Consider the following 49205-nt stretch of genomic DNA (forward strand, 5'->3'; position numbering starts at 1 on the left):
CAAGCACCGGGCCAGGCACCACAACGTCGGCAAGACAGTCAAACGTGCCGAGTCGATCAAGGAACACCAAGCCCAGCAACGTTAAACGTCAAGCTCAGAAGCCGTCTCTCAACCGATCTTGGAACGTGCAGGTCGAACAGGCGTCCTGGTTGAGTGGTCTTCCGACGGTGGGCAAGGCGCCCTCACCCTGGAGCAGCACCGGTGAAGAGACTCATTCGGCTATTCAGCCTCGCCGGCGCCGTCGCCTTGGTCCACGAAGGCGACGCCACGCCAGGGCGACGGGCCGCCGAGTGTCTGGTCGAGACGTTCCTGCGAGGGATGGAGTGAGCGTCGGGCCGCATTGACGAACTTCAAGTGCCCCTGGTCCAAGGCGGCGTGGATCGGTCGCAGCTCCTCAAGATCTGCTGGCTGACGATCGTGGAAGAGAATGCTGAAATCCTCGATGACATCGCAGAGCTGCAGAGCTGCTGCGGCCGCCTCGGGATTCGCCACCAAGCTCAGCGACTGGATCGCGGCATTGAACGGCCCCCATGCGACTGCAGGTCTGCGCCGTTCGAGGAACGCCTCACGCAGCTCCATCTCGACCGAGCCGAAGGCCTGCAGGAACCTCTCGTAGGCGGAGGTCTGTGTCTCCTGAAGCCACTTTCGATTCTCGCTGTGCCGCCCAACGACCCCTCCTGCAACGACGCCCACGATGGTGGCGGTGACAGCACCGGCGGTGGATATCAAGAGCTCCCATGGAACAGCCATTTAAAACCCCTTGGGTGGTTGTCAGAAGCCGTCTCGACCGATCGTGGAACGTGTGGGGCGAACGGGGTCTTGGTCGAGTGAACTTCCGGCGGTAGGTGCATGGAGGCAGGGCCTCCTGGTAGCTCAGGAACGCGACCCCGTTCCGAGCGGTTCCCGGAGGCCCTGTTGTCGTTGTTGTACGCGCCCGCGCCCGTCCGCTTCAACTCGCCTGCCGTCTCGTGCGATTGTCTCGCGCATGTGTACGGCAACGCGGCCGATCATCCCGATCGGGTGCGCCGGTATCCGTCGGACATGACGGACGCGGAGTGGGCGGCCGTGCGGCTGTTGCTTCCGGTGCCGGCCTGGCTGGAGGGGCGGGCGGAAGGCCGGAGGGCTACTGCCACCGGCAGATACTCGACGCGGTGCGTTACGTCGTCGACAACGGCGTCAAGTGGCGTGCGATGCCCGCCGACTTCCCGCCGTGGGACCGGGTCTACGCATTCTTCCGCCGCTGGCGCCGCCAGGGCCTGGATGTGGAGTTCCACGACCGGCTACGGGGCAGGGTCCGCATCAGCGAGGGACGGGCGGCCGAGCCCACCGCTGGCATCATCGACTCGCAGTCGGTGCGGGCCGCCGCCGCGGTGCCCGCCGCTTCACGTGGTTACGACGGCGGCAAGAAGGTACCGGGCCGCAAGCGGCATGTGATCACGGACTGTCTCGGCCTGCTGCTGGTGGTCGCGGTCACCGCCGCGAACGTGGGCGACCGCGAAGCCGCGGTGCCTCTCCTGGAACGGGTGCGGGCCGCGCACCGCTCGCTCCGTCTGGTCTGGGCGGACGGCGGCTACACCGGCATGCTCGTCGACTGGGCGAAGGAGAAACTCCACCTCACCCTGGAGATCGTCAAGCGCAGTGACGAGCCGCGATTCGTGGTCCTGCCCAGGCGGTGGGTGGTCGAGAGGGCGCTCAGCTGGCTGATGCGCTCGCGCCGGCTGGCCCGCGACTACGAGACCCTGCCCGCCACCAGCGAGTCCATGATCCTGTGGTCGATGACCATGCTCATGAGCCGCCGCCTCGCCCGCCGCACCCACACGACCACGACGGCGATGTCCCTGGCAGCCTGACCACACCGTCACGGCGTCACGGCGCTGAACTCCCCGGACTGATGCCCGGTGATCCACCCGCGCTCAGCCAGGCGTTTCGCCCGCGAACGCACCCCCTCGATCTTCGCGGGCACCGCTTCCAGTCCCAGTGCCACCGCGAGGTCCTTGGCCCGCACCCTGTCCCGGCCCGCCGCTGCCGCGGTCTCCAGCACCGAGATGATCCGCTGGTAGTCCGGCGCGAGGACCGCCCTGGCCAGTTGCCCGCTCTGGCGGGGAACCGGTGATCCCGCCATCGCGGCGGCCACCGCCTTGTCCTTCACCACGTCCAGGGCCCGGCCGGCCGGCTCGGACAGCACCTCCACCACCGCTTCCCGGGCGATGACCAGCCGTTCGAGAACCCGCTCGGCCTCTTCGAGCACGGCCGCGATCCTCGCGACTTCATCCCGCACCCGCTCGACCACCTCCCGCGCGGCCGACTCCTTCGCCTCCAGTAGACCCAGCACCGATGCCACCAGCCACCCCCACCGATCAAGAAGCAACCCAACGCCCCAACGCTTCCACGCCGATGCAGAGCCCACTCCTGACCAGCAGAAACTCAACGGTCACGACCGGAAAGACAACGGCCTCTCAAGGGGAGCATGCACTGGACAGGTGAGCACAGGCGAAGCGAGGGGCCGCCGTTACTCGACATGCTTCTACCCTCCCACAGTGCTGCTCGGCCCGGGATATGGAACGGCTCTAGGGCGCCCGTGGTGGGCGAGGCGCGGTCACCCAGTGGTCGAGGTCGAAGTCGTCGTCGGCGGTCAGCACCCGCCACCAGCAGGATGCGGTTGGACCGCTCCGGCCGACCGGTTGCTCGATCACGGGCCCCGGTGACCACCCGGCAACGGCCGGGAGCGTTCACGCTCCCGGCCGTTGCCACACATGTACCGCCACTCTCACCGCGAGTCCGGCCCTCGTCAGCTCCAGGGCGACGCGGTGAGCCAACTGGTGTCCTGGGCCCACGAGGACGTGGAGTCCCAGGCGTTGGAGCCGCCATTGCCGGCCAGGTAGGCCGCGAAGTTGTAATGGCGGATGTATTTCGTCGGGTAGTTGACGGACCGGAAGGAGTTGCCGACCCCGCTGTTGCCCGGGGTGGGGCAGAAGGTGGCGTCCTGTGCGAACGCGCCGCCGCCGTCATCGGCGCTCACGTTGAGCTCGTAGGCGTAGTGGCGCAGGAAGCGGCCGGGAACATTGGCGGACTCGAAGGTCAGGCACGAGGTGTTGGCCAGGCCGGCCCGCACGATCCAGGTGGCGTCGGCCTTGTCGGTGGCCGGGCTGGAGGAGTTGACGGCGGAGATGACGACCTTGTTGTCGGCGTCGTCGTGGCGCAGGTAGTGGGAGGTGCAGCACCCCGTCGTGGCCTGCAGGGAGACCCGGGAGCCGGGGGTGAGGGTCCCGGTGCCTGTCGGGGCGCTGCTGTAACCGACGGCGGTGATGTCGGCCTGCACGGCGTTCTCGGTGGCGTCCGAGGGATAGCCCGAGGTCATGACTCCTTCATAGAAGGTGCCGGCGCCGGAGATGCTGTTGTCACCGCCGATGCCGAGGATGATCGCGCCCTGCTTCTTCATCGGGTTGTAGCCTGAGACGTTGGGGCGTACGCCGCTGTAGTAGGTGGACAGGCTGCCCGACTGGGCGTTGCCGCCGCGGATGGCCCACTGGTTGGAGCCACCCTTGACCATGGCGGTCAGGAACCGGTTGTCGACGCTCGGGTCGTTGGCGTTGAAGTGCTGGTTCACTCCTGAGAACAGGCCGTTCTCCAGGTCGGCCATGATCCAAGGGCCGTTGCCGCTGCCGTAGCCCCAGCCCTTGTTGTTGCCGAAGTAGATGGCCTCCATGGTGCCGTTGCCATCGTCGTTGCCGGTCGTCTCGGCGTTTCCGTAGTCGAAGCAGCAGCCGCCGTTGAAGTGCGTGCCGTCGAGGATCGCGTACATCCCCTCCGGTTGGTCGCCGGTCGCGATGCCCGAGGTGTGGTTGTTCCGGTAGCCGGTGCCGGGGGCCACGTAGACGCCGTATGCCTTGTGCCCGCCGGCGGTGACAGGCGCCTCGAAGGCGTTGGCGAGGTTGTCGCTCCCACCCGCCGCCGGCCCCGGAAAGTGGCCCCTCGGCGCCTGGGCAAGGTGATTGCCCTTGCCGGACTCGTCATAGATGACGGTGATGACGCAGCTGGTACCGGCGCAGAAGGAGTCCTGCGCGGCGGCGTTGGCGTATCCGCCGGTGCTCAGTACGCCGATGTCCTTGACCGTGTTGTCCGAGGCGCGCCTGACCTGGTACAGCGGGCCGTCGTACGCCGCGTACAGGGCGCGCGTGGTGCTGTGCGCGGCAACGCAGGGAGTGCCGCCCGCGGCGTAGATGTCGCACGGCCGCTGGCCTGCGGCCTGCGAGGCGGTGGCCGTGGCGGTGAGCAGGCCGGCGGCGAGCGCGACGGTGCCACCGGCCGCGAAGAGCGCGCGCCTGACGCGGCGGATCCACGGTTGCTCGATCATGAATGACTCCTTCGCTGGGGTGGAGCTGGATGTGAGCGTCGACGAGCCAGCCGCGCCACGGCGGCCGGACGGTGTGGGTTGATTCGACGCCTCCGGGTTCGGTGTGGCTTCGGCCGCCTCCGGCCGGCCTGCTGGTCAGCTCCAGGGGCGGCGGGGCTGCTGTCCTGACGCCACGGCGCGGTGGAGTCCGAGGCGTTGGTGCCGCACCACACTTGTTAGCGCTAACAATTCTGGTGAACCACCGCTCATCGCGAGGCCGTTCGGATGAGACCATCACTTTCGACGAACTCCGGAATGACGTCAAGACATCGAACCGATTCGCTTTCGTCAACTACGTCCCGGGCGCCGGCACCCGCGGCCTTGCCGTCTTCGAACGTCAAGTCGGCGGCCACGAGATTCCGGGCGCGTCAGCGGCAATATGCGCCGGCCCCGCCGCTACCACCGTGGCCTGCTGCGGGCCTTCTACCTCTCCTCCATGGCCGGCATCAGGACATGCCCCGCATCGCGGACGTACTACCAACGCAAGCGCGACGAGGGGAAGGGCCACAAACAAGCAGTGCTCTCTCTCGCACGCCGCCGGGCCAACGTTCTCTGGGCCATGCTCCGCGACGGAGCGCGCTACCAGCCCGCACCATCAGTCACGCTGGCGGCTTGACATCCCTATTGGGAAGTTCTTTTAGCCCTCGCAGGGTCAGAGCACGGGCGGCACCATTGGGTCGCCGCGTCCAGGATCCGCCGGCGCCCGCATCGCTGACACGGGCCGAGCGCTGGCCTTCCCGCGGCCCGGCGCCGGCAAGCCGCGCACATTTCCTCCGCCGAGCGTCTGCCACCCCCGCAACCAGGACACGTCTGCAGGCACCAGGCGCACACGCCCGATCCTGGGCGCAGCCAGCGCGACTTCGCACAGCCGGGACAGCGGCCCTGCACGGCGCCAGGAACGGACGCTGACATGGATCTTGAACCCGCCAGGTAGGTGGAGGACGACCAACGAAGAGCCGCGGCGGTCATAGGGGAGGCAGTGACCGTCCCCCTGCGACCCGCGACGGATCGGGCGATGGCCTCCCGGCTGCTGCCAGCGCGGGTCCCGCGGCCGGTTCCAGTGCTGCGGGACCGAGCACAAGGAGATCTCCAGGAGCACAGTCCAGGGCCGTGCACAACGCAGCCAGGGTGGACAGCGGGCGGTGGGGCAGTGGCTGACCAACGTCCGCCGGATGCTGCTCTACATGGCCGTGCGCTACGACGGCGGCGACGCTTCCCGGACCTGGAGATGAACGACAAGGTCAACAACGGCACCGCCCCCCCTGTTCAGCCGCATCAGCCTGCTGAAGCAGTGGAACCAGATGGACCTGCCGGACGCCTTCGAGCAGCGCCGCAACCAGGTCATATTCGACACCTACCAGCACAACCGCAACCCGTTCATCGACCACCCGGAGTGGGTCGACTCCATCTGGTAGCAGCCCGGGGGCGCTCGGCGCGCTACTTGACGTAGATCTCGTCGAGGGTGTCGATGACCCCCGCCGCGTTCAGGTGGTAGCGGAAGGGCAGGCCCTTGTCCGGGTGGGTCTCCAGCCACCCGGTCAGCTCGCTGGTGGAGATGGGCTTGCCCATCACCTCCGGGGGGAGGATCGGTGCCGTCGCGGTGATCTTGGCCTTCTCCGAGATCGGGATGTACGTCCACGCGCCCGACGGTTCGAAGCGCCCGGGGCAACCGTACGTGCCGTGCTGGACGATGAGAGTGGTCATACCACCCTCGGGCGTGTAGCGGTGCACGGCGATCGTGTCGGGCGAGACCGGCATCCTGTGGTCGGCGCCGCAGGTCGGCGCGGGGGGCGGGGCCGGGGCGGGTGGATTCTTCCCCGCCGGGGTGGCGGTCGCCGAGGGCTTGGGCGCCGCGCCGGTCTTCGAGGGGGCGGGCACGGCGACCGTGGCGCTGGCGGTGGGCGGGGCCGGTACGGTGGGCGGGGCCGGTGCGGCCGCGGTGGGCTTCGCGTCCGGCGCGGCCAGGTCGTCGCCGGTCTGACAGGCGGTGAGCGCCAGCACGCCGCACACCGCCAGGGCGGCCATGGCCGCCTGCCTCCGAACCGCTCTCATGGTCTTCTCCCTCTCCCGGATTCCGGCGTCACCGCACCGTAACCCCCGGGATCCAGCCGGGGCGACGGCCGGACGCGGTTCGTCACCGGGCCGGGATCCCGTTGTTGCGGAGTGCGGACCTCCGCCCCCGCCCCGCGGATGCCCGTGACCGCCCACCGGTCGGGGGCCAGGGGGCCAGGCGGCCGGCGAGGGCCTGGAACTGCGGCCAGGCGGCCTGCGGCGGGCAGGGGTCCCAGAGCTTCTGGGAGAACGCGGCCAGCGGCATCCGGATGCCGGCGGCCACCTGGGCCGAGGTCTGGGAGGCGGCCAGGTCAGCCGCCTCCTTAGCTACGAAGACCTGGCCTCCGCACCCCCCGTTACCTTTAACTTCTGGCACTCCTGAAGTGGTGCGGGCAGAGTGGGCGGCATGACAGACAGTTCCGGCCCTGTTCCTCCTGACGTAGATGATCGCCCGGCGGTAGAGCACATCCTCGGCCGTCCCTTGAGCCAGGCATGGCCGACGGGTGCACTGGCACCAGGCAGCCGGGTCACGGTCCTTCGCGACCAGGACTGGGACGGTCCTTGGCAGGTCGAGTTCGCTGGAACGATCGATGCCATGGGCGCACCCGAACCCAACGAACATGCCCAGTCGCTCAGCGGCGAGCTGCGGTACTGGGTGATCTTTGACGCACCGCAGTACGACTGCGACGGGGCCGGCCCCTATCGCAAGGCCCAGATCTGGGGTCGGTACCTCAGGGCCGATCCAGAGCCCGAAGCGTAAGAGCCGCGCCTCACGTGCCGCTCGAATCGTCCGTCGAACTTCCGGGGCGAGTTCTACGAGTGTCTGACCGCCCGGCGCGATGAGTTGTTCGAGCTCGTAGACGCGGCGCTTGGACGGGGCGGAGAAGTCCCTGGTGGACCTGACGCTGCTGCCCGGGCACCGTCGCGGGCACGGAGCGATGTACGGCGGCCTGAACCGCGGCCGGATCGACGTCGACCGGCTGCGGAAGCTGCTGGCCGGGCTGCCGCTGCCGCGGTTCGACGGCGGACGCCTGGCCCTGGCGGTCGATGTGTCACCGTGGCTCCGCTCGGACGCGCCGTGCTCAGCCGACCGGCTGTTCTGCCACGTCTACGGCCGTGCGAAGACGGCCTCCCAGTTCATCCCGGGCTGGCCCTACTCCTTCGTGGCCGTGCTGGAGCCAGGCGCCACGTCCTGGACCGCGATCCTGGACGCGGTCCGGCTCGGCCCGATCGACGACGCGCACCGCCGACCGGCGATGACATCGGACGATGGCTCCAGCAGCAGCGCAAGCCGGGCGCCTGGGAACAGCTGTCGACCGAGCAGCAGGAACGACTCACCAGACTGGGCGTCAAGCCCACTGAGGCCACCTTCCGCTCCGGCGGCACCGCGCGCGGCGAAGGACACGGGCAAGGCACAGCAGGCGTTCCGACGCGGCCTGACAGCCCTCGCGCAGTGGATCGAGCGGGAAGGCCAGCGGCCTGTACCGCGCGGCCACAGCGAGAAGATCACCGTCGAGGGCGAAGCGGAGCCGGTGCTCGTCAAGCTGGGCGTATGGGTCTCGAACACCGCGCGAGGCGAGACAAGCTCACCCAGGAGCAGCTGGACGCACTGCGCGTGCCGGGCGGGCTCGCCGCCGACCGTCAGGATGCGGACGAACGGCCCATTTCAGCCAATCTGATAGCTGATAGTAGCGACCCGGAATCAATGAGTGATCGATTGGCTAGGGTCTCCACAGCGGAAGTGTCAGATCCTCGCCGGCCGAGGTCTCGTTGTGAGGACCCGCACGACCTGCCGCTGGCCGCCGAGATCCGCTCCGGCTTCCTCACCCTCGGCAACGCCGTCACCCACAGCCTCACCGACCACTGACACCCCACCCGGTGCCGCTCCACCCAGGCGGTGTCGGCCCGAACGCCCGAAGGAGCAGATTCATGAGTGTGGTCGTGCAGACCCAGGTCGTGGAGACGGATACCGCAGCGGATGACCCGCTGCTGTCGTACACCGTCACCACCACCCCCAGCCCGCTGAAAGCCTCACCCGAGAACCCGCAGGCCCCGGAGGAGACCGGGGAGGTGGTGATCTCGGGGGCCCGGCAGAGCGGCACCCCGGCCGACGTCGAATGGATCAAAGTGAAGGTCCCGGCCGGGACGATGGCACCGGACCTCGCGACCGACCTGGCGAAGATCAGCCCCCGGGTCAGCCTGAACGGCTGGACCGTGCGGCTGGACGCCGACGCCAAGGAGTTCGTCTTCCAGCCCGACGCCAGTCACGCGCCGATCGGCCCCGACACCGGCTTCACCCTCCAACTGTCCGACATCCCGATCAGCCGCAAGGTCGGCACCGCGCCGATCACGGTCACCGAACGCTCCCGCACCGGGACCTCCGCCTTCCAGGACCGGACCACTGTCTTCCACCTCGGCAAGTTCCCCGCCGACTTCTACCTGCGCAACTTCCTGTGCGAACCCTCCATCATCGCCAACGGCGGCGATGTCAAGCTCACCTGGGAACGCTCTGCCAACGCCACCTACGAACTCCTCTACGGCGACATCAACCGCGACGTCACCAACCGCACCAGCCTCGACATCGAAGGCATCAAATCCGACACCACCTTCTACCTCCGCGCCACCACCGGTGACCCCACCAACCCCGTCGTGCGGATCCTCTCCGCCCAGGTCAGCGTCCTCAAACCCGACCTTGAGATCGGCAGCCTCATCGTCAACGGCACCGTCGACCTCAAAAGCACCCTCAAGGTCGCAGGCGAAACGGACTTCAACGCGAACATCCGAGCCAACGCGCACGTCACGGTCACGAATGGCAACACTCTAAGGACCCGGCACATCCGCGGCCTCGTCAACGAGCAGCTAACCATCGACGCCGACAAGAACGGGGTCAGCATCGGGGATCCCCTCACCGCCCCGCGAGTGGATGCCCTCGATGCCCTGAGTGCCGGCATTACCACCGCGAGCACGAACATGGAGGCCAAACCGGGCCACGGAGTGGAACGTGCACTGGACGGCAGGGACGATACCTACTTCCTCTCATCCAACAGGCCGAAGACCGGGGACTGGTTCATGGTCGACCTGAAAGAAAGCAGGCGTATCACCAAGATCGAGATTCACTTCAAGTCGGGCGATAACACCGGCGGTTATCTCTTGGAGGGAGAAGTGCAGACCTCGACCGACGGGCGCCAATGGGACCCGCAGGGGACATGCAGCATGGTCCCCGCATACAGTCTCACTCCCTCTCACGAACTCAGGGCCAGGTATGTCCGCGTGCTGGCCACCAAAGACAACCGGCTGGTCCTCCTCGTCGTCGGGAAATTCGCCGTGACTCCTGACAGCCCTGCCTTCACCGCCCCGGCGGGCGCCTACTGACGCGCTCTCCCGGTCCGGGTAGATCCACCCTGTTCGTCAGGAGGACGATCACGTCGTGGGCGTCGAGGGCGCCGGCCACCGCCGCCGCGAGCGGGCTGCGGTCCGTGCAGGGGAAGCCGCGGTCGCTCTCCCGTGAGGGTGGCGGACCTCCCACATGCAGGTGTGGTGCACCAGACGCCGGAGCCGTCCGGCGAGGCCCCACAGGGTGCTTGTGGTCGGCTCCGGCGGGGCGGCCGGCTCGGTCTCCTTCTTGCGGCGGTGCCAGGGGTGCCAGGGGTGGCGCTCCAGCACGTCGCTCATGGTCCAGCGCCAGTAGTCCTCGGCTTCCTCGAGGAGCAGGACCCACTGTCCGCTGTGTGCCCAGGCCGCCGCGATCCCGCCGACCAGGCCGACACGACGGAACGCAGAACGGTAGGGAGCGGGCCCCGCGGGACCTTGACCTCCGCGTCCGGCGGCGTGGCTCCGGAGGCGGGTGGTGATCGGCAGTACGCACCAGCCGGGCAGGATGCTAACCGGCGCAGCTGTACCGGCCGAAGCCACAAGCCGCCGGTTCCCTTGATCGGGCAAGATCTCCGGCGGCTAGCCGGTACTTGTACCCCTTCATCAGGGCCGCCGGCGGAACCAGCTGCGGCCCCGATCCGGTTCTTGGTCGTCCTCCGCCTCCGGCGGCGCAGCGGTCTGGAGGCGGGCGGCTTCGGCGGCGGCTTCCTCGCGGGCGACGTCGTCGGCGTGGCAGGTGCCGCACACGGATACTGGGACGAACACACCCAGTCCTACCTGCAGCGACGCACCACCGAGGGCATGTCCAGGCGCGAAATCATCCGCTGCCTCAAACGCTACGTCGCCCTAGAGCTCTACCGGTACATCCAGCCCCTGGCGCCAGCAATGACGGCTCCCGCTGCTTGACGAACCATAGGGGCATCCTGAATACGCACGTCAGCCGCACCATGCACGAGCTGATCGCCGCCCGATTATGGCTGACCGTCTGCCAACTGGCGCTGTACGCTCCCGAACTCAACCCCGTCGAGGGCGTGTGGTCACACCTGAAGAGGTCGCTGGCCAACCTCACGAAACACAGCCTCGACCAGCTCACCACGCTGGTGAAGACGCGGCTGAAACGGATGCAGTACCGCCCCCGCCTCATCGAGGGTCTCATCGCCAAGACCGGGCTCGACCTCCAACCGCACAAACCTCAGCCGTTAAAGATCTCTAGACTCGCGGCCTTTAGCTCGCTGAGATTGAGCGATGAGGCGTAGAGAATCTAAACGCCGACCTGTATCAAGATTCCCAAATCGTGTCAAGTCACGACTTTCAGTGCCATGACATGGCTCTCCGCTCCATGCTCCCCTGAAACAGGCGTCCCTTTCCGGAGGCAGAGTTTCACCACTGCCACCCGGTCATGGGGAAAGGAATTATCATCGGATTTTAAGGAGATTCCCATGAGAACTTGGACTCGTCGCATCGCGATCGCAGCCACCTCGATCACGATTGCCGCAAGTGGTGGCATGCTAGCGGTCACTACCGCCTCAGCAGTGTCAATTCCGAACCCTGGCAACGGGTCGAGGAATTACATCCAGACTGCGCAAAATTGGAACTTCTCAGATCCCGGCAAGTACCAATGCAACTACATCACTGTATGCGGAGAAAAAAACTACTCGACTCCAGACGATCCTGCGGATGTCTGCGATTGGGACTGCTCTTCCCAGGAGTGGTAGTTCGCGTGGCTGAGATTCGCCGCAACGACAGAAGCCCACGGCGTCTGAGCCGGTCAGAGCCGCGGGCTTCTTCTGTCCCGATTAACAGACCGGCTTGTACGGTTTGATCTGGTTGACCCAGCCGATCACGCCCGCGCCTCATCGAGGGTCTCATCGCCAAGATCGGGCTCGATCTCAAACCGCCGTAACCTCAACTGTTACTGATCGATTCAGAATGAGGTTCGTAGGCGGCGGAGACAGCTGAGGCTGCCAGCTGTTTCGAGCGGGACCGTGGACGCCTGGGGTCTAACGCAGCGCGGCGGCGACCAGCCCTTCGAGGGCCTCGCGCGGTACTTCGCCGCCGTTCACCAGTCGATCGAAGACCAGTCCGTCGATGCAGGTCAGCAGAGTGTGAGTGCGGTTCTCGACGTCGCTTACGCCATGCTTGGCGAGGAACAGCCGGACGGCCTTGCGGCCGGCGTTCTCGCGGGGCGCGAGGATCTCGCGCAGTTCTTTGTCGCGCACGCTCTCCACGGCGCAAGCGTGGCGGGCGAGCGAGCGTCGGCGGCCCTCGCCGGTGAGCCGCTGTCGGGTGAGCGTCACCATGCCGTCCACCAGTTCCTCGACGGTACGCAGGGGTGGAAGCTCGTCGGCCGTCGTGTGCAGTTCCGCCTGGTCGAGTTGGACCAGGCGGGCGACGAGTCCGGTCAGCAGGGCGGCGCGGGTGCGGAAGTAGGCCGAGGTGGTGCCGGGCGGCATGGCTGCTCTGCGGTCGACCGCGCGGTGGGTCAGGCCGCGCATCCCTTCTTCGGCGAGGACGTCGAGAGCTGCGTCTGCGAGGAGGGTGCGCCGGTCGGAAGCCATGCCCCCTTTCTACACCCGTAGAGACGCACGATAGAGTCCGCTTCTACGGATGTAGAAGAAGGGGGGTTCGTCATGGGCAACACGGCAGTGGTGGTCGGAGGGGGAATAGGCGGGCTGGCCGCCGCAATCGGCCTGCACCGCATTGGCTGGGACGTGACGGTCCTTGAGCGGTCGTCACTGGTTGAGGACGCGGGGGCAGGCATTTCATTGGCTGCCAACGGCCTGCGGGCATTGGACGAGCTCGGGGTCGGCGGGGCGGTTCGGGACGCGTCGCGAGGCCAGTACAGCGGCGGCACCCGGACACCCCGGGGCGGCTGGCTGGCCCGGATGGACGGATCAGCACTGGAGAAGGCGGTGGGCACACCGATCATGGGCATCCCCCGCTCCACCTTGCACCGACTGCTACGCGAAGCCTTGCCCGCCGGGTCACTGGCGATCGGCTCCGAGGCGGCAACGGTCGAGCAGGCCGGTCCGGGGCCGGTTCGCGTCGGCTGCAGCACCACGACCCTGCAGGCCGATCTGGTGGTGGCGGCCGACGGTATCGGCAGCACAGTCCGCAACCAACTCTTCCCAGACCACCCCGGCCCGGTCCACAGCGGCTCGACGGTGCTGCGCGGGATCACCGAGCACGCCGTCGATCTGCGTACCGACTTCGAGCTGACCTGGGGCCGAGGCGCGGAGTTCGGACACATCGCATTCCTGGACGGGAGGGCCGAGTGGCACGCCGTCCTCAGCCTCCCCGCCGGAACGCGGTTCGCCGACCCCCTGACCGAACTGCGCCGACGATTCCACACCTGGCACGCCCCGATCCCCGCTCTACTCCACGCGACCCGACCCGAGGCCGTGCTGCATCACGACGTGAACGAACTCCGCATGCCTCTCCCCTCATACGCGGTCGGGCGGATCGCGCTGCTCGGCGACGCGGCCCATGCGATGACCCCCAACCTGGGACAGGGCGCCTGCCAGGCATTGGAGGACGCGGTCACTCTGGCTGCCGCCCTGGATGCCGAGTCCACCGTCGAGGCCGCGCTCGCCCGCTACGACGCCGAGCGCCGGCCGCGGAGCCAGGCCGTCGCGGTGGCCGCCCGGCAGGCCGGGAAAATGGGCCAGCAACTGTCCCACCCGCTGGCCGTCACCCTGCGGAACACGGCGATGCGACTGACACCGTCCCGGGTCGCCATACATATGATCCTGCGTCACCACGCCTGGGTCCCGCCGTCGCTGAACTGATCTGGCTCCCGTCCGCCACCTCACAGGCACCTTCTGAGCCAAGTCAAGCTGCGGGTCTTGCCGTTGGCGGTCACGGTGGGCAAGGTTTCCGGATGCGTACTGATCTTGTTCCGGACGACCTGTGGGAGCGCGTGGCCCCGCTGCTGCCGCCCGCTCCCGAACGACGCCGTCGCCACCCCGGCCGCCTGCGCGTTCCCAACCGAGTGGCACTCGCTGGCGTGATGTACGTGCTGCGAACCGGTGTCGCCTGGCGCGACGTTCCGAGAGAATCCGTGGGCTGCTCCGATGTGACGGCCTGGCGTCGGCTGCGGGACTGGACCGAGGCGGGTGTCTGGTCACGCCTGCACGCCGCGCTGCTGACCGAGCTTCGACGCGGGGGCCTACTGGAGCTGGACGACTGCTCCGTGGACGGATCGCACATCCGGGCTCTCAAAGACATCTCAGGGGGTTATGAAGTCAAGCCGTCTGTTCGGTTGGGGGTGACAGGATCGGCGCGAAGGCATGCTGTTCGTCGAACTGCTGTCGGGTTTTGAGGCAGTGGTGGAGCTGGCCGAGGAAGCGGTTCAGCAAGTGCCTTTGGGCGGCGGCATGCCAGTCACCATGCTCGCGTCGGCGCCGGTAGTGCGCGTTCGCTCCCGGTGAGGCGGTGAGGGCGGCGAAGGCCCAGAGGAAGCCGGCATTGATGAGGCGGTTGTTCTTGACGAACCGGCGCCCGACGAAACGCTTCTTGCCGGAAGCCCGGGTGATAGGGGCAGATCCGGCGTACGACTTCAGCGCCCTGGCGTCGGCGAACCGTGCCCGGTCGTCGCCCAGCTCGGCGAACACGCGGGCACCGAGCATGGGCCCCAGGCCGGGGAAGCTGAGCAGGATCTCGCTGTCGGCGTGCTGGTGAAAGGCGGCTGTGGCCGCGTCGGCGAGATCGTCCGCGGCCTGGCAGGTGGCGTCCAGCTGCTTGAGCAGGGCCAGGAGCTGGTGGCCGAAGGCGTCCTCGACGCCGGGCAGCTGGTGGGCGTACTCGGCGCGGAAGACGTCCCGCAGCCGCTCAGCTTCCGCATCGCAGCCGCGGAGGCGGCCACTGCGTTTCAAGGCAGCCCGCAGCTGGGCGAGGGTGAGCTTCGCGGCCTTGGCCGGAGTCGGCGCTAGAGTGAGGATCACGCGGGCGTCAGCCCTGGTCAGACCGCCTTGCTTGCTCTGGAAGGCCAGCAGAGCAGCAGGGTAGTACTCGCGCAGGAGTGAGCGGACCTGGTTGGCGACCTGCTGCCGAGTCCAGACGGCATCCTGCTGTGCTCGGGCCAGGACCGTGATGGCCTGGGCGAGTTCGGAGTCGGCCGGCAGAGGCCGGTGGGCGTGCATGTCGGTGCGCAGGATGTTCGCCAGGACCAAGGCGTCGCCCGGGTCGGACTTCTTTCGGCTGACGCCGTGGCGGTCGCGGTAGCGGGCGGCGGCGAGCGGGTTGATCGCGAATACCCGACGACTGCCGGTGCGCAGGCTCGCGACCAAGAGGCCGTGGCTGGTCTCGATGGCCACCGATATCGGATCGTCTGGGCTGTCGCCGTGCTCGGCCAAGAGGTCCAGGAGCTTGTGGTAGCCGGCTATGTCGTCGGTGATACGGGCTTTGGCGAGCAGAGTGCCGGCTTCGTCGACGAGGGCGATGTCGTGGTGACGCTCTGCCCAGTCGATGCCGCAGAACACGGTCAAGCTGTCCTCCTAGGTCCGTCCGTTCATGCAGGTCACGAGCACATGCGGGTCACGCGGCGCCCTAATCCAAGGACTCGTTGGTCCGCCATCTCAGTAGCCGTTCGCGACACCAGCGAACTCCGGGGGCTCGATCTTTCGGCAGAGCTCACAGCTCGCGGATGAACAAGAGGTCGACCCCGGAGAGGGCTCGCGCCGTGACGATTAACGTCCGAGCAGCCCCTGCGAGTTTCGCGGTGACCACGGAGGCGCCGGGCTGCGCCGCTCTTGACAGAGGCCTCAAAGGCCCGGAGAAACGGAGGCATCAGCCCGGCGCCCGCGTCATCACCGCGGACCCGTAACGGACAGCGATGCCGCTCTTTGAGGAGGCCTTGACGGCCAGGGGGGATCCAGGCATTCGCTGTCCTATGCGAGCAAGCGCCACGGGGCGTTGCATGGTCCCAGGCCGTCTGCTTACGCACTGGATTAGGGGGGATCTTGTTGGCCCCTCACCGGTCGACCGCGCCCGTCCTGGCTCCAAGCACCATCTGATCGTCGACCGCCAGGGAACCCCGCTCGCCGTTACGCTCACGGGCGGCAACCGACACGACGTCACCCAGCTCCTGCCGCTCCTGGATGCCATTCCACCGATTCGGGGACTCCGCGGACGCCCCCGCCACAAACCCCGACGGTTGTATGCCGACCGGGGCTACGACTTCGACAAGTACCGCCGCTTGCTGTGGAAGCGCGGCATCAAACCAATGATCGCCCGACGCGGCGTCGCCCACGGTTCCGGTTTGGGCAAAGTGCGCTGGGTGGTCGAGCGCGCCTTCGCCTGGCTGCACCAGTTCAAGCGACTACGCATCCGCTACGAACGACGCGCCGACCTCCACCAGGGCCTACTTGAACTGGCCTGCAGCCTCATATGTCACCGCCGCCTACGAAGGGCATTCTGAAACGATCAGTTAAAGATCTCTAGAGGGTGTCTGAAAAGCCTGTCAGCGGGCTGGTCTTGCGAGGCGGCGCACGAGGAGCATGGCCATGGTGAGGGTCCCGGTCACTCCAGTCCCCTCACGAGCAATGCTCATGACCTGTGGATCGGCCTCGGGTTGGACGCGAAAGGCGTACCTTCCCGAGTGATCGACTTCTGGTCATCGAGTAGGCCGACGTTTGCACCGTCGGTCGGGAAGGCACGCCCGTGCTGAGGGTAGTGAATGCCGATGGAACGACCGAGACCGGCTCCCTGATCGACGACATCGTCCGCGAGGGCGCGAGGCGGATGCTGGCCGCCGCACTGGAGGCTGAAGTCAACTCCTACATCAGCGAGTTGGCCGACCAGCGAGACGAGAGAGGGCGCCGCCTGGTGGTCCGCAACGGCCATCACCAGCCCAGGAAGGTCACGACCGCGGCCGGGGTGATCGAGGTGAAGGCCCCACGCGTCAACGACAAGCGCATCAACGAGGCAACCGGCGAGCGCAAGCGGTTCTCCTCGGTGATCCTTCCGCCGTGGTGCCGCAAGTCCCCGAAGATCAGCGAGGTGCTGCCGCTCCTCTACCTCCACGGCCTGTCCAGCGGGGACTTCGTACCCGCCCTCGAGCAGTTCCTCGGCTCCTCGGCCGGCCTGTCCCCGGCCACCGTCACCCGGCTGACCACCCAGTGGCAGGCCGACCACAAGGCATTCAGCGAGCGCGACCTGTCCGCCACGGACTACGTCTACGTCTGGGCCGACGGTATCCACCTGCGCATACGGCTGGAGGAGGCAAAGGCCGCGGTCCTGGTCGTCATGGGCGTGCGCGCGGACGGAACCAAGGAGCTGATCGCGATGGCCGACGGCTACCGCGAGTCCTCGGAGTCATGGGCGAGCCTGCTGCGGGACTGCCAGCGGCGCGGCATGCGCGCTCCCGTCCTTGCCGTCGCCGACGGAGCCCTGGGCTTCTGGAACGCGTTGAACGAGGTCTTCCCCGAAACCCGCCACCAAAGGTGCTGGGTTCACAAAACGGCCAACTGCCTCGACAGCCTCCCGAAGTCAGCTCAGCCCGCGGCGAAGAAGGCCATCCAGGACGTCTACAACGCAGAGGACAAGGAGCACGCAGCCGCCGCGGTCAAGGCGTTCGCCAAGCAGTACGGCGCGAAGTTCCCCAAGGCCGTAAAGAAGATCGTCGATGACGAGGATGAACTGCTGGCGTTCTACGACTTCCCCGCCGAGCACTGGATCCACCTGCGGACAACCAACCCCATCGAGTCGACCTTCGCGACCGTCCGTCTGCGGACCAAGGTCACCAAGGGCGCCGGATCCCGGGCCGCCGCCCTGGCGATGGTGTTCAAGCTCGTCGAGTCAGCCCAGGCCCGCTGGCGAGCCGTGAATGCACCCCACCTCGTTGCCCTCGTCCGCGCCGGGGCCCGCATTGAACGCGGCCAGCTCGTTGAACGGCCGCAGTCGACCGTGGCGTGAATAGGGTGGCGGACCTGCCTCGAAGTTCGAGACCATCCGGTCATGTCGGATGGCATGGCAGGACAGGACCTTCCGGTCGGCTTCGGGTTCCGGCCGTATCGCGGCGACGAAGACCACGGCGCCATGGCCGCAGTGCGGCTGGGTTGTGCTGAACAGGATCGAGTCGATGCCCATTCGGTTGTGGAAGGGCTCCCGACAGCGGCCGAGATCGCCGAAGCCTCCGCCAAGCTGGAGGAGCCGTCCAAGAACCAGATCCTGGTGCTGCTCGACGGGGTCGTAGTCGGCTACTCGACGATCCGGTGGTGGCAAGAGCGGGACGATGCGTGGCTATACCTGCACCGAGGTCACCTTTTGCCCGAGCATCGCGGTCAGGGCATCGGCTCAGCCATGCTGTGCTGGGCCGAAGAACGGATCCGCCAGCTCGTCAAACAGCATGGAACGGCGCGGACGGCAGTGGTCGGAGCGAACGCCATGGTCTCTGAGCAGGACGCCACGGCACTTCTGCGCGCAGCCGGCTATCGACGTGTCTTCAGCCTGGTTGAGCTGGAGCTGGGCGATCTGCAGCAGGTGCCCGAGCCGGGCGGCGAACTGCCAGCCGGGATACGGACAGGGCCGATCGGGACGAGCCATTACCGTGCAGCCTGGAGGATGGTCGTCGATTCGTACGCGGACACCAGCTTCGCTCAGAGATGGCCTTTCCAGGACTTCGTCGACACCGCCGATCCGGCATGCTGGAGGGCTGCCTGGAACGGGCAGGACATGGTCGGTGTCGCCCTCTGCTCCATCCGTCGTCACGACCCTGCGGTGGGCGAGGTGGAAGAGCTGAGTGTCCGGACGGACCAGCGACGCCTCGGAATCGGCCGGGTCCTGCTGCTGGACGGGCTGCGGAGCCTTCGCGAGCAGGGTGCAACGACCGCCCGGCTGTTCACGGGCACGGCAAATCCGCACCGGTCCTACGACCTTTACGAGAGTATGGGGTTCCGGCGGCAGAACGAGTACGTCCGTTACCGTAAGTCGCTTGCTTGATCGACCCGTCATTGGACTGCCAGGTCAGTCCACAGGATTTGACAATGCCTCGTCCCTCACCAAGGCCGAGTTGTACGCGAAAGCCGCCAAGGCCGGCATCCGGGGCCGGTCCGGCATGACTCACGACCAGCTGGCTGACGCCCTCGCCGCTGCCGGGCGGGGTTGAGATGGTCAGCCAGGGAGCCAGATGCCCGGAGGCGCGGTGTCGTCCTCATCGGCGGGAAGGCCGCCTTCTTCTGGGGCTCGGTTGGTATCGGCGTGCACGGCGGCCCGGGCCCCCGTTCCGGGTAAGGCGCGTGGTCCGACGGTGCTGGACAGCCAGAGTCCGGCGATGCGTTCTGCGGCGGCCCGCGCAGCGGGAGGTCATCAGCGGTGATCTCGATCCGGACCAGGCCCGGAGGGTTCTCCATGTCATCCACGTGGTGAACAACGCGCGTATCCGTCGGCCGTTGCCCCCGTGCGCCGTTCCCCCCCTCGTGCCGGCCATTACAGGTCGAGCAGGCCCAGCTCGCGATCCGGGCGGCACAGCGGGCACGCGATCACGGACGGCACCGTGCGCAGCACCTCCACGGCCATGTCCCGGGTGGCGGCGCGAGCGAGATCCCTTGAGCCACCTCGCCGGGATCCGCGACGCCGCCGTCCGCGCCCACGCCGCCAGGGCTCCGGCGATCACCACGGCCAGTGCGACGCCCAGGACGCGGACCGGGCCGATGCGGTCGGGCAGCCTGCCGCCGACCGGGCGCATCGCCACCGCCTCAGCGGGCGAACGTTTCAGCCCTCGGCGTGGGCCAGCCAGAGGTCCGGGCCGAAGACCTCGTAGCGGATGCGGCGCGCGGGGATACCGGTCTGGAGCAGTTGGCTGCGGACGGCGCGCATGAAAGGAAGCGAGCCGCACAGGTACACGTCGGCGTCGGCGGGAAGGTCCAGTCCGTCCAGGTCCACCAGGCCTGCGCGTGAACCGGGTTCCTCGGTTGCGTCCTGTTCGTACCAGAACTCGGCCCGTGCATCGGGCAGTTGCGCTACGAGACGGCGGGTGTCGGTGCGCAGGGCGTGGTCTGCAGGGGTGCGGTCGGCGTGCAGGACACGGACCGGACGAGTCGAGCCGGTGGCAGCGAGGTGTTCGAGCATGGCGACCATGGGGGTGCAGCCGATGCCGGCGGACACCAGCACGAGGGGGGTGTCGGCGTCGTCGAGCACGACGTCTCCGAACGGGGCCGACAGGGTAAGTTCGCCGCCGGTCAGAACGGTACGGTGCAGTTGGTTGGAGACCTCGCCCTCCGGGGCCTCGGCAACGCTCGCCACCCGCTTGACGGTGATACGCCGCAGCCGGTCGTCCGGAGCGTTGGACAGGCTGTACTGGCGGGTCTGGTGGATGCCGTCGGGCATGAGCACGCGGACGCTGACGTACTGGCCGGCGCGGGCCGGCGGCACGGGGCCGGCGTCTGCCGGGCGCAGCAGGAAGGATGCAACGTCCGCGGTCTCCTCCCGCCGCTCCACCACGGTCCACTGCCGCCACGGGTGCCGGGGATCGACCTGGGCTTCCTGGTAGAGCCGCGCCTCCTGGGCGATGAGAGCACCGGCCATCAGCCAGTACACCTCGTCCCAGGCACCGGCCACCTCCGGTGCGACCGCCTCCCCGAGCACATCGCCGATCGCACGGAACAGGTACTTGTGGACGATCGTGTACTGGTCCTCGGTGACGCCGAGCGCGGCGTGCTTGTGGGCGATCCGGGCAAGCAGCGCGTCGGGGCGGGTGTCGGGGTCGGCCAGCAGCGCCTGGGCGAAGGACGCGATGGACCCGGCCAGGGCCCGTCGCTGCTCGCCACTGGCTTGGTTGCCGCGGTTGAACAGCCCGTCCAGCAGCTCGGGCTGCTCAGCGAACATGGTGCCGTAGAAACGTGCCGTGATCTCGTCCAGCGCCCCGCCGACGGCGGGCAGGGTGGCGCGAATGACAGCGGCCGATTCGGGCGAAAGCATGGCTCTCCTTTGGAACGCGGGCACATATAGGGACGGCGCTCACCGTCACCGCCGGGGTCCGTGAGGCGGATCCGACCGGCACATCGATCGTGTCGGTGAGGCCGTGGTCTCACATAGGGCCGAACTTCCCTGAGGACGGGGCCCGTCGGGCCGATCCGGCGTGAAGCCTGTCACTGCTTCCAGGTGGGCCGACACTGAGCCCGGCTTCAGGGAAGCCGGGCCCGGCTTCCCCGAGCGGGGTCACCCGAGACGGGAGGGAGTAAACCCTTGCAGTCCCGTACGCGCGGGCGACGGAAGGCTGTCGCACCGGGGTATCACCCATGGGGCGGCGTCACAGGAATTGCAGTGCAGCTCAGGACAGTGCGGCCTTGAGTGCGGCGAAGGCCGTCTTCGGGTCGGCGAGGGCGTGGTAGATGCCGGGGATCTCGCGCTCGTTGAGGCCGAGCAGTCCGTAGACGGCGTGCATGGCGCCGCGGACGGAGTATTCAACGGTGAAGACCACGTCCTCCGGAATCTCGGTGAACTGGCCGAGGAAGGCGAAGTTCGCCGCTCCCCGCGGAATGACCTGCGGTCGGTCATGCGTGGTACGCGGGGCGAACTGGCTGGTGATGTACGGCATCATCACCGGGATCACCGTCGTGGACGCCGCGAGCTGATCCTCGAGGTCGGACATGCCGAGATGGCCGAGGAGTTCGGTGAGGATCTCCCGACCGGTTGCCCGGGCCATCGGCTTGCCGATGAAGTCGCCCTCCTTGTCGACGAACAGGCCATAGCCCCACAGGGTGTAGACGTCCTCCGGCTGGCCGTCGAAGTGCGGGGGGTGGGGCACCACGATCGACATCAGCCAGTTGGAGTCCTTGAACGTCATCAACGCGCCCGTGCCGGGGAGGTTGCCGGACAGCTCCTCGATGCGGTGCAGGAGCAGGGGGCTGCGCATAGTGAGGGTGAAGGACTCCCACTTGGCCTCGTCCACATTGCCGTTGAAGGCAGTGGGACGTCCGAAGTCGTCGGCCTTGGACGCGATGGTCTCCCACAGTCGCCAGCCGCCGTCCTGCTTGCTGCGGTACAGCTCGGGCACGGTGTCGTCGCTGCCGTAGGCGGCGTCGGCAGTCATCGATCCCAGCGTGAGGAACGCGTAGTCCTCGTCGGTGAGCTCGAATGTGTCGCCTTCCCCAGCACGGTCGAGGTGCAGGCGCCGCACGCGCCGAGTGCCGTCGTCCTCGGTGATGAAGTCCACATCGGTGACCCGTACACCGTGCTCAATGTGGACGCCGAGGTTCTCCAGCCAGGCCCGCAGCGGGCGGATGATCGAGTCGTACTGGTTGAGCCGGGTGCGGCGCACCCCCGCCAGGGTGTGCATGCGCGGGAACTCCTGCATGAAGCGCAGGAAGTAGCGCTTGAGCTCGATGGCACTGTGCCAGTTCTGGAAGGCGAACGTGGTGCGCCACATCGCCCAGAAGTTGGTCTCGAAGAAGTGCGGGGAGAAGAAGTCCTCGATGCGGCGGGCGCCGATCACCGCTTCGGGCAGCACCAGCAGGCGGGTCAGCTCCAGGCGGTCCCGGGCATCCAGGCCGTAGTCGGCGGCGTCCAGGATAGTGGCGCCCTTGCCGATCAGGCGGGCTTTGGCGTCGGTGGGCCACTTGGCGTTGAACGTCTGGATCTCCTCGCGTACCGTCACCGTCTCGTCGGTCAGGGTGGGAATGGTTTCCAGGAGGTTCCACAGGCAGGTGTACGCCTCCTCCTCCAGCATCCGCCCACCCCGGGTGACGTAGCCGGCGGGCTCGCCGCTGCCGTCCATCGAGCCGCCGGCAACGGGGAGCTCCTCCAGGATGCGGATGTTCTCGCCAGAGAAGTGGCCATCGCGGATGAGGAAGGCGGCCGCCGCGAGCGAGGCGATGCCGCCGCCGACGAGGTAGGCGCGGGACTGCTGGGCGTCTGTCATGACGTCCTCCGTTTCTGCCGCCCAGGCCCCCGGGCGGCCGACAGTGGTCAAGGCCCGTGCGGCGGGGCGCCATCTGTGATGAGGCTGCGTTGTGCGCACGGCGCGGCGTCGGCGGGATGGCGACCGGCGCCTGTAACCGTCAGTCAACTCGGGGGGAAGCAGTGCGGGCAGGGGCCGGATGTCCCTGATCAGGCGCCGATGGGCCCAGCCCGGGCACCGTGCCACACGCAGGCATACGACTCACCCGACGCACGCACCTAGGCATCGACCGCCCGGCGTGGGCCCTGCCATCAGCCCTCGCCCAGGCCTGTGTCGCAGAGACCTCGGCGGTAAGGACCTCGGCCGTCTCCTCTCCTGCTGAACGATGTCCAGAACATCGCGAACCGGACGGCGGGGCGTGGAGACCCTGGGGCCCGTAGCCCAGGCGCAGCACCATCTGGACGTGGCCGCTGCCCTCCGCCGGATCACGGGCCAGCAGGCAGGTCCGGATTCTACAAAGCGTGGGAGGTCAGCGAGGGGCAAGCCCGGCGAGGGTCGCCTCCAACAGGACGCGTTCCAGTGCCCGGCCCGCGCGCAGCCAGTCGATGGGGGTGTCGCCCGGTGTGCTGAGCAGGGCCAGGTGCTGGTTCTCCTCGAAGGCGGTGGTGCCACGGTCGATCACCGGACGGCGGCCGGCGAAGTCACGCAGCGGGGTCTTGCCGTCTCTCATCCGCGGCCCGAACGCGTACTCGGGGACGCCGTCGGTGGCGATATCCGCCTCCGGACCGAGTCGGGTCCAGTGTTGATGCCACGCATGGAGGCGCGCATCGCCGCTAAGGCGGCGCAGCACCGCATCCACGGGGGTCGGGTCGCCCGCGGTGAACAGCTGGGGCGAGGTAGTCGACGGGGATGCGCAGCGCGTCGACGGCGGCGAACAGGTTGCGGTGGTCCTCGGCGTCCTCGCCGGTGTCGCGCACGGCGTCGACGACCGGGGACAGCGGCGGGATGTACCGGACCATGGGCAGGGTGCGGTACTCCGGGTGCAGCGGCAGCGCCACCTTGAACGTGTTGATCAGCGCATGGACCGGGGAGCGCTGGGCGGCCTCGATCCAGTCCCTCGGGATGCCCGCCTTCTCCGTCTCCCGCACGACCGGGGGGTCGTTGGGGTCGAGGAAGACGCCACGCTGGGCTTCGTACAGATCGGTCGTTCGGGGTGGAGGCGGCCTCCAGCACCTTGTCGGCGTCGTAGAGGACGAGCCCGATGTAGCGCAGCCGGCCCACGCAGGTCTCGGAGCAGACGATGGGCGGGCCGACCTCGACGCGGGGGAAGCAGAAGGTGCACTTCTCGGGGTGGTCGCCGCCCGCTCGACCCGTCCCGCGGCGGGCCGATCGGCTGCCACACCTGAGTCGTCGTCCTGCACGCTGACCTTGGCCGCGTGGTGGTGCCGGACATCGCGAGGATCGCCTCGCAGGCGTGCACGTCGCGGGCGATCGACGGCCGTCCTTCGGCGGCCCCGCCATGCACGGTGCCGTTCTTGTGCCGCAGGTACTCCAGCTCGCGCTCCAGCCCCAGGCTGTCCAGCACCGGGCCGAGGGCGCCCATCTTGTCGGCGATCGCGCCATAGTCACGCTCGACCGTGATCAGCTTGGGCATGGTGCGGCCGGGCACCGGCTCGCACTCCCCCGCCTTCCAGTCGCGGACCTGGCCGGGCGGATTGGCCAGCTCGTCCTGCGTGTCATGCAGCAGCGGCGCGGCCACCACGTCCTTGCGCACCCCGAGATGATCGGCGGCCTGGCGGCTGAACTCCTTCGCGATCGCGCGGAAGTCCCAGTCGGTGCGGGTCTGCCACGGCAATGAGCGGTCAGGCAGCGGGCGGGGGCAGGGCACTGCCCGCCTCTACGCGCACCTTCTCGACCGCTTCCCACTCCTCGGTGCCGAGGCCAGCGAGCGCGGCCGGGAAGACGCCGTCCTGCTCCTTGAGGATGTGGTTGCGCAGCATCGCCATCGCCTCCATCAGGCGGTCCGGCCGGGTGGGATCCGAGGGCGTGACGCCGTCGGCGGCCTCGGCCAGGACCGACTCGATGCGGCGGTGCTCGGCCTCCAAGGCGGCGATCTGCTCGGGGAAGTCGGCGGCCATCGGGGAACAGGCCGTGCTCCTCGACGCGGGTGTGAGGGTCGAGCACGGTGGTGATCTCGTGGGCGATGTCGCCATCCGGGCCACGTCACCGTTGTCGTGGGCGGGGCGGAGCTGGCTTATCAGGCGGACGACCTCGTCGTGCTCGCGGGTCAGCTCGTCGATGGATGCCAGGGACTGGCAGCCGCAGTACTCGCACATCGAGGTTTCTCCTTGCCTGTTCGTTGCTCGTTGTCAGCCGCGTGGTCTCACGCCTCACGCCGTGGTGTGCGCCCTGTGGTGCCGCTGTCCAGGGCCTGTGCGCGGAGCCCGGTCGCCGCCCTGGACGGCGGAGCGGACACCGGTGAGGGTGAAGCCCAGCGCTGCGGCGGCCACGATCGCCAGGAGTACGAGGCCGGTCGCGTACGTCCCGTACTCGCCGTAGAGCGAGCCCATCACCAGGGGCGGTACGAAGCCGCCCAGTCCGCCCGCGGCGCCGACGACTCCGGCAACGGAGCCGACTTTGTTCGCCGGGGTCAGCAGGGCCACCAGGGCGAAGGTCGCACCGCTGCCCGCGCCGAGCGCGCCGGCCATGGCCAGCAACGCGATGGTGCCAACCGGGGCCAGCGACGGGGTGAAGGATTGCACCACCGCTCCCACAGCCACCACGGCCAGCGATGCGGCCAGCACCCGGACCGGGCCGATGCGGTCCGACAGCCAGCCGCCGACCGGGCGCATCGCCACCGCCAGCAGCACGAAGCCGGCCATGCGGTTCGCGGCGTCCGCCTGGGCGAGGCCGTAGCCGGTCTTGAGGTAGGTGGGCAGGTAGACGGAGAAGGCGACGTAGCCGCCGAAAGCCACCGCGTACAGGGCGGACGCCTGCCAGGTGATGCCCAGCTTGAACGTGGCCGCCAGGCGGCGGGGCAGGGGCTCGGTCGGCGTCGTGCGGCCGGGGGCGTCGCGCAGCAGGAGGCCGGCGGCCACGGCGTAGCCGGCGAGCACTACGGCGGTGATCAGGAAGGTGGTGGACATGCTGTGCGCGTTGACCAGCTTCACGGTGGTCAGGGCGCTGATCGCGGTGCCGCCCATACCGGCACCGAAGATGCCGATGGCCAGCCCGCGTCGTGCGGGCGGGAACCAGGCGTTCACGAACGGCACGCCGACGGCGAAGGCGGTGCCGCCGATGCCGAGGAAGAACCCGCCGACCAGGAGCGCGGCGAGCGAGGAATGCCCGGCCAGACCCAGATAGAGGACCGGCACGATGGTGGCCGCGGACACGATCGGGAACATGATCCGGCCGCCGAACCGGTCGGTCAGCGCGCCCACCGGGATGCGACCGAGGGAGCCGACCACGACCGGTACCGCCACCAGCAGCGACTGCTGGAACGAAGACAAGTCGAGGGAGTCCTTGAACCGCGGACCGAGCGGGCTCAGCAGCGCCCACGCCCAGAAGTTGACGGCGAACCCGATGGTGGCCAGGGCCAGCATCAGCCAGGCCCGGCCTGGCACCGGCGCACCCGAGACCGGCCTCTCGTTCTCCGTTGCCGTCGGCTGGACCATGGTGTCCGTCCCTTCACTCTCACGTTGGTTCGGCGCCGTGGGGTCGTATGGGAACCGCACGTTCCTTGCCCCAGATCGAACGCCTCGCAGCCACTGTTCGCATCCGGGCGCCCGGGCGACATGGGCCAAGAGTCCCGATGGCCAGGTAAACGGTCCTCAAGGTCAGATCCGCCTCCGCACCCTCTTGAAACCGTGCCCTGGCGCTCTCGCGACTCCTTCGACTGCGCGGCTGCACAAGAGAGGGCCAACCGGCCCTGCCCCTGTCCCGGCGCTCACAGGGACGCTGACCCGATGTCCCCGAATGAGCGTTGCGGTGTTGACGCCGGCCAGCCGGGCGTTGCTCCACCGCCGGTCGGGCAGTTGGGCGTGGAGCATGGCGATGGCGAAGTGCTCGCTCCACACCACGATGGCGGTGGTGGCGGTGCCAAGCAGGAACAGGTGGATGGCCAGCCAGCGGGCGACCGGCAGTGTCTGCTGGATGCTCGCCGCCAGCAGTGCGGGCACCACCCAGGCCGCTACCAGGACGTGGGCGGCCAGGTGCCGACTGCGCAGGCCGGACGCCTTGAACCTGCCGGGTGGACGGCCACCGCCCACGGCCGGGTCATCGGCCTTGCTGTACACGGTGCTCCTTGCCGCTCGGGGCAGCGGTGGGACGGGGGCGAGCGGCTGGTTCCTCGTGTCGCCGTCGGACAGCAGCGTGGCCAGTTCCCGCTGGTGCGGGAAGGAAGGAAGGTCGTCAGCGGGGCGGCGGGCCGGGCGACGCCGTGAGCGGCATCGCCTGTGAGGGCGAGCAGGAGGGCCCGGTCGACTTCGAGGTCGATGCCCAGGGCGGCCTGCAGGGCGGCCGTCCATTCCTTCAGTACGTCGTCCGTGGTCCTCGTTCTTCTTCATCCGTATGACCGGTGATCGGCCTTGTGCGGAGTGCGGTGGCCGATCACAGCAGGCTGCTCCAGTACGGCCAGAAGCGGGTGAGGACGAGCAGCGCGATCACCCCGTACCAGGCGACCAGCAGCATCCAGTGCGTGTCCCGGATGACCTCCAGTACTGCCCGGGGCACGGGGACGAGCCCCCTGTCCAGGCTGTGCAGGGTGAGGAACCAGAACAGAGCGATGGTGACGGTCCATACGACAGCGCAGTAGGGGCAGATCTTGCCCAGCTCGTAGAGCGACTGTCCGATCAGCCAGTGGACGAAAACCACCCCGACCAGTGCCCCGGCGTCGAGCGCGAGCCACAGCCGGCGGTGCAGATGGGCGCCGCAGAGCACAGCGGCGCCCAGTGCGGTCACGGCGGCGAAGGCGCCCAGTCCGAGCAGCATGTTGGGGAAGCCGAACAGGTGTCCCTCGAGGCTGGACATGACGCTGCCGCAACTCACGACGGGACTGATGTTGCACGGCGGTTGATAGGAGGGGTCGCGAAGGAGCCGCCAGTCGTCCACAGTCAGCTCAAAGGAGGCGAGCCAGCCGACAATCCCGGTCAGGAGCATGACCAGGCCCGTTCGGCGGCTCGCGCCCACGGCGTGCGTGCGCCGGGCGCTCGTGGCGTCCGGAGCGAGCGCGGGTCCGTGACTCATGCCGCTCGCCGGGGTCCAGAGGCCGACCTTGGCCGGCCCCCTGCCGTCGGGGCTTCGGCCGGTGTGGCCCGTCGCCGGTAGACCAGATCCGGCCGGGCCAGGTAGCCGACCGGGGCGCTCCACACGTGGACGAGGCGGGTGAAGGGCCAGGCGGCGAAGAGCAGGCAGGCGCTGAGGGCGTGCAGTTGGAACAGCAGCGGTGCCCCGGCGATCGCCTCGGGGTGCGGATGGAGGGCGAAGATGCCGCGGAACCAGACGGAGACGGTCTCGCGGTAGTCGTAGCCGCCGCCGAAGATGTTGTGCACAGCGGTGGCGCTGAAGCCCAGCAGGACCGTGAGGGACAGGAGGGGGAAGAGCACCTTGTCGCTGCGGTCGGTGGTGAGGCGGATCCGGCGGGCGAGCAGGCGACGGGCGCACAGCATGCCCAGGCCGGTGACCATGGCGACCCCGGCGACGGAGCCCAGGGCGACGGCTGTGGTGTGGTACGCGTGCTCGCTGATGCCGGCTGCCTCGGTCCAGGACGCGGGCACCGCCAGGCCCACCACGTGTCCGGCGATCACGGCGAAGGCGCCCAAGTGGAACAGCGGACTGCCCCAGCGCAGCCACCGGTGCTCCAGCAGTTGACTGGTGCGGGATGTCCAGCCGAACTGGTTCTGCCGGTAGCGCCAGACGTGCCCGACCACGAACACGGCGAGGCAGATGTAGGGGAAGGCGACCCACAGCAGCAGATCGGCGCCGCTCGCCGGGGCGGCGGCCAAGAGGGAGAGCGGGGCGTTCATCGGGGACTCTCCGTACGGCTGGTCGGGGCGGGTGACACACAGGTCGGCGGGGCGGGCGCCGGCGGCACGAAGGTGCCCGGTGGGGCGAACTCGCCGTCCCCGTAGGACCCGTAGGGGTCGAGGCCGACGTCCTCGTTCGGCGGCCCCTCGGCCACGAGCTGGGCGACTGCCGCGCGGTCGGCCTCGGTGGGTGGTGGCAGCAAGGTGAGCAGCGTGGCCAGGACGTGCCGGTAGGGGGATTCGGCGTCGGTCAGGGCGCGGTGGATCAGTTCCAGTCCGCGCCGGTGCTGGCGCAGCGGTGCCTCGCCTCCTCCCGGACCCGCCAGGGCGGCGAACTCCAGCACGACCGGGAGGTGGTCCGGCAGTTCTCCGCCGTCGGTGTCCCAGCCGACCGCCCGGTAGCGCTGGTTCAGAGTGAGCAGGGCCATCCCCCGGCGGCGGGTGTCGCCGTGCAGGTAGTAGGTGAGGTACAGGCTGCTCTTGCGGCGCAGATCGAACATCTCGACGTAGTGCCGCTCCAGCTCCTCGGGATCCTGCGCGGCGAACCAGTCGGTGAACCGTGCCAGGTGTTGCGCCGCGGGCGTGACCGGCAGCGCCTCCACCACAGTGGTCAGCTCCGTCCGGGCAGCGGTCAGTTCTGCGTCCGGGTACTGCAGGAGCAGCGACACGAGCCGCAGTATCAGCGCTCGGCCCGCCGTCTCCTCGGGGGTGAGCCGGGCCGGGCGGCGTACGGCCGCCCGGACACGGGTGCGGACGAGAGCGGGAATCGTTGCGGGCAGCGGGCTCACGGACGTCCTCCGGCAGTGGTGGTGCGGCGCAGGGTGGGAATGCCGAGCATGACCTTGCGGGGCTCGGCGTCGCCCGAGGATTCGACCGGGCAGCGGTTCTCTGTCGCAGTCAACGCGGCGGCGTCCTCCTTGTGCGCGGCCGGGACGACGTAGCGGTCCTTGTACTTGGCGACGGCCAGCAGCCGGTGCAGATCCTCCGCCTCACGGGCGGTCAGGCCGACGGCCTTCAGCACCGCCTCGTCGCCGTCCTCACCGAGGGTGCGCTCCCGCATGAACGAGCGCAGCGCGGTGAGTTTCATCAGCACACCGGCGACGACGTCGGCGTCCCCGGCGGTGAACAGCTCTGCCAGGTACTCCAACGGGATGCGCAGCCGGGTGACGGCGGCGAACACGTGGTCGGGGTCGTCCTGGTTACCGCCGGCCGCGTCGACGGCGTCGAGGACGGGGGACAGCGGCGGCACGTACCAGACCATGGGCATCGTCCGGTACTCCGGGTGCAGCGGCAGCGCCACCTTGTAGCGCATGGCCAGGTCGTACACCGGTGAGCGGCGGGCGGCGTCCAGCCAGTCCTCGGGGATGCAGGAGGCGCGGGCGGCAGCGATCACCTCGGGGTCGTGCGGGTCCAGGAAGACGCCGCGCTGGGCGTCCAGCAGGTGCTGCTCGTTGGGGGTGGCCGCGGCCTCGCCCACTTTGTCGGCGTCGTAGAGCAGCAGTCCGAGGTAGCGCAGGCGGCCGACGCAGGTCTCCGAGCAGACGGTGGGCTGTCCGGCTTCGATGCGCGGGAAGCAGAAGGTGCACTTCTCGGCCTTGCCGGTGGCGTGGTTGACGTACACCTTCTTGTACGGGCATGCCGTCACGCACATCCGCCAGCCGCGGCAGCGGTCCTGGTCGACCAGGACGATGCCGTCCTCGACCCGCTTGTACATCGCCCCGGACGGGCAGGCGGATACACAGGCGGGATTGAGGCAGTGCTCGCAAAGCCTCGGCAGGTGGAAGAGGAAGGTCTGCTCGAACTCGAACTTGACCTTCTGTGCCCACTCACCGGTGAGGTTGGGGTCACCGCCGGCGTTCTCGGGCGCGCCGCCGAGGCCGTCCTCCCAGTTGGCGCCCCAGGTGATGGCGGTGGGCTTGCCGGTCAGGACCGAGCGCGGGCGGGCGACGGGGATGTCCTTCTGGGCGGGGGCGTTGACGAGGTTGTCGTAGTCGTAGGTGACCGGCTCGTAGTAGTCCTCGATGGAGGGGAGGTCCGGGTTGGAGAAGAGGGACAGCAGGCGCTTGATGCGGCCGCCCGAGCGCAGGACGAGACGTCCGCGCTTGTCGAGCATCCAGCCGCCCTTCCACTGCTCCTGGTCCTCGTAGCGGCGGGGGTAGCCGACGCCGGGCTTGGTCTCGACGTTGTTGAACCAGGCGTACTCGACGCCGGTGCGGTTGGTCCACGTCTGCTTGCAGGTGACCGAGCAGGTGTGGCAGCCGATGCACTTGTCGAGGTTCATCACCATCGCGATCTGTGCCATGACGCGCATGTCAGTACTCCACTTGCTGGCTGCGGCGGCGGATGACGGTGACTTCGTCGCGCTGGTTGCCGGTGGGGCCGTAGTAGTTGAAGGCGTAGGTGAACTGGGCGTAGCCGCCGGCGAGGTGGGTGGGCTTGAGCAGCAGCCGGGTCAGCGAGTTGTGGATGCCGCCCCGCTTGCCGCTGACCTCGGTCTTCGGCACGTTCACGTTGCGGTCCTGGGCGTGGTACATGTACACCGTGCCCTCGGGCATGCGGTGGGTGACCACGGCGCGGGCGGCGACGACGCCGTTGCGGTTGTAGGCCTCGATCCACTCGTTGTCCTTCACACCGATCTTCTCGGCGTCGGCGGTGGACATCCAGATCGTGGGTCCGCCGCGGGACAGGTCGAGCATGTACTTGTTGTCCTGGTAGTTCGAGTGGATGGACCACTTCGAGTGCGGCGTCAGGTAGCGGACCGCGACCTCCGCCCGGCCGTCCTCACGTAGATGCTCGTCGCCGTAGTGCCGGGACGTGTTCAACGGTGGCCGGTATACGGGTAGTTGCTCGCCGAGTTCGGCCATCCAGTCGTGCTGGACGAAGAAGTGCTGACGGCCGGTGAGGGTGTGCCAGGGCTTCTTGTGCTCGGTGTTGATGACGAACGGGGAGTAGCGACGCCCACCGGTCTCCGAGCCCGACCACTCGTAGGAGGTGATGACCGACCGGGGCTGGGTACGGGTGTCGGCGAAGGTGATCCGTTCCGCCTGCCGTTCGGAGGCGAGTTCCACCAGCCCCTCGCTGCCGGTCTGCCGCTCCAGCTCCTTGAAGCCCTCGGTGGCCAGGCGGCCGTTGGTGGTGCCGGACAGGGCGAGGATCGCCTCGCACATGTCGGACGCGGTGGCCAGCGACGGACGGCCGGCGGCCACCCCGTCGCGGACGGTGCCGCAGCGATGGCGCAGTTCGTCAATCTCCTGGTTCGGGTGAACGGTGACGCCCTTGGTGGTGGTGCCGAGGGTGTCGAGCAGCGGGCCGACCGCTCGCATCTTCTGCGCGATGGCGGCGTAGTCCCGCTCGATGGTGACGAGCTTGGGCATGGTCCGCCCCGGGATCGGGTCGCACTCCCCGGCCTTCCAGTCCCGTACGACGCCGCCGGGCTGGGCGAGCTCGTCGGGAGTGTCGTGCTGGAGCGGTACGGCCAGTACGTCGGTGCGGGTGCCCAGGTGCTCGGCGGCCAGGTCGCTGAACTTGTCTGCGATGGTGAGGAAGGTGTCGTAGTCGGTGCGGGCCTGCCAGGGCGGGGCGATGGCGGGGGTGAAGGCGTGCACGAAGGGGTGCATGTCCGTGCTGGACAGGTCGTCCTTCTCGTACCAGGTGGCGGCCGGCAGGACGACGTCGGAGAGCAGGCTGGTGGAGGTCATCCGGAAGTCCATGGTGACCAGCAGGTCGAGTTTGCCCTCGGGGGCCTCCTCATGCCAGACGACTTCCTTCGGGCGCCCTTCGGGCGGGGTCTCCCGGGAGCGGACGGCGTCGTCGGCGCCGAGCAGGTGGCGCAGGAAGTACTCGTTGCCCTTGCCGGAGGAGCCGAGGAGGTTGGCTCGCCAGACGGTCAGCACGCGGGGAAAGTTGGCCGGGTTGTCGGGGTCCTCGACCGCGAACTTCAGCCGGTTCGCCTTGAGTTCGTCGACGATGTGCTCGGCGACCGGACGTCCTTGGGCTGCCGCCTGGTCGGTCAGGTCGAGTGGGTTGCGGTCGAAGCCGGGGTGGCCGGGCGTCCAGCCGAGCCGCACCGCCTGGGCGAGGGAGTCCGCGAACGCCTTGCCCTTGAAGCGGCCCTCACCGAGCGGTGAGGCCAGTTCGTCGGGCCCGAACGCCTCGTAGCGCCACTGGTCGGTGTTCAGGTACCAGTACGAGGTGCCGGCCATGTGCCGGGTGGGCCGCTGCCAGTCGAAGGCGAACGACAGGTGCTGCTGCCCGGTGACCGGACGGACCTTCTCCTGGCCGACGTAGTGAGCCCAGCCGCCGCCGTTGACACCCTGGCAGCCGGTCATGGTCGTCAGCGCCAGGAACGCCCGGTAGATGGTGTCGGAGTGGAACCAGTGGTTGGTGCCCGCACCCATCGCGATCATCGAACGGCCCTGGGTGCGCTCGGCGTTGCGGGCGAACTCCCGGGCGATCCGGGCCGCCTGTTCGGCCGGCACCGAGGTGATCGTCTCCTGCCAGGCTGGCGTGTAGGGCTCGCTCGCGTCCTCGTAGGACGCCGGCCAGTCGCCCGGCAGGCCTGGTCGCTGCACCCCGTACTGGGCGAGCATGAGGTCGAACACCGTGGTGACCAGGCGCCCGCCGATCCGCCGCACGGGCACCCCGCGCACCATCACCGAGCCGCCCTCCGTGGGACCCTCGTCAAAGCGGGGCAGCGCGACCTCGGCCGTCTCCTCCGCGCTGTCGAGCAGGCTCAACTCGGGTACGGTGTCGCCGAGGTCGAGGTTCCAGCGGCCTTGCTCGCCCGTGCCCCAGCGGAAGCCGAGCGAGCCGTTCGGCACGACCGGTTCGCCGGTGGCCGCGTCGAGGAGAACGGTCTTGGACTCCGCGTGCTCCGTGTCGTGTCCGAGATCGGCGGCGGTCAGGAACCCGTCCGGGACCAGGCCCCTCTCGACGTGCTCGCGCAGGGACACCAGGAACGGCGCGTCGGTGAACTTGCGCAGGTAGTCCTGGAAGTACGGCACCTCGCGATCGATGAGGAACTCGCGCAGGATCACGTGGCCCATGGCCATCGCCAGCGCCCCGTCGGTGCCCGGGTGCGGAGCGAGCCACTCGTCTGCGTGCTTGACGTTGTCGGCGTAGTCGGGACTCACCGCGACGACCTTGGTGCCGTTGTAGCGGGTCTCGGTGAGGAAGTGCGCGTCCGGAGTACGGGTGACCGGGATGTTGGAGCCCCACATGATGAGATAGCCGGCGTTCCACCAGTCGGCCGCCTCGGGGACGTCGGTCTGGTCGCCGAAGACCTGCGGGGAGGCGATCGGCAGGTCGGCGTACCAGTCGTAGAACGACAGCAGGGTGCCGCCGATCAGCGACACGAACCGGGAGCCGGCGGCGAAGGACGCCATAGACATCGCCGGGATCGGGGAGAAGCCGGCGACGCGGTCCGGGCCATATGCCTTGATGGTGTGCACGTGGGCAGCGGCGACCAGCTCGGTCACCTCGTCCCAGTCGGCCCGCACCAGGCCGCCCTTGCCGCGGGCCCGCTTGTAGGCGCGGGCCTTGGCCGGGTCGCCGGTGATCTCGGCCCAGGCCGCGACCGGGTCGCCGAGCCGCTTGCGGGCCTCGCGCCACAGCTTCAGCAGGGTGCCGCGCACGTAGGGGTAACGGACCCGGCTGGGCGAGTAGGTGTACCAGGAGAACGACGCACCACGCGGGCAGCCGCGCGGCTCGTACTCGGGGCAATCCGCACCGATCGACGGATAGTCGGTGGCCTGGTGCTCCCAGGTGATGATGCCGTCCTTGACGTACACCATCCACGAACAGGAGCCAGTGCAGTTCACCCCGTGCGTGGAGCGCACCACCTTGTCGTGGGCCCAGCGGTCGCGGTAGAAGCCCTCCCACTTACCGTTGTTCTCGCCGAACACGGCGCGCCCGTCGGCCGACACTTCACGGCGGGTGAGCAGCCTGCGGGCGGCCAGCGGCCAGCCTTCACCAGCGCTCGACGCCTGAGGCCGTGCGTTCTGATCGTTCTCCATGGCTGGGAACGCTAGGTGGTGCGAGCCCTGGTGCACGTGGGGCTTGAGGCCCCGGCCGGGTGGCCTTCCGGCCCAGTCCGGGCAGGCGCAATAGGGCCCGATGGTCCCGGCACCGGGGCCTGGTCGGCAGGGGGCGGCCGGGTAGGCCCGGAGTTGCATCCTGGGCATTGATCGAGCCGCAGATGCCCTCTGTCCGTACAACCGCATCGCGTACTGACTGCGGCCATTGCCCCGTCCCCGGCCGCCCCAGACGCAGTGTGCATGGAGCGCGTGTCGCCCGGTTCGGTCGTGCGTCCGGCCGCTTCGCGCGGCCGGACGCGGCATCCGCCCTGCCTCGCGCCGGCACCCGGCAATACCGTCGTCACCCGCACCGGTCGGCCACGCCGCCTGCCGCCCTGGAGACAGCGTCATGAGGGTGCTCACCCTCGCGTCGGCCCCTGAGGGCGCCGCGGCCGTCGCCGCCGCCGAAGCGCATCACGGCCGTCTGGCCCGGGAACTGGCCGGACGGGCGAAGATGCAGCTCACCGCTATGAACACCGACCTGCGCGCCGCCGAGCAGATGCACGCCGCCCTCGTCGCCTTCTGCGACCGATCGCTGCTGCCGCACGCCGCCGCCCAGGAGGCCGCGATCTACCCCACCGCCCACAGCATGCCCGAGGCCCGCCTGCTCATCGACAGCCTGATCGCCGAACACCGCTGCCTCACCGCCCTTGTCGATGCCCTGCGCGCCGCGCCCACCCCGGCGGGCGCGGCGGCCGACGCCCGGGCCCTGCAGGTCCTCTTCGAGGAACACACCGCCAAGGAGAACGGCCTCGTGCTGCCCCTCCTGGCCATGGCACCCGGCGTCTCCCTGGCCAGCCTGATCGCCGACCAGCACGACCGGCTCGCCCAAGACCGCCCGGCCGACGCAGCTTGCCTCTGCCTCCTGGCGCCCTCAGTCCTCCCTACCGGCTTAGATGGCGGTGCCGTTGAAGGGGAGACGATGGCCGCGCAGGGCCGGCAGTACGGGTCAGCTCTCCTCGGGCAGCCTGCACCACCAGGTGGTCACCATGGCGGCCGCGATCAGGGACTCGTACGCCTCCGGGTCATCGTGCCTACTTGGCCGGCCGCGCGCCGACCGGCCGCAGCGCGGTGAGCAGGGTGAGTGCCAGTGCGGCAAACAGCAGGCCCAGCGCCGTCATGGTGGTGGCCTGCCCGGCGGATGCGTCGGGTACGTCGCGGATCCAGGCGCTGACCGCCATGGCTCCGACGGCCGGGCCGATCAGTGCCAACCACGCGGACAGGGTGAGGGCCGTCTTGCGGGCCCAGACGGTGCCGCGCCGCACACCGGCCGCGGCGGCGATGGCGGCGGGAAGGCCCACTCCCAGGTCCAGCAGGGCGATCGCCCAGAAGTAGCCGGGCGCCTCCTGGTAGTCCGCGGCGGATGGATGCGCCCCGGCGACGTCGATGATGGCAGGCACGTATCGCGCGAAGGTCGCTACGGCGAGGAGGGGGATCAGCACGCCGCCAGTGATTCGCTCCCGCCGACCGGGCGGCGCCCAGGCAGCCGGGTCCATCTGCCGCCAGGCGAGCACGGCCGTCATCCACCCGAGTACAAACAGGGCGAGTTGAAGCGGGAAGAACGCCTCGCTGTTGCCGTCGTAACGCAGGTACTGCGGCCCCAGAACGTACTGCGGGACCATGTACCCCGTATACACGGCCGGAGCCATGGCCAGCACCGGGCCCAGCGGGCGCCGGCGTAGAACGAGGACGGCGGCGCACACCGTCAGCGGGGCGACAACGGCGAGTGCGAAGACGTCGACTGCCACCAGCTGGCTTATCACCGCCCCGTCGTCCGGGATCGGATAGCCGATCACCTCGGCTCCGGCCGGGCCGAGGAGGGAATTCAGCACCAGCCCCGTCCCCAAGGCCAGCAGCATGCCCCCCAGGAGCCCCGGGCCGGCAACGACACCTGACGGCGGCGAGGTCGGTGCCTCGAAGGCGCCATGTAGGACGGGCCGGTCGGTCATCGTTCATTCTCCTTCCGAGCTGTCTGGAGGCCAGGGTAGGAAGAGACGGCGTGGGTCGGGCAAGGGCTGATGGTCCCGACGGGGGGTCGGGCGGGCGCCGCCGAGCTCGACGTGGGAGCGGGGGTCGAGGATCTTCAGCTCGGCCAGGGGTACCGCGTGAACCGGTCGGGCAACTCCAGCGCGCCATCCGCCCGGTCTTCGACTCCTGGAACGGCGAACGTGCCCGCGTCTGCCGCCGTCGTGAGCCCACCCCCGACGACCTCGGTCCTCGATGCCGAGGTCGGGCGGTTCCTGTCCCGTCGCGAGATGGACCTTGCACGCGTCGGTGGTGACGGTGAGGCCCGGGAAGTCGTACACGTACTTCGGCGGTCTGCCCATCGCGCTCTGCGGTCTCTCACTCGTGGGGGACGACGACCAGCGGGCAGCCGGCGTGGTGGATGGCGGCACGGGTGACGGGGCCGATGTGTGGGAGTGTCGGTCGCTCGGCCAGGCGGCGGCCGACGACGAGCAGGCTCGCGGCGGAGGCGGCCCGGACCAGCGCGGTGGAGGCCTTGCCCTCGACAACGGTCTCCAGGACCTCGGTCTCCGGGTACCTCTCGCGCCACCCCTTCAGGACGGCCGACAGGAACTGCTGCCACTCCTCGGCCCGCTCGGGATCGCTGACCAGACCGATCCCGCCGGGGCCGAGACCGATCGCGGATGGCGGCTGCCAGGCGTGCACGACGCGTAGCCTGGCGTGCCGTTGCCGGGCCATCTCGAACGCGAACTCGATCACTTCGTCGCAGGCATCGGCGAGGTCGATGCCGAGGACCACGTCGCGGTAGCCGGTCCGGGTGGACGGGCTGCCGTCACCGGCCGGGAAGTGCTCGTCCTCGGCCTCCTCCCCTGTGCGTACGAGAACGACGGGACGCGTGGCCTTCGCGGCCACCCCCAGGGCGACCGAGCCGACCAGAAGTCCGGTGAGTCCGCTCAGGCCACGCGAGCCCAGCACCAGCAGCTCCGCTTGCTCGGAGACCTTCAGCAAGGCCGCGGTCGCCGGACCCTCGACCTGCTCGTCGGTGAGGCGTACCTCGGGGGCGGCGGCGCGGATGCGCTCCTCCGCCTGCCGCAGGACGCGCCGCGCCAGATGCCGCTGCGCGGCGTTCGCCGGCTCGCTGTCCGTCTGGCGGGGATGCCAGTTCCAGGCGTGCACCAGTCGCAACGGGCGGTCACGGCGCACGGCCTCGCGGGCCGCCCACTCGGCAGCGGCAAGGCTCCCGGCGGATCCGTCCACTGCGGCGATGACGGGCGAAAACATGGTGCGCACCTCCTGCGCTTCGGTCTGCTGTTGCTACCAGCGTCTTGCTGCGGACACGTGGTGGATATGGGCCGCACGGTCTTCCCCGGGTCCATTCGGCCCCTGCGCCCAGGATGAGGCGGGGCCGACACGGTGGTACGGAGGAGGGTTTCTGCCGGCCAGGGAGGCGGATCGCCGTGGACGGACTGCTCACCGCCCGAGGATCTGGGCGCGGTGTCGATGGTCGTGCTCGGCGTGCCCATGTGGACGACGAGGCCCTCGGCCTCACGACGTCACCCGTGCTCGCCCTCGCCGTCACCGCTGCCTGCCCCGTGGTGCTCGTACCGGACGATCCCTCCCGCGCCGCGGGCCCCATGCCCCGCTCCGTCCGGGACCTGCTCGGGGTGGACGCACGTCGTCCGTCGGACGCGGCCGTCGACTTCGCCTTCGACGCCGCCCGGGTACGAGATGCGCGCATGCATGCCGTGCACGCGTGGGAACTGCCCTCGGAAGCGGCCGAGTTGCCCTTCGCCATTCCGGAAGAGGACCGCGCCGCCCGGGAGGACCACGAGGTGCAGTTGCTGACTGATGCGCTGCGGCCGTAGGGGGCGAAGTACCCGGAAGTGCGGGTGCTGGAGGACGTCGTACGGCTCAGCCCGTCGAGGCCCCGGTCCACCACGCCGCCGACGCTGCGCTCGTGGTCGTCGGGCGGGCCGCCGGCCCGGAACCGGGCATCGCGCAAGACGTGCTGCGTGATGCCCGGCGTCCGGTCGCTGTCGTGCCGTAGCGTCGACGGCCGGCACAGGATCGCGTACCGCTATACGGCCGCCAGCTCGCCCGCAACCCCTGTCGCCCACTCCTCGATCTGTGGCGATCTGCGCTGTGGATCCGTTCGTCGAGCCGTAGGCGACCAGGACCGCGCCGGGCGTGGCGGCTCCCTTCCTCTCACGTTCCTGTCACAGCCGGCGCAGCCAGTCCTCGGCCACGCCGTGCAGTGCCTGCTCGTCGGGCTGGACGTGGCTGTCGTCCAGGCGGTAGGTGAGCTTGTCGACGACGCCGACCACGCCGTCGATCTGGCAGGTCACGGAGATGGCGATCTCCGTCTCGGTCTTGCGTTCCATGTGCCCGGTGAGCGTGACGACGCCCTCGGTGACGGAGATGTCAATGGTGCGGGGCGGAAGCCAGAGTGTGCGGCCCAGGACTTCCTCAAGTACCTCGGTGCGGATGTCCGCATCGGGCCGCAGGAATACCCGGAGCAGGTCGCGCCGGGTGACGATGCCGACGAGCCGGTTCTCCTCGTCGAGCACGGGCAACCGTTCCACGTGCCGCTGGGCCATGGTTCGCGCGGCCTCGACGATGGTGTCGTCCGCGTGGACGGTGACGGGCGGTGCGGTCATCAGCTGGCCGGCGGTGCGAGCCGTCGCCTTCACGGCCTGCTGCCGGGCGCTGCGGGTCAGCGCGGCGAACGGGGCGCGGCGCTTGGGCCGGTACGGGTCAGGGGTGGCCGCCTGGCGCGCCATCAGGTCCGTTTCGGAGAGGACGCCGATGACGCGGTCGTCCTCGTCCACGACCGGCAGTCCGCTGATGCGGTGGTCGGCCAACAGCCTGGCCACCTCCTTGAACGGGGTGCCGCACTGGGCGCGGACGACGTCCGTGGTCATCACGGAGCCGACCTTGTTGTGCTTCATCTCTGGTTCCTCCTCAGCGGAGTCGGCGCAGATAGGGGTCCTGGGCGCTGCGGGGCACCAGACGCACCCGCGCATCGAGCATCGAGACCCCTTCTGCTGTGGCGAGCACGGGGTTGAAGTCGACCTCGGCGAGCTGCGGCAGGTCGGCGGCCATGCGGGACAGGCGCAGGAGCAGCTGCTCCAGGCCTTCGAGGTCGGCCGGCCGACTGCCGTGGGCGCCGAACAGCAGAGGGGCGCAGCGGGGCGTGGTGATCAGGTCGTGGACGTCGTGGTCGGTGAGCGGGGCCAGACGGGCGGCGTGGTCGCCGAGGACCTCGGTCGCGGTGCCGCCGAGCCCGAACAGCACGAGCGGGCCGAAGACCTCGTCCTGGACGACGCCGGCGAACAGTTCGGTGCCGCGCGGCGCGAGCGGCTGCACGACCACGCCCGTGAGCAGTCCCGCGAACCGGGTCTCGAAGTCCCGGAAGGCAGCGCGTACTTGGGCATCGCCCTGGAGGTCGAGGTGCACGGCACGCTGCTCGCTCTTGTGCACCAGTCCCGGCCAGTGGGCCTTCATCACCACTCGGCCGTCCGGGCCGCGCAGCCGCTTGGCGGCGAGGACGGCGTCGTCCTCGGTCTCCGCCCACGCCCACGGGATCTGCGGGATGCCGTAGCAGGCCAGCAGGTCGGCGCAGGTGCGCGGGTCGAGCCAGCCGCCGTCTGGATGCTGGGTCAGGAAGGTCTCGACGGCCTCTTGGGCGCGGGCTGTGTCGATGCCGTCGAGGTCGGGGACGGTGCCCGCGGGCCGGGCGAGCCAAGCTGCGCGGCGGGCGGCGTGGGACAGGGCCCGTGCCGCCGCCTGGGGTTCGGCGTACGACGGGATGGTGCCGCCGGTGGCGGGCAGCAGCCTGACCGGCAGGTCCTGTTCCAGGCGTACGGCGGCAATCGGCTTGGCCCGGTGTCCGGGGGCTCCGGTGAGGGCCCGGACGAGATCGTCGCCGGTCGCCGCGGCGACTGCCGTGGGCACGAGGGCCACCAGAACGGCGTCGATACCCGGGTGGCGCATCAGCCGGTCCAGGCAGTCCGCGAGCTGTTCCTCCGTGACGGCAGCGGTGGCGTCGACAGGATTGCCGACAGCCGCGCCCTGGGGGAGCACGGCGAACAGATCGTCGACCACCTCCGGGGTGAGCGGAGGCAGGACAAGTCCCGCCTCCGCACAGGCATCGGCCGCCAGCACCCCGGCACCGCCCGCGTTGGTGACGATCGCGACGCGACTGCCGGCGGGGAGCGGCTGGGAGTGCATCAGGGCGGCGGTCTCGAGGAGTTCGCCGACCGAGCGGGTGGCGGTGATGCCGGCCTGGGTGAACAGCGCCTGCCTGGTCATCGTGCGGGTGGCCGCGGCGGCGGTGTACGAGGCGGCGGCTCGACGGCTCGCATCGGTGCGGCCCGCGTCGACGGCCAGGACGGGCATGCGGCGGGTCACGCGCCGGGCAGTGCGGGCGAATGCCCGCGGACTGCCGAAGGACTCCAGGTGCAGCAGGGCGAGTTCGGTGCGGCCGTCGCTCTCCCACCACTGGAGCATGTCGTTGCCGCTGACATCGTACTTGTCGCCGAGCGAGGCGAAGGACGAGACGCCGATGCCCAGCCGGGACAATCCGTCGAGCAGGGCGATGCCGACTCCGCCGGACTGCACGGCGACGCCTGCGGTGCCGGGCCGTGGGTGGCCGGCGGCGAACGTGGCATCCAGACACAGGCCGGGCTCGGTGTTGGAGATGCCGAGGCAGTTGGGGCCGACCAGGCGCATGCCGTGGGTGCGGCAGGTGGCCAGCAGTGCCTGTGCCTGCTCGCTGTCGAGTCCGGCGGTGATGACGAGCAGCGCCCGGACACCGGCTTTGCCGCATTCCTCTGCGGTGGCCGGGACCGCGGCGGCGGGGATGGCCACGACCGCCAGGTCGGGGGTCTTGGGCAGGGCGCTGACGGACGGGGAGGACGGCACGCCGAGGATGTGGTTGACGCTCGGGTTCACGGCGAACACACGGTGGGTGTAGCCGCCTGCCTTCAGGTGGTGCAGGATCGCCCGGCCGACCGAGCCGGGTTTGCGTCCGGCGCCCACGACGGCGACCACGTTCGGGCGCAGCAGGGGCTCGAGGCTGGCGACGTCGGCGGTCCGGCCGCGGGCCTCCACGGCGGTCAGGTAGGTGGTGTCGTCCTCGTCGAGCCGGATGGTGCAGCGCACCTCGGGGCCCTCGAAGCGGCGGGCGGTGCGCAGGCCGAGGTCGGCGAAGAGCTGGAGGACCTCGCGGTTCTCGCTGAGTGCGTCGGCGGTGAATGCGGTGATGCCGTCGGCTCGAGCGGTGGAGACCAGGTGCTCGACGAGGAGGGTGCCCACTCCGCGGTGGTGGAGGCCGTCGCAGACCGCGACGGAGATCTCGGCCTCGTGGTTCTCTCCCTCCATGTCGTACTCGGCGATGCCGATCACCCGGCCCTGCGTCTCCGCCAGCAGTGCCCGGTAGCCGGGGCGCGCCGGAGCGCAGGCGCGGTCGGCGGCCAGGGTGCCGGAGCGCCGGCTGACCGAGAAGAACCGCATCCGCAGGCTCTCGGGGGACATCTCCTCGTAGAGTCCCTGCAGTTGGTCGTGGTCGGCCGGGGTCACGGGACGCATGCACACGGTGGTGCCATCTGCGAGCAAGCCGTGAACCGGCGGGTGGTTGAGCACGTCGTCCGTCATCGCGGATCTCCTCCAAGCCTCTTGACGGTTCGAGCACTGTCGTCCGGCACGGTTGTGCCGGCCCTGACCGGGCGCTCTGGGCCGCTTCCTGCCGTATCCGTCAGTCGTCTGCGACCAAGGCGGTGAGGTCCAGGAGCCGGTTGGTGTAGCCCCACTCGTTGTCGTACCAGCCGAAGACCTTGACCAGAGTGCCGTTGGCCTGGGTCAGAGCCGGGTCGAAGACGCAGGAGGCGGGGTCACCGATGACGTCGCGGGAGACGATCGGGGCCTTCGACACCCGCAGGATGCCGTTCAGCGGGCCATCGGCGGCATCGGCGAACGCGGCGTTGACCTCGTCGACCGTGGCCTCGCGGTTCAGCACCACCGCGAGGTCGGTGAGCGAGCCGTCCTCGACCGGCACGCGGACCGCGATGCCGTCGAGGGCGCCGGCCAGCTCCGGCAGTACGAGGCCGACCGCGCGGGCAGCGCCGGTGCTGGTCGGGATGATGCTCAGGGCCGCCGAGCGTGCCCGGCGCAGGTCCTTGTGCGGGCCGTCCAGCAGGGACTGATCGTTGGTGTAGCCGTGGATGGTGGTCATCATGCCCCGGTCGATGCCGAAGGTCTCGTGCAGCACCTTGACCATGGGGGCGACGCAGTTGGTGGTGCAGGAGGCGGCCGAGACGATCCGGTCGCGGTGCCGGTCGTAGGTGTTGTCGTTGACGCCCATCACGATGGTGGCGTCCACTCCCCTGCCCGGGGCCGACAGCAGCACGGTGTGTGCGCCGGCCTTCAGGTGCAGGGCGGCGGAGTCGCGGTCGCGGAAGCGGCCGGTGGACTCCACGATGATGTCGGCGCCGTAGTCCGACCAGTGCAAGGCCGCCGGATCGCGCTCGGCGGTGACGGTGATGCGTTGGCCGTCGACGGTGACGGAGCTGTCGTCGTGGGTGACCTCCCTTCCGATGTGCCCGAAGGTGGAGTCGTACTCCAAGAGGTGGGCCAGAGTGGCCGGAGACGTGATGTCGTTGATCGCGACCACCCTGAGGTCCTGGGTGCCCGTTTCGGCGCGGTCGAGGGCCGCGCGCAGATAGGTGCGGCCGATGCGGCCGAAACCGTTGATGCCGACACGTACGGTCATGATGGTGAACTCCTGTTTCGGTGGCGGATTTCGACCGGAGCGGGTCCGGTTGGCGCAGGGCCGCTTCCAGCTCCTTCGCGGCCCTCCTCGTGCAGCCGGGCGGGTTTACCGGACATCAGGGGATGGTCGGTGGTCTCGTACGCGGGGCAGCGCCAGGCTCGTATGGTCTCCAGCGGCACGCCACGGCGTTGCGCCTCCTCGACGGCGAAGCGCACCGCCGCAGTGTCCTCCGGCTTCTCACCGACGCCGAGGACGATGCGGCGTGCCCCGGGCGGACCCGGATGTCGTGGCTGCCGCGCAGCACGATCACTGGGCAGTGCGCGTGGCCGGCCACCGTGACACTGACCGAGCCGAGCAGCGCCTCGGCCATACTGCTGCGGCCGCGCGAGCCCGGGACCATCGCGGAGGCGGTGCGGCTCTCCCGTACCAGCGCGTACTCGGGTTCCTCGGGCAGCACATCGGTGGTGACCTTGACGTCGGGTTGGCGGCTGTGCGCACGGCGTGCCGCGCTCTCGACGATGTCCTCGGCCATCACCTGTTCGGAGGGCTTGCCGAGCTCCTGCGCGAGAGAGGTGCCTTCGTACCGTTCCCACAGCGAGGCGTACACCAGCCGCAGTGGCGCCCCGCGCAGGGCGGCCTCGTCGGCCGCCCAGTCGACGGCGCGCATGCTGGGCTCCGAGCCGTCGGCACCGACGACGATCGGGAGGTCCATCGTCCTCACCGTCCCGCATCCAGGTCGAAGACGATCCGGGCCTTGATCTCGCCGCGCAGCACGGCGTCGATCGACTCGTTCACGGAGGCGAGCGGGCGGGTCTCGTAGATGACCTTCGTCCGGCCCGCAGCGTGGAGCTGGAAGACCTCGGCGAGGTCCTGCCGCGTACCGACGATGGATCCGATCACCGAGGTGCCGTTCAGGACGGTGTCGAAGATCGGAACCTGGATGGTGCCGTGTGCGGGCAGCGCCACCATGACGAGCTTTCCGCCGCGTCGCAGACCAGCGTTGACGGCCTCGAACGCGGCCGGGTTCACCGCGAGGGCGATCGCCGCATGGGCGCCGCCGTGCCTCTTCAGCTCCTTGCCGACATCCTGCTTGCGGGCGTCGATGACGACGTCGGCGCCCAGTTCGGTGGCGAGTTGGAGCTTGTCGTCGGTGACGTCGATCGCGGCGACCGTCGCGCCGGCGATCTTTGCATACTGCAGGGCGAGGTGGCCCAGGCCACCGACGCCGGAGATCGCGACCAGCTGCGCGGGCTTGACGTCGGCGACCTTGAGGGCCTTGTAGGTGGTGACGCCCGCGCAGGTCAGCGGGGCGGCCTCGAAGGCGGTGACGCCCTCGGGCACGGGCTGGGCGAAGTCGGCCCAGGCCAGCATCTTCTCGGCGTACCCGCCGTCGCAGCCGTAGCCGGTGTTGATCTGTTGCTCGCACAGCGTCTCCCAGCCGGAGAGACAGTGCTCGCACCGCCCGCACGCCTTGCCCAGCCACGGCACGGCGACGCGCTGTCCGACGGACAGGTGGGTGACGCCCTCACCGAGCTTCTCGACGAGGCCCACGCCCTCGTGGCCGGGGACGAAAGGCGGGGTGGGCTTGACGGGCCAGTCACCGTGCGCGGCATGGATGTCGGTGTGGCACAGCCCGGACGCCTCGAGCCGGACGCGGACCTGGCCGGGGCCGGGCTGAGGGTCGGGGCGCTCCTCGATGACCAGGGGCTCGCCGAAGGCTCGTACGACCGCTGCCTTCATGGTCTCTTCTCTCCTTCTGCAGTCGGGGGTGTCAGTCGTGTGCGATGACGGCGACGGGGGCGGTGGCGTGGTGCAGGACGGCGTGGGTGATGGGTCCGATGTGGGCCCCGAGTGCACCCCGGCGGATGCGCCGGCCGACGACGACCAGGGAGGCCTCCCGGGAGGCGTCGATCAGGAGCCTGGACGGGCTGCCGTAGTGGGACCGCTCGACGACCTCGACGTCGGGGAACTTCTGCCGCCAGGGGCGCAGCACCTCGGTCACCATGAGGGCGTCGCCCTTTGCCATCTCCCGCTCGACTGCGGGCTCCAGGGCCGTGCCGTAGGCGTAATAGGGCGGCGGGTTCCAGCCGTGCACGGCGTGCAGCGGCGCGTTGTGGCGGGCGGCGGCGTCGAAGGCGAACCCGATCAGCGCCTCGTCGGGGCGGCCGATGTCGAGTCCGAGGACGACGGGGCGGAAGGGGGCGGCGGTGGACGGGATGCCGGCCGTGTCCGTCTCGTGCTCGTCGGTGGCTTGCTCTCCGGCGCGGACCAGGACGACGGGCCGCTCGGCGGACGCCACAACGGCGAGGCCGACCGAGCCGACCAGGAAGCCACCGAGTCCGCCCAGGCCGCGCGAGCCGAGGACAAGCAGGTCGGCATCCTGTGCCGCGCGGACAAGGGCCTCGGCGGGCCGTCCGGTGATGTGTTCGGTGCTCACCTCGACGCCGGGGTGGCGCAGTCGCAGTCCTTCGGCGGTCTCGCGCGGCACCCTCTCGGTCCAGTGCTGCTGCGTCTCGGCCCGCAGCAGCGGGGCCTGGGCCATGGGCACCGGTACCGGTTCCCACACCTGGACGAGCTTCACCGACAATCCGCGCAGCTTGGCCTCGCGGGCCGCCCACTCGGCGGCAGCCCGGCTCTCGGGCGAGCCGTCGAGACCTACGGTAATGGTGCGGGGCATGATCTCCACCTCCTGAATCGGGGACCCGAAGGGACCCGATTCCAGCGTCGTGTCAAGGGGGTTTTGCGGGACAGGGGCCACTGGTGCTTCAGCGGGGCCTGTGGACCCTGGCGTGACGGGTCCCAGGGCGGGAGCCGTCGGGTCGGTGGTTTTCAGCGCAGCCAGGTGTGGTCGCGGACGATCGGCAGCAGCGCCCACGGCCGGCCCAGGCCCCAGGTGGCGCCCGCGCCCGCGGCCGCCACGGCGATCAGTGCCGCCGCGTAGATGACGTGGTAGTCGGCGAAGGGATTCGTGGACATGCTCGGCGCCCCGTCCGACAGGTGCCTGGCCGGTGGCCACTCGGCGATCCACATCAGCGCCATCATCGCCGTGCCCGCCACCGCGGCCAGATGCAGAGCCACACCGGTCATGACGGCCACGCCGATGCCGAGCAGGCCCAGCATGAACAACCAGTCCGCCCAGGCGTCGCCGGCCCACGAGTGGAACGTCGACTGCATCGGCCCGGCGGCGACAGAGCCGAGGAAGCCCTTCGTCGGCGACCCGCCGTCGATCCAGCCCTTGCCGGACGCGGTCGCGTAGCCGAAGCCGAAGGTCTTGTCGAGGAAAGCCCACAGGAAGACGAACCCGGTGAGCAGACGCAGGGACGCGAGGGCGTAGGCCCCCACGGCGTGGGCGCCGGTGCGTGCCGAGACGGCGATCTGGGAGCCGGTACGGTTCCTGCGGAAGGACAGGTGGAAGCCCGGACTCCGGTGCGGGTGCTCGTGCACGGCCATGGCGGTGATCCCTTCGGGGATGTCTGGTCGATGTCCTGACACTCCTCACTCTTGTCGCGGGCGCCGCGCGCCGCCGGATGCCGAAGGTCTGTGGCCGTTGGGCTGAAGGTCCCTTTCCGCAGGGCCTGTTGGGCGAACGCGTCGTGCACGGTACGCGTGGGACCCTGTGGGCATGGCGTGGACCGCGCTCCTCGAGTGAAGGATCCGCGGCGCGCTGGTGGATCCTGAAGGTGAAAGGCGGCTGATGACCGAGGGCTCGGACAGGCACATGCCCGGGTGGCGCCGCATGCTACCCGGGCTCGCCGCGTTTCTCGGCTATCGGCGTGCCTGCCTGAAGGGCGACTTGCTGGCCGGAGTGACCGTGGCGGCCTACCTCGTGCCGCAGGTCATGGCGTATGCGGGTCTGGCCGGGCTGCCACCGGTCGCCGGGCTGTGGGCGATCCTGCCGGCCCTGGCACTGTACGCGCTGTTCGGTTCCTCACGCCTGCTGTCGGTCGGTCCCGAGTCGACGACCGCGATCATGACGGCCACTGTGGTCGGCCCGCTCGCCGCCGGGGACTCCGGGCGCTACGCCTCGCTGGCGGCCGCCCTCGCAGCCACGGTCGGGCTGCTGTGCCTGGTGGCGCGGACGCTGCGGCTGGGCTTCCTCGCGGACCTGCTCTCCCGTCCCGTCCTGATCGGCTATCTCGCGGGCGTGGCCCTGATCATGATGGTGGACCAGCTACCCAGACTCACCGGAGTGCAGACGACCGGCTCCGAATTCTTCGTCCAGCTGTGGTCGTTCGTCAGCCATCTGAAGGACATTCACCGGAGCACCGTCGTCTTCTCGGCCGCCGCGCTCGCCTTCCTCCTCCTGGCGGCCCGGTACGCTCGGACGCTGCCCGGCCCGCTGCTCACCATGGTTCTCGCTACGACGGCCGTGGTGGCCTTCGACCTCGACGACCGGTACGGCATCCAGGTGATCGGCATGGTCCCCTCGGGGCTGCCGGACGTCGCCCTGCCCGATCTGGGCGAGCTGCCGCACCTGGTGCTGCCCGCCCTCGGCGTGCTCCTGGTCGCCTATACCGACTTCATCCTGACCGCACGGGCGTTCACCGGCCGCGACGAGGAGGGGGCGGGGCTGGATGCCAATCAGGAGTTCCTTGCCCTGGGTGCGGCCAGCCTGGGTGCCGCCGTCGTGCACGGGTTCCCGGTGAGCAGCAGCGCCAGCCGCACCGCCCTGGCTTCCTCGGCGGGTGCCCGCAGCCAGGCGTACTCCCTGGTCGCCGGGGTGGCGGTGCTGGCCGTACTGCTGTTCCTCAGTCCGCTGCTGTCTCGCACCCCCTCCGCCGTGCTGGGCGCGCTCGTCGTCTACGCCGCCGTGCGGATGATCGACCTCGCGGGCTTCCGCCGCCTGGCGTCCTTCCGCCGCCGCGAACTGCTGCTCGCGCTGGGCTGCCTGGCCGGTGTGCTCGCCCTGGACATCCTGTACGGCGTGATCGTGGCCGTGGGCCTGTCGGTGGCCGAGCTGCTGACCCGCGTGGCTCGCCCGCACGACGCGGTCGAGGGGCTGGTGCCCGGCGTGGCGGGCATGCACGACGTGGACGACTACCCGCAGGCCCGTACGGTCCCCGGCCTGCTGGTCTACCGCTACGACTCGCCGCTGTTCTTCGCCAACGCCGAGGACTTCCGCCGCCGCGCCCTGGCCGCCGTCGACGAACAGAAAGAGCCTGTCCACTGGTTCGTCCTCAATACCGAGGCCAACGTGGAGGTCGACATCACGGCCCTGGACGCGGTCGACGGACTGCGCCGCGAACTGGTCCGTCGCGGCATCGTGTTCGCGCTGGCCCGGGTCAAGCAGGACCTCCTGGACGATCTGAAGGCGTACGGTCTCGTGGACTCCGTCGGCAAGGACCTCGTCTTCGCGACGCTTCCCACGGCGGTGGCCGCCTACCGGGCCTGGTGCGACGGCCGGTAAGGTGCGGCATCTCCGGTGAAGGCTCCAGGCGTGCAAGACGCAGCACGGCACCCCAAGGTCTCCTGGACCGCCAAGAGTGCGCCGGAACCCGCATCTACCCCGGCGGGGCGGAGAGGGCCACCCGCTTCTCGCGGATCCGGTGCGCGGTGCGCGGTGCGCCGTCGGCGACCGCATTCCCGCGTCTGGCACCGTCCCTTTCCGCCACCTTCATGAAGCACTGTGCGTACTGGCCGGCGAGGGCCCGCCGGTTGCCCCGGGCCCCCGCCCCCCGGGGGCCCCCGGCGGGTCGGCCGCCGCCCCCGCCGCGGCGGG

General features: G+C 69.5%; 36 protein-coding genes and 15 pseudogenes. 18 read left to right on the forward strand and 33 right to left on the reverse strand.

From position 1 onward, the window contains the following. Positions 1-219 precede the first annotated feature (219 nt). Positions 220-750: a hypothetical protein gene (locus AB0I68_RS29695; protein WP_363180447.1), complete on the reverse strand. Its 531-nt coding sequence runs from the start codon at positions 748-750 to the stop codon at positions 220-222. A gap of 291 nt (positions 751-1041) precedes the next feature. Here AB0I68_RS29695 and AB0I68_RS29700 point away from each other — a divergent pair. Then, positions 1042-1850, forward strand: a pseudogene (locus AB0I68_RS29700) (IS5 family transposase). An 8-nt stretch (positions 1851-1858) separates the two neighbouring features. Here the strand turns inward: AB0I68_RS29700 and AB0I68_RS29705 are convergent. Together AB0I68_RS29705 and AB0I68_RS29710 are read right to left on the reverse strand one after the other, a co-directional pair. Further along, entirely contained in the window at positions 1859-2332 is a 474-nt protein-coding gene (locus tag AB0I68_RS29705) for a hypothetical protein (RefSeq protein WP_363180448.1), read from the reverse strand. Between the two features lie 456 nt (positions 2333-2788). Beyond that, positions 2789-4354: an alpha-L-arabinofuranosidase B gene (locus tag AB0I68_RS29710; RefSeq protein ID WP_363180449.1), complete on the reverse strand. Its 1566-nt coding sequence runs from the start codon at positions 4352-4354 to the stop codon at positions 2789-2791. Between the two features lie 388 nt (positions 4355-4742). Here AB0I68_RS29710 and AB0I68_RS29715 point away from each other — a divergent pair. Further along, positions 4743-5009: pseudogene (locus AB0I68_RS29715) on the forward strand (IS110 family transposase); the annotation flags it as partial. 349 nt (positions 5010-5358) lie between these two features. On the opposite strand, the gene AB0I68_RS29720 reads toward AB0I68_RS29715, so the two are convergent. Beyond that, positions 5359-5544 (reverse strand): helix-turn-helix transcriptional regulator, encoded by a 186-nt coding sequence (locus tag AB0I68_RS29720; protein WP_363180516.1) that lies wholly within the window; start codon positions 5542-5544, stop codon positions 5359-5361. 9 nt (positions 5545-5553) lie between these two features. On the opposite strand from AB0I68_RS29720, the pseudogene AB0I68_RS29725 reads away from it, so the two are divergent. Further along, a pseudogene (locus tag AB0I68_RS29725) lies at positions 5554-5808 on the forward strand (endonuclease); the annotation flags it as partial. 22 nt (positions 5809-5830) lie between these two features. Here AB0I68_RS29725 and AB0I68_RS29730 read toward each other — a convergent pair. Then, positions 5831-6445 carry a hypothetical protein gene (locus AB0I68_RS29730; RefSeq protein WP_363180450.1) on the reverse strand — a complete coding sequence of 205 codons (615 nt, stop codon included), beginning with the start codon at positions 6443-6445 and terminating at the stop codon, positions 5831-5833. Between the two features lie 175 nt (positions 6446-6620). Next, a pseudogene (locus tag AB0I68_RS29735) lies at positions 6621-6758 on the reverse strand (beta-N-acetylglucosaminidase); the annotation flags it as partial. Positions 6759-6851: 93 nt separating this feature from the next. On the opposite strand from AB0I68_RS29735, the gene AB0I68_RS29740 reads away from it, so the two are divergent. The 7 genes and pseudogenes from AB0I68_RS29740 to AB0I68_RS29770 all read left to right on the forward strand — a co-directional run. Continuing rightward, on the forward strand, positions 6852-7205 hold the full coding sequence (locus AB0I68_RS29740; protein WP_363180451.1) for a ferrous iron transport protein A: 354 nt from the start codon (positions 6852-6854) through the stop codon (positions 7203-7205). 63 nt (positions 7206-7268) lie between these two features. After that, positions 7269-7686, forward strand: a pseudogene (locus tag AB0I68_RS29745) (transposase); the annotation flags it as partial. Between the two features lie 11 nt (positions 7687-7697). Then, a pseudogene (locus AB0I68_RS29750) lies at positions 7698-8060 on the forward strand (helicase associated domain-containing protein); the annotation flags it as partial. 126 nt (positions 8061-8186) lie between these two features. After that, a complete protein-coding gene (locus AB0I68_RS29755; RefSeq protein ID WP_363180519.1) occupies positions 8187-8312 on the forward strand; it encodes a hypothetical protein in 126 nt (41 codons plus the stop codon). Positions 8313-8374: 62 nt separating this feature from the next. After that, positions 8375-9817, forward strand: coding sequence for a discoidin domain-containing protein (locus AB0I68_RS29760; protein ID WP_363180452.1), 1443 nt, complete (start codon positions 8375-8377; stop codon positions 9815-9817). Between the two features lie 645 nt (positions 9818-10462). Then, a complete protein-coding gene (locus AB0I68_RS29765) occupies positions 10463-10723 on the forward strand; it encodes a hypothetical protein (RefSeq protein ID WP_363180453.1) in 261 nt (86 codons plus the stop codon). Between the two features lie 17 nt (positions 10724-10740). Beyond that, positions 10741-11001: pseudogene (locus AB0I68_RS29770) on the forward strand (transposase); the annotation flags it as partial. A gap of 816 nt (positions 11002-11817) precedes the next feature. On the opposite strand, the gene AB0I68_RS29775 reads toward AB0I68_RS29770, so the two are convergent. Further along, a complete protein-coding gene (locus AB0I68_RS29775; RefSeq protein WP_360644037.1) occupies positions 11818-12375 on the reverse strand; it encodes a TetR family transcriptional regulator C-terminal domain-containing protein in 558 nt (185 codons plus the stop codon). A gap of 72 nt (positions 12376-12447) precedes the next feature. On the opposite strand from AB0I68_RS29775, the gene AB0I68_RS29780 reads away from it, so the two are divergent. After that, positions 12448-13605: an FAD-dependent monooxygenase gene (locus AB0I68_RS29780; protein ID WP_363180454.1), complete on the forward strand. Its 1158-nt coding sequence runs from the start codon at positions 12448-12450 to the stop codon at positions 13603-13605. 92 nt (positions 13606-13697) lie between these two features. Then, a pseudogene (locus AB0I68_RS29785) lies at positions 13698-14039 on the forward strand (transposase); the annotation flags it as partial. Positions 14040-14061: 22 nt separating this feature from the next. Here AB0I68_RS29785 and AB0I68_RS29790 read toward each other — a convergent pair. Next, a complete protein-coding gene (locus AB0I68_RS29790) occupies positions 14062-15303 on the reverse strand; it encodes an IS110 family transposase (RefSeq protein ID WP_363180455.1) in 1242 nt (413 codons plus the stop codon). Between the two features lie 476 nt (positions 15304-15779). Here AB0I68_RS29790 and AB0I68_RS29795 point away from each other — a divergent pair. From AB0I68_RS29795 to AB0I68_RS29805, 3 genes and pseudogenes are all read left to right on the forward strand, one after another. Then, positions 15780-16235: pseudogene (locus AB0I68_RS29795) on the forward strand (IS5 family transposase); the annotation flags it as partial. A gap of 242 nt (positions 16236-16477) precedes the next feature. Continuing rightward, the gene (locus tag AB0I68_RS29800) at positions 16478-17731 is read left to right on the forward strand and encodes an IS256 family transposase (protein ID WP_363180456.1); all 1254 of its coding nucleotides are present in this window, start codon (positions 16478-16480) and stop codon (positions 17729-17731) included. A 42-nt stretch (positions 17732-17773) separates the two neighbouring features. Continuing rightward, positions 17774-18757, forward strand: coding sequence for a GNAT family N-acetyltransferase (locus AB0I68_RS29805; RefSeq protein WP_363180457.1), 984 nt, complete (start codon positions 17774-17776; stop codon positions 18755-18757). 486 nt (positions 18758-19243) lie between these two features. Here AB0I68_RS29805 and AB0I68_RS29810 read toward each other — a convergent pair. From AB0I68_RS29810 to AB0I68_RS29880, 15 genes and pseudogenes are all read right to left on the reverse strand, one after another. After that, positions 19244-19351: pseudogene (locus AB0I68_RS29810) on the reverse strand (DUF6233 domain-containing protein); the annotation flags it as partial. Positions 19352-19528: 177 nt separating this feature from the next. Next, the gene (locus tag AB0I68_RS29815; RefSeq protein ID WP_363180458.1) at positions 19529-20734 is read right to left on the reverse strand and encodes a globin domain-containing protein; all 1206 of its coding nucleotides are present in this window, start codon (positions 20732-20734) and stop codon (positions 19529-19531) included. Between the two features lie 352 nt (positions 20735-21086). After that, positions 21087-22676 carry an oleate hydratase gene (locus tag AB0I68_RS29820; RefSeq protein ID WP_363180459.1) on the reverse strand — a complete coding sequence of 530 codons (1590 nt, stop codon included), beginning with the start codon at positions 22674-22676 and terminating at the stop codon, positions 21087-21089. A gap of 360 nt (positions 22677-23036) precedes the next feature. Next, positions 23037-23454 (reverse strand): annotated as a pseudogene (locus tag AB0I68_RS29825) (nitroreductase); the annotation flags it as partial. Then, a pseudogene (gene narY / locus AB0I68_RS29830) lies at positions 23451-24002 on the reverse strand (nitrate reductase subunit beta); the annotation flags it as partial. The pseudogenes narY and AB0I68_RS29825, both read right to left, overlap by 4 nt. Positions 24003-24093: 91 nt before the next feature. Further along, positions 24094-24513: pseudogene (locus AB0I68_RS29835) on the reverse strand (nitrate reductase subunit alpha); the annotation flags it as partial. Positions 24514-24517: 4 nt separating this feature from the next. Continuing rightward, on the reverse strand, positions 24518-24991 hold the full coding sequence (locus AB0I68_RS29840; RefSeq protein WP_363180460.1) for a hemerythrin domain-containing protein: 474 nt from the start codon (positions 24989-24991) through the stop codon (positions 24518-24520). A 54-nt stretch (positions 24992-25045) separates the two neighbouring features. Then, positions 25046-26329 carry an MFS transporter gene (locus AB0I68_RS29845; RefSeq protein ID WP_363180461.1) on the reverse strand — a complete coding sequence of 428 codons (1284 nt, stop codon included), beginning with the start codon at positions 26327-26329 and terminating at the stop codon, positions 25046-25048. Positions 26330-26491: 162 nt separating this feature from the next. Next, a complete protein-coding gene (locus AB0I68_RS29850) occupies positions 26492-26950 on the reverse strand; it encodes a hypothetical protein (RefSeq protein ID WP_363180462.1) in 459 nt (152 codons plus the stop codon). Between the two features lie 104 nt (positions 26951-27054). Continuing rightward, a pseudogene (locus tag AB0I68_RS29855) lies at positions 27055-27192 on the reverse strand (DUF6457 domain-containing protein); the annotation flags it as partial. Between the two features lie 71 nt (positions 27193-27263). Then, positions 27264-27899 (reverse strand): vitamin K epoxide reductase family protein, encoded by a 636-nt coding sequence (locus AB0I68_RS29860; protein WP_363180463.1) that lies wholly within the window; start codon positions 27897-27899, stop codon positions 27264-27266. Continuing rightward, on the reverse strand, positions 27896-28678 hold the full coding sequence (narI, locus tag AB0I68_RS29865; RefSeq protein ID WP_363180464.1) for a respiratory nitrate reductase subunit gamma: 783 nt from the start codon (positions 28676-28678) through the stop codon (positions 27896-27898). Before narI ends, AB0I68_RS29860 begins: the two co-directional genes overlap by 4 nt. Beyond that, positions 28675-29466 (reverse strand): nitrate reductase molybdenum cofactor assembly chaperone, encoded by a 792-nt coding sequence (gene narJ / locus AB0I68_RS29870; protein ID WP_363180465.1) that lies wholly within the window; start codon positions 29464-29466, stop codon positions 28675-28677. The genes narI and narJ overlap by 4 nt, the downstream gene beginning before the upstream one ends. Next, complete coding sequence (gene narH, locus AB0I68_RS29875) at positions 29463-30989, reverse strand: nitrate reductase subunit beta (protein WP_363180466.1); 1527 nt, start codon at positions 30987-30989, stop codon at positions 29463-29465. The genes narJ and narH overlap by 4 nt, the downstream gene beginning before the upstream one ends. Position 30990: 1 nt before the next feature. Next, on the reverse strand, positions 30991-34692 hold the full coding sequence (locus tag AB0I68_RS29880; RefSeq protein ID WP_363180467.1) for a nitrate reductase subunit alpha: 3702 nt from the start codon (positions 34690-34692) through the stop codon (positions 30991-30993). 409 nt (positions 34693-35101) lie between these two features. Between AB0I68_RS29880 and AB0I68_RS29885 the strand changes: the two genes are divergently transcribed. Further along, positions 35102-35827 carry a hemerythrin domain-containing protein gene (locus tag AB0I68_RS29885; RefSeq protein WP_363180468.1) on the forward strand — a complete coding sequence of 242 codons (726 nt, stop codon included), beginning with the start codon at positions 35102-35104 and terminating at the stop codon, positions 35825-35827. Here AB0I68_RS29885 and AB0I68_RS29890 read toward each other — a convergent pair. Then, positions 35787-36701, reverse strand: coding sequence for a hypothetical protein (locus AB0I68_RS29890; protein ID WP_363180469.1), 915 nt, complete (start codon positions 36699-36701; stop codon positions 35787-35789). The two genes, AB0I68_RS29885 and AB0I68_RS29890, sit on opposite strands and share 41 nt — an antisense overlap. Positions 36702-37095: 394 nt before the next feature. Then, positions 37096-37998 carry a universal stress protein gene (locus AB0I68_RS29895; protein WP_363180470.1) on the reverse strand — a complete coding sequence of 301 codons (903 nt, stop codon included), beginning with the start codon at positions 37996-37998 and terminating at the stop codon, positions 37096-37098. A 242-nt stretch (positions 37999-38240) separates the two neighbouring features. Here AB0I68_RS29895 and AB0I68_RS29900 point away from each other — a divergent pair, with 242 nt between their 5' ends. Continuing rightward, positions 38241-38582 (forward strand): universal stress protein, encoded by a 342-nt coding sequence (locus AB0I68_RS29900; protein WP_363180471.1) that lies wholly within the window; start codon positions 38241-38243, stop codon positions 38580-38582. A gap of 351 nt (positions 38583-38933) precedes the next feature. On the opposite strand, the gene AB0I68_RS29905 is transcribed toward AB0I68_RS29900, so the two are convergent. From AB0I68_RS29905 to AB0I68_RS29935, 7 genes and pseudogenes are all read right to left on the reverse strand, one after another. Continuing rightward, a complete protein-coding gene (locus AB0I68_RS29905; protein ID WP_363180472.1) occupies positions 38934-39665 on the reverse strand; it encodes a CBS domain-containing protein in 732 nt (243 codons plus the stop codon). A 13-nt stretch (positions 39666-39678) separates the two neighbouring features. Further along, positions 39679-42372: a GNAT family N-acetyltransferase gene (locus AB0I68_RS29910; RefSeq protein WP_363180473.1), complete on the reverse strand. Its 2694-nt coding sequence runs from the start codon at positions 42370-42372 to the stop codon at positions 39679-39681. Between the two features lie 100 nt (positions 42373-42472). Then, positions 42473-43486: a type I glyceraldehyde-3-phosphate dehydrogenase gene (gene gap, locus AB0I68_RS29915; protein ID WP_363180474.1), complete on the reverse strand. Its 1014-nt coding sequence runs from the start codon at positions 43484-43486 to the stop codon at positions 42473-42475. Positions 43487-43569: 83 nt separating this feature from the next. Beyond that, positions 43570-44198 (reverse strand): annotated as a pseudogene (locus AB0I68_RS29920) (universal stress protein); the annotation flags it as partial. Between the two features lie 5 nt (positions 44199-44203). Then, a complete protein-coding gene (adhP, locus tag AB0I68_RS29925) occupies positions 44204-45226 on the reverse strand; it encodes an alcohol dehydrogenase AdhP (protein ID WP_363180475.1) in 1023 nt (340 codons plus the stop codon). A 31-nt stretch (positions 45227-45257) separates the two neighbouring features. Then, on the reverse strand, positions 45258-46163 hold the full coding sequence (locus AB0I68_RS29930) for a universal stress protein (protein WP_363180476.1): 906 nt from the start codon (positions 46161-46163) through the stop codon (positions 45258-45260). Between the two features lie 152 nt (positions 46164-46315). Further along, positions 46316-46936 (reverse strand): hypothetical protein, encoded by a 621-nt coding sequence (locus AB0I68_RS29935; RefSeq protein ID WP_363180477.1) that lies wholly within the window; start codon positions 46934-46936, stop codon positions 46316-46318. A 244-nt stretch (positions 46937-47180) separates the two neighbouring features. On the opposite strand from AB0I68_RS29935, the gene sulP reads away from it, so the two are divergent. After that, complete coding sequence (gene sulP, locus AB0I68_RS29940; RefSeq protein ID WP_363180478.1) at positions 47181-48893, forward strand: sulfate permease; 1713 nt, start codon at positions 47181-47183, stop codon at positions 48891-48893. Between the two features lie 94 nt (positions 48894-48987). Here the strand turns inward: sulP and AB0I68_RS29945 are convergent. Continuing rightward, the coding region (locus AB0I68_RS29945) for a hypothetical protein (protein ID WP_363180479.1) at positions 48988-49205 on the reverse strand (218 nt) is incomplete at its 5' end.

The sequence above is a fragment of the Streptomyces sp. NPDC050448 genome, from assembly GCF_040655295.1.
Classification (GTDB): Bacteria; Actinomycetota; Actinomycetes; order Streptomycetales; family Streptomycetaceae; genus Streptomyces.

Excerpts from the sequence above, each read along its gene's own strand:
- AB0I68_RS29695 (WP_363180447.1), bottom strand. The coding sequence starts at position 750 with ATGGCTGTTCCATGGGAGCTCTTGATATCCACCGCCGGTGCTGTCACC.
- AB0I68_RS29710 (WP_363180449.1), bottom strand. The coding sequence starts at position 4,354 with ATGATCGAGCAACCGTGGATCCGCCGCGTCAGGCGCGCGCTCTTCGCG.
- AB0I68_RS29730 (WP_363180450.1), bottom strand. The coding sequence starts at position 6,445 with ATGAGAGCGGTTCGGAGGCAGGCGGCCATGGCCGCCCTGGCGGTGTGC.
- AB0I68_RS29740 (WP_363180451.1), top strand. The coding sequence starts at position 6,852 with ATGACAGACAGTTCCGGCCCTGTTCCTCCTGACGTAGATGATCGCCCG.
- AB0I68_RS29760 (WP_363180452.1), top strand. The coding sequence starts at position 8,375 with ATGAGTGTGGTCGTGCAGACCCAGGTCGTGGAGACGGATACCGCAGCG.
- AB0I68_RS29775 (WP_360644037.1), bottom strand. The coding sequence starts at position 12,375 with ATGGCTTCCGACCGGCGCACCCTCCTCGCAGACGCAGCTCTCGACGTC.
- AB0I68_RS29780 (WP_363180454.1), top strand. The coding sequence starts at position 12,448 with ATGGGCAACACGGCAGTGGTGGTCGGAGGGGGAATAGGCGGGCTGGCC.
- AB0I68_RS29805 (WP_363180457.1), top strand. The coding sequence starts at position 17,774 with ATGTCGGATGGCATGGCAGGACAGGACCTTCCGGTCGGCTTCGGGTTC.
- AB0I68_RS29815 (WP_363180458.1), bottom strand. The coding sequence starts at position 20,734 with ATGCTTTCGCCCGAATCGGCCGCTGTCATTCGCGCCACCCTGCCCGCC.
- AB0I68_RS29820 (WP_363180459.1), bottom strand. The coding sequence starts at position 22,676 with ATGACAGACGCCCAGCAGTCCCGCGCCTACCTCGTCGGCGGCGGCATC.
- AB0I68_RS29840 (WP_363180460.1), bottom strand. The coding sequence starts at position 24,991 with ATGTGCGAGTACTGCGGCTGCCAGTCCCTGGCATCCATCGACGAGCTG.
- AB0I68_RS29845 (WP_363180461.1), bottom strand. The coding sequence starts at position 26,329 with ATGGTCCAGCCGACGGCAACGGAGAACGAGAGGCCGGTCTCGGGTGCG.
- AB0I68_RS29860 (WP_363180463.1), bottom strand. The coding sequence starts at position 27,899 with ATGAGTCACGGACCCGCGCTCGCTCCGGACGCCACGAGCGCCCGGCGC.
- narI (WP_363180464.1), bottom strand. The coding sequence starts at position 28,678 with ATGAACGCCCCGCTCTCCCTCTTGGCCGCCGCCCCGGCGAGCGGCGCC.
- narH (WP_363180466.1), bottom strand. The coding sequence starts at position 30,989 with ATGCGCGTCATGGCACAGATCGCGATGGTGATGAACCTCGACAAGTGC.
- AB0I68_RS29880 (WP_363180467.1), bottom strand. The coding sequence starts at position 34,692 with ATGGAGAACGATCAGAACGCACGGCCTCAGGCGTCGAGCGCTGGTGAA.
- AB0I68_RS29885 (WP_363180468.1), top strand. The coding sequence starts at position 35,102 with ATGAGGGTGCTCACCCTCGCGTCGGCCCCTGAGGGCGCCGCGGCCGTC.
- AB0I68_RS29890 (WP_363180469.1), bottom strand. The coding sequence starts at position 36,701 with ATGACCGACCGGCCCGTCCTACATGGCGCCTTCGAGGCACCGACCTCG.
- AB0I68_RS29895 (WP_363180470.1), bottom strand. The coding sequence starts at position 37,998 with ATGTTTTCGCCCGTCATCGCCGCAGTGGACGGATCCGCCGGGAGCCTT.
- AB0I68_RS29905 (WP_363180472.1), bottom strand. The coding sequence starts at position 39,665 with ATGAAGCACAACAAGGTCGGCTCCGTGATGACCACGGACGTCGTCCGC.
- AB0I68_RS29910 (WP_363180473.1), bottom strand. The coding sequence starts at position 42,372 with ATGACGGACGACGTGCTCAACCACCCGCCGGTTCACGGCTTGCTCGCA.
- gap (WP_363180474.1), bottom strand. The coding sequence starts at position 43,486 with ATGACCGTACGTGTCGGCATCAACGGTTTCGGCCGCATCGGCCGCACC.
- adhP (WP_363180475.1), bottom strand. The coding sequence starts at position 45,226 with ATGAAGGCAGCGGTCGTACGAGCCTTCGGCGAGCCCCTGGTCATCGAG.
- AB0I68_RS29930 (WP_363180476.1), bottom strand. The coding sequence starts at position 46,163 with ATGCCCCGCACCATTACCGTAGGTCTCGACGGCTCGCCCGAGAGCCGG.
- AB0I68_RS29935 (WP_363180477.1), bottom strand. The coding sequence starts at position 46,936 with ATGGCCGTGCACGAGCACCCGCACCGGAGTCCGGGCTTCCACCTGTCC.
- sulP (WP_363180478.1), top strand. The coding sequence starts at position 47,181 with ATGACCGAGGGCTCGGACAGGCACATGCCCGGGTGGCGCCGCATGCTA.